The organism is Roseibium sp. LAB1, from assembly GCF_054658235.1.
Window position 1 is genome coordinate 450374 of record NZ_BAAGIB010000003.1, and the last position, 56639, is coordinate 507012.

Genomic DNA, 56639 nt, shown 5'->3' on the forward strand with positions numbered 1-56639 from the left:
ACACAGCCCAGGCCTTTTTGAAAGGCCATCGCGCCCATGGTTGCGGCAATTGCCATGTTGGCGCGGGCGTCCTTGTCATCCGGTGTTTCTGTCGCCTTGCGGATATTCGCCCAGGCGCGGCGCAGTCCTTCAAGTGCGATGCCGTCTGCCGGCGGATTGAAGGACGGGGCAAGATACGTCTCGATGCAGTGGGAGATAGCGTCCATTCCGGTGGCTGCAGTCAAAACGGGTGGCAGCGTCATGGTCAATTCGGGATCGACAATGGCGGCTTTCGGGACGAGGAAGGGAGACAGTAATCCGACTTTCCGGCCATCATCCAGTATGACGATCGCCCCGCGTCCAACCTCGCTACCGGTGCCCGATGTTGTTGGAATGGCGATGGTCGGCCAGGTCTTGGCCGTGATTTTTTGAAGGCCGCCCTCGATGACCGCATAGGTCTTCAGGGTGCCGCCATGTGCGGCGAGGATGGCAACTGCCTTTGCAAGGTCGATGGCTGATCCGCCGCCAATGGCGATAATCCCGTCGGCTTCGACCTCTTTGAACAGATCCGTCGCGACACGAACGGCCGCCTCGTTCGGGTTGCCGGGGGTCTCGTCGTAAACGCCTGCCGGCGCCTCGCCGAGGACGGCTTCAATCCTGTCGAGATACCCGAGATTACGAACACCCTTGTCTGTCACGACGAGCGGGCGCGAAATTCCGGCGAGCGCCAGCTCTTCTTTCAACGTGGCAAGTTCGCCAAAACCAAACTGGACACGGGTTACGTAATTGATCAGAGGCATGTCGCTCCCTTTATCGATATGTCCAAATGGAAACTGATCCGGGGTGAAGGCAGACCATTTGGGCGACTGTCTTTGGTTCGCCGCAAGATAAACTCTAAATGTGACCTGTAAATCCACTCTCTTTCAAATTGGGTATATTGAGCAGGAAATTGACGCTTGCCGCAAAGCCATCGCAAGGACAGGCAGGTTTTGCGTGCAAAAGCCGAAACAGATGCCAGGAGTTGGTCGTACAGCTGCGCTCACATATCAATCTGGATTGGCGTCCGGTCCGGTTGTCTTCAAGCGCTTGTCGTGATGATCGAACCAGGTGCCGGTCATCCTCTCCTGATCATCGATCAGGCGTGAGCTTCCCACCGACATTCGATCGGTGAAGGGCACAGGTAGGGGCTAAGACAAGGCTTAGCCCCCATTCAGTCCGTTGAAGCCAGTATCACGCAGGGACAGACGGGTATTTCATGCCGGCGACTTCTTGCATCAGCCGGATGACCTGGGTGCTATAACCCGCCTCGTTATCGTACCAGACGTAAAGAACGAGGCGGTCGCCGTCGACGATCGTAGCCTGGCTGTCCACCACACCGGCATGAGTGGAACCGACCAGATCGGATGAAACCAGCTCGGTCGAAGAGGTATAATCGATCTGGTCCTGCATCGGTGATTGTACGGAAACCCCCCGCAGGTAGTTGTTCATTTCCGCAGCCGTCGTCTCGCGCTTGAGGTTCAGGTTGAGGATGGCCATGGAGACATTGGGGATCGGCACCCGCACCGCGTTGCCGGTCAGCTTGCCCTTCATTTCCGGCAGGCACTTTGCGACGGCGCTGGCCGCGCCCGTGCTCGTCAGCACCATGTTCAGAGGAGCGGACCGGCCACGGCGATCCCCGCTGTGGTAGTTGTCGATCAGGTTCTGGTCGTTGGTGAAGGCGTGGATGGTTTCCACGTGGCCGTTTTCGATCCCGAACTCGTCGTTGATCACCTTCAGCACCGGCGTGATGGCGTTGGTGGTGCAGGAGGCCGCGCTCAGGATCCTGTCGTTCGCCGAGATGTCACCATGGTTCACGCCATAGACGATATTCTTGATGCTGCCCTTGCCCGGCGCGGTCAGGATCACCTTCGCTGCGCCCGGACATTTCAGGTGCTGGCCAAGACCATCCTCGTCGCGCCAGATGCCCGTGTTGTCGACCACCAGCGCATTGCGGATGCCGTATTTGGTGTAATCGACCTCGGCAGGAGAGTTGGCGTAGATCACCTGGATGTAGTTGCCGTTGGCGATGATCGCATTCTGCTCTTCGTCAACGGTGATGGATCCGCTGAAAGCGCCGTGGACGGAGTCCCGTCGCAGCAGGCTGGAACGTTTCTTCAGATCGCCGGCCTTGCCGCCGCGCACGACAATCGCGCGCAGGCGCATCTTGTTGCCGGCACCGACGCGTTCGATCAGCATGCGGGCAAGGAGACGTCCAATGCGCCCGAAGCCATAGAGAACGACGTCCTGCGGTTCCTGCAGGATGGAGGTCTTGCCGGTGTTGATGCTGGCAAGCTGTTTCTCGAGAAAGCTCTTAACGTCACCGCCTTCTTCCATGTAGCCGTGGCACAGCTTGCCGAGGTCGACGCGCGAGGCGGCCAGGTCCATCTCCAGCATTGCCTTGACGATTTCGAGGCTCTTGGTGACGTCCAGTTCCTGACCGGTGATCTGCAGGGCATAGCGGTGTGCCTTGAGGATCTCGATGGCGGAGTTGTTCAGAAGACGCCGGCCGAAAATCCGGATGTTGATGCCGTAGTCACGGTAGAGATGACCAACCAGCGGGATCATCTGCTCAGCGGCGGACTGTTGTTCCTTCCAGTTATCGAAGTGATTATCCATAGCCGCCATACCCAACAACTCCCTTATGGTCCATTCAGCGCACTCAGTGGCAAGTCTTCAGCCTGCGCTGGGTGTTTAGCTCTTGGGGAAACGCAATGTCCATAAGCAGTTTTAAGACTAATCGATTGAAATTTGAGAAAGTGCTTTGTGTCGCATCCTGGCTGCCGGGCGCGTTACATCGGGAACCTTTTGGATGACCGGAAGTCGACGCCGAGAGACTTGGCTTGATCGCAAAAATGCAGAGCATATCTTGGTAATTGGCGGCCGCCGCCGGGTGTTTTGTTGACGTAAGTCCTTGGCTTCAAGCAGACCTTCGGTCAACTCGAAACAAATGGCCGTTTCGCACACTCTTTTGATCCTGGATTAACTTGCAACTACGGCAGATTTCAAAACCAGCTCGAGAGCTGCAGAACGACTGACTTGGGGAGCGGGGCGGTTATTTGTGCAGACAGCATCGGAAGCCCGATTTGCGCTCACTTAGGCGAGCGCTCGTGAGATCTGCCGAGCCTGTTGGAAACAATACGCTCTAATTTGGGATGGAGCCCGCGATGAGCCTGGCGATCTCGTCCCGTTGTTCCGCCGTATAGATGGCTCCGGGCGTGATCGCGAAGCTGGGCGAAAGGTCCAGACGCGCGACGAACGCCTCGACGGCAACATCCGCCACCTCTCGGGCGGGTTCCAATCCGCTTGGCAGACCGTCTGCGACGGGGGTGTCGGAGGAAAGGGCTGTTGCAGCCAGGGTATGCAGGACCTCGGGCGCATCGATCAGGGGCAAGGCCTTGAGCATGAAGACGAGGCTGTCCGGCCCGGCCTGGGGGATTTCAGTCAGGAGATCGGTTCGCGCCTCATCGTTCCCCAAAGCCGAAAGCGCGAGCCGGGCTGCAACGGCCGCCGGGGCCGTGGGCTCCTGCGGTTGCGCCTTGACCAGGCGGGTGCCGGACAGGTGAGCGGTGAGTGCATCCTCTGATCCGGGCGCCAATGCCCCCAGCAGCAAGACGCCCCCTTCCGCATCTGGTGCCTCGAGAGCCGCCGTCACCGATGTTCGAAGCTGCTCGGCAATGGTGCCCGAAGGTGGGCCATTGGCCAACACGAATTTCAACGCCGCGGCGCTGGCGCGAGCGCGCAGATCAGGATCAGGATCGCCGATATAGGGTAATACGGGCGCCAGGGCCTCCGCACCACCGACGGCTGCCAACAGATCCACCAGGTCCGATTTCTCGTCGGCGGTCTCTGCCGCAGCCAAACGAGCGGCCAGGGGTGCCACGGCGGCCGGTCCTGCCTCCACCAGAGCGTCCGAGGGACCACCAGCCAACGCGGCTTCGATATCCGCCTCAAGGTTCATGTCGTCTGCCATAGTGCTTCCTGCAAGCCAGGTGAACAGAAACACCCCAGCGATGTATCTGGCCAAGTTATGGTGTCGAGCCATTATGTTCCCGACGGATTGATGATGTTGGCCTGAGCGCGCGAAATGAGCTGCCCCGTTCGCACCGCTCCGCTTGCGATCAGGTGCGTTGCAGTGCCGCTGTGCGGCCCGATCCCGCGCAGGTGAATGGTCTCGTGCGCCAGGGTTTCAGCATGGGTTGAGCCAGTGATGGTGTCTTGCATCAGGCAGTTCTTTTCGCCCGCCAAAGTTCCGGCACGGGTGTTGTTGATCGCAGGGGTCGCATCTTGCTCATACTCCCATACAAAGAACACGTTGAAGTCTGCGGCCGCGTCGGCGAAGGCCGTGACATCGTCCCATTCATGTTCAGCGGCTGCCACGCCCGCCAGGTGGCTGGAAAATCGCACTGTGGCTCCCAGGTTCTGTGGAACCGTTATAGTGCGTGCGCTCTTTCTGTACATCCGCACGTTGGCCTGGGTGTCCAGCAGACGATTGACGCCCCGTATCAGGGTGTTGAGGTCGCCAATGCTGCGGTTTGTTTTGTGGCCGGCGTTGTCTTTGACATAGTGGAACGCCGTATTGATCTTGACCTCGGTCTTGACCGAGATTTCGAGTATGTCGCTGTTCGGGACCGGGCCCGCAAATCCGGCGTTGGGTACAAAGCGAATGAACCCCTTGCCTGCCTTAAGTCCCCTGATCGTCAGATGATGATCGGCGCCGACACGGCGATAGGTGATCCTGGCAATGTCGTTGGGGGTCAGTTCGGGAATCAGGGCTCCTGCCCCCCGCACGACAAGTGTGCGTGGCCACCCCTTCGGGACCATTTGCCACTTGGGTGATACTGAGGCGTCGAAGCCGAACATGGGTATACGAGGTGCGAAGACAATTGGCATACGTCAAGTTCCAAATCGACTATGGTGCTATCAATGCTTGCAGCAGGCATATCTTTCTTGTGCTTTGCAGTTCACAAGAATTGGCGCATCACAGGGCTGTTTTTGAAAATAATTATTGTGAATAGTGGATCTAATTTCGCGATAATGCAAGAGGTGCCTCTAGGGCATTTGAAAAAAACATACGCAGCGCATCAAGTAAAATTCTGGCCTGCAGGTGGTCATCTCTTGAGTTTGTGAACGACTGCAAAGCCAGCCTTTCTGCGACTTGTCGTGATTGCGGCGAACATCAGCTTTCTAGGGGGCTGTCAGATAAGGCTGAATGACCGGCTTTCTGGCTCGAAGCAGTCGTGAAAGTGCTGGCGGGTCCTGCATTCCCGGCATTCCCCGTATTCCGTGCAGTTCCCTCATTTTCCGATTTGATTGCCGTATTTTTATGCGATGGGCATTTGCGAGTCGTTTATGCCTATTTTTTAGACTGCGGGGCGTGACCTGTTTAAAAAGTAGGCAGAAAAACTGCCTGAAAAGCCGTCATCGCAATTGTGCCACAAAGTCGGCTCCGACGAATTTTGCACTGCAAAACCGCAGGATTCCGCGAAAGATTATCCCCAAAAGCCAAGTTGGCACGGTCCTTGATTAGTAAGGGCCGACACCGACCCGGAGCCACAGCATGTGGTGACGCCGAAGACCTGAGAAGATCCTTCCAGAGGGGGACAGAACCAGGCGCAGTTTCCGGGGTGGTTGGCCGAGCTTCTTCGACGGGAAGGGGCGCTAAGAAGGGGAATGGAACGAGCAATGAAAATAGTGATGGCCATCATCAAGCCGTTCAAGCTCGACGAAGTGCGCGATGCCTTGACCAGCATCGGCATCCAGGGGCTGACGGTGACTGAAGTGAAAGGCTATGGCCGCCAGAAGGGGCACACCGAAATCTATCGCGGCACCGAATATGCCGTCAGCTTCCTGCCGAAGCTGAAGATTGAAGTCGCTGTGGATGCCGCCTCCGTCGACAAGGTCGTCGAAGTGATTTCCGGCGCCGCCAAGACCGGCCAGATCGGGGATGGGAAGATCTTCGTCCATTCGATCGATCAGGTCGTGCGCATCCGTACCGGCGAAACCGACGCCGAAGCTCTTTGATTTAGGTAAGGAAACGTATCATGAAAAAACTTGTCGCTAAGGGCGCGACGTCGCTGGCCCTGCTGAGCCTCACGGCTCTGCCGGTGCTCGCGCAGGACGCAACGGCTGCACCGGAAGTGCCGGCGGTCTCGCCGGAAGTCGCCTACATCTTCAACACGCTGCTTTTCCTCATCGGTGGGTTCCTCGTCATGTGGATGGCTGCCGGCTTTGCAATGCTGGAAGCCGGTCTCGTCCGCTCCAAGAACGTGTCGATGCAGTGCCTGAAGAACATCACGCTTTACGCCATTGCGGGTCTGATGTTCTGGATCACCGGTTACAACCTGATGTACACCGGCGTTGACGGCGGTTTCATGGGCTCCTTCGGCCCGTATGCGTTTGACGCCGTCGGCGGCGACGCACTCGACACCGGTTACTCCACCGCCTCCGACTGGTTCTTCCAGATGGTGTTCTGTGCGACCACCGCCTCGATCGTTTCCGGCACGCTTGCCGAGCGCATCAAGCTGTGGCCGTTCCTGGCTTTCACCGTTGTCCTGACGGGCATCATCTACCCGATCACCGGTTCCTGGGAATGGGGCGGCGGCTGGCTCAACGGCGAAGCCGTGAAGGCTATCGGCGGCGCTGAGTTCTCCGATTTCGCCGGTTCTACGCTCGTTCACTCCGTTGGTGGCTGGGCTGCTCTGGCCGGTGCTGTCATCCTGGGTGCCCGGAAGGGCAAATACGGTGCGGACGGCTCCGTTCATCCGTTCCCGGGTTCCTCCATGCCGCTGGCAACGCTCGGTACGTTCATCCTGTGGCTGGGCTGGTTCGGCTTCAACGGTGCTTCCCAGCTTGCCATGGGCACCATCGGTGACGTCTCCGACATCTCCCGCATCTTCGCCAACACCAACATGGCTGCTGCCGCCGGTGTCGTTGTCGCGGTCATCCTCACCCAGATCCTCTACAAGAAGGTCGACGTTACCATGGCTCTGAACGGCGCCCTGGCAGGTCTGGTTGCCATCACGGCAGAGCCGCTGGCGCCGAGCGTGTGGGTCTCCGTCTTCGTTGGCGGTGTCGGCGGTGTGATCGTGGTCTTCGCGGTTCCGATGCTCGACAAGCTGAAAATCGACGACGTCGTCGGCGCTATCCCGGTTCACCTGCTGGCAGGTATCTGGGGCACGCTGATCGTCCCGCTCTCCAACTCCGACGCTTCCTACGTCACCCAGCTGATCGGTATCATCTCCATCGGTGCCTTCACCCTGGTCGTGAGCTCCGTGATCTGGTTCGTCCTCAAGGCCACCATGGGTATCCGGGTGTCCGAGGAAGAAGAAGCTCTGGGTCTCGACAAGGTCGAAATCGGTGTCGAAGCCTATCCGGAATTCGGAACCGGCTCCGGACGCCTGTAAGGCTGGCGTTCGAAAAAATCTCCCAGGCGGTCTATTGGCTCAGACCGCAAACTTGGAAGCCCGGGGGAAACCCCGGGCTCTTTTTTTGATCAAATCCCATTCGCTTTCCATTTTGCCAAAAAAATAATCGAATGATTAGAAAATAATCCGACAATCAATCCCGATCCCATGGCGCCCTTTGCCTTACGATTAAAAATTCGGCTGATTTCCGCGTCTTTTTTGATCGCTTGCCCGTTTGGCATGCAGTTTGAATGCTCAGCGCTCCGAAACGCAAAAACAAACGGCAAATTGCCTATCTGGGGGTCAAAATGAATCAAACCGGGGTCGGGGCGGACGTCTTTTTCGTCCTTGTTGGAGCCATTCTCGTCTTCGCCATGCATGGCGGGTTCGCTTTTCTGGAAGTCGGCACCGTTCGGCAGAAGAACCAGGTCAACGCGCTGGTAAAAATCCTTGTCGATTTCGCGTTATCGACGGTGGCGTATTTCTTTGTCGGATATGCCGTTGCCTATGGCGCCACCTTTCTGGTGAATGCGGCGACCTTGTCCGGAGGCGGTGAAGGGTTTGAGCTTCAGGGCCTGACGCTGGTCAAGTTCTTCTTCCTGACCACATTTGCAGCGGCGATTCCGGCGATCATCTCCGGCGGTATCGCGGAGCGCATGAAGTTCTGGCCGCAATGCCTGGCCACTGTGGCGCTGGTCGGAATCGTCTATCCGCTGTTCGAAGGCCTGGTCTGGAACGGAAATTTCGGTTTCCAGGGCTGGCTGGAAGCGACGTTCGGTGCGCCGTTCCATGATTTTGCCGGTTCTGTCGTGGTCCACGCCGTGGGTGGCTGGATCGCGCTTGGCGCCGTTCTGCTGCTCGGCGCCCGTATGGGCCGCTACGACCGCAACGGCCGACCCATCGGCATTCCGCCGTCCTCTCTGCCGTGGCTTGCCATGGGCTCGTGGATGCTCTGCGTCGGATGGTTCGGCTTCAACGTGATGACGGCCGCGTCGCTGGAGAGCGTTTCCGGGCTGGTGGCGATCAATTCGTTGATGGCCATGGTCGGCGGTATTCTCGTGGCGCTGGTGGTTGGCCGGAACGATCCGGGGTTCGTCCACAACGGAGCGCTGGCCGGCCTCGTGGCCGTCTGTGCCGGGTCGGACGTCATGCATCCTGTCGGCAGCCTGATCGTTGGCGGTGTGGCCGGCGGTGTCTTCGTGACCGGTTTCGAGATTTGCCAGAACAAGCTGAAGATCGACGATGTGCTGGGTGTCTGGCCTCTGCATGGCATCTGTGGCGCCTGGGGCGGCATTGCGGCCGGTTTCTTCGGGCTGGAGGCGCTTGGCGGTCTCGGCGGTGTCTCTCCCGTCTCGCAGGTCATCGGCACGGTGCTGGGTGCTGCCTATGCCCTGGGTGCGGGTCTTGCCGTTTACGGAGCCCTGAAAGCAACCATGGGCCTCAGGCTGTCTCAGGAAGACGAGCACCGCGGCGCGGATCTTTCGATCCACAAGATCAGCGCCAATCCGGAGCACGATCTCGGACGGTAAGCTGACCGGCAGTGCGCCTGTCAAAGGCGCACTGGTCTTTCATGGCAATCCGAAGGAAACGGACTGCATGCGGTCTTGAACCTCCGGATTTGACCGGGTGTTGGCTGACGTCGGATCCAGCAGACGATCAGGCTCAGGCGGCAGTGCTTTCGCTGCGCAGCAGGACGGCAAGGTTGTCGTGGCTGTCGACCACGCGGTGGGCACCCGCGCCGAGCAATTGGTCTGCATGACCGTCATGGCAGTGGCCGCCACCGACGAAGCCCCACACGGTCATGCCAGCGGCAAGGCCCGCCTTCACGCCGTTGACACTGTCCTCCACCACGAGCGCTTGCTTGGGGTCAATGCCCAGTTTGTCTGCCGCGAACAGGAACAGGTCCGGCGCGGGTTTGCCGTTGGCAACCTGCTCGCCGGAATAGATATGGGGCTCGAAATAGGGGGAGAGCCCGGTGTGCTGCAATTTGTGGGTCAGCCGGTGCAGGCGTGAGGAGGACGCAACGGCGCGCGGGCCGTCATGGGCAGCCAGAAGCTGCTTGATGCCTTTGATTTCCGCCAGCTCCCGGTCGATCCGCTCCTGGGTGGCGGCATCCAGCTCCGGTCCGAAGGTTTCCGGCAACGGACCCTTGCCGAGCGTCCGGTAGTCCCGGTCGAGCGCAGCCCAGAAATCCGTGCTGCCGAGGCCCTGGAACCGGTCCATATACTCATGAAGCTCGTATTTGAGGCCGATTCGGGCCAGATGTTCGCGTTCGACATCGACATAGATGATCTCCGAATCCACCAGAACACCGTCACAGTCGAACAGGATCGCTTCAAATGTCATGGATGTCGGGCCTTTCGGGTCGTTCCGGAAACTTGGGGCGGGGATGCCGGTCTTCAAGACCTGCGGTCGTCAGTGTGAGCCGTCGAACAGGCCTTTAACGACTTGTCGTTGAAACAATATGACAAGCAGTGCCGGTGGCACTATGGCCAGTACCGCCAGCATCAGTCCGCGCGGGCTTGCGTTGCCGAAAAACTGCATGCCGCGCACCAGCGTGTAGGTACTTTCCTCCGAGGTGACAATGACCGGCCACAGATACTGGTTCCAGCCGTTGACGAACAGCACAAGGAACAGGGCGGCCGCGGTGGGCAGCGACAGCGGCACCAGAATGTCCTTGAAGAACTTCAGCGGTCCTGCCCCGTCGATCCTGGCGGATTCCAGCAGTGCGTCCGGCACCGTCATCAGGAACTGGCGGAAGAACAGCGTCCCAAGCCCGGAGGCCACCAGCGGCAGGATGAGGCCTGCACGCGTGTTGACGAGGCCGAGTTCGACAGTCACGGCGTAGGTCGGCAGAAACCGCGATTCCAGCGGCAGAAGCAGGGTCAGCAGAAGCACCGCGAAGATGGCGCTGGCGAACCGGACCCGGAAATAAATCAGCGCATAGGCCGTCATGAGGGACAGAACGACCTTCAGCGTTGCGAACCCTGCTCCCAGCAGAAATGAATTCCACAGCATGGACAACACCGTGACGTCGCCGGAAAAGCCGGCGCTGGACTGAAGGAAGGCGCTGTAGTTGTCCAGTGCGTGTCCGCCCAGATCGAGCCTCGGCCGCGGTCTTCCGCCCTCATGGGTGGTGGCGGCGAAGATCGAATAGACCGGCAGCGTCATCAAAAGGGCGCCGCCAATCAGGATCAGATGATCAAGAAGCTGGGCGTGCCAGCGCCGCCAGTTGGGCATATGCGATTGGTTCCTCGATTGGTTCTGGAGCAACGAGCCCTCAATCGGGTGTGATTGGGCGTCCAGACGGTGATCGACCTTAAGATGATGTGCTAGAGAACCACAATGCCGGAATGTTTGGCCTTGTGTTCCGGTTCGACGTGGATGGTAATTCGTGCTCCGGGGACATCGTCAACGATGGCAACCTCGATGCGGTCACAGATTTCATGCGCCTTGTCCACCGGCATTTCGCCCGGCACCACCAGGTGAAAATCGATAAAGGTGGATTTCCCGGCAATGCGCGTGCGCAGGTCGTGTGCTTCCAGCGCGCCTTCGCCATGTTCGGAAATCAGCAGGCGGATCTTGTCCAGGACGTCGTCGGAGGCGGCTTCGTCCATCAGGCCGCCGACGGATTCCTTGACCAGGCCCCAACCGGACCAGAGCACGGTCAGACCGACCAGAACCGCAAGCGCGGGGTCCATCACCTTCCATCCCGTGAGCATCACCAGAACGACACCGGCCAGAACGCCGACCGAGCTGACGACATCCGTCATCAGATGCTTGCCGTCGGCAACCAGGGCAGGCGAGCGCGCGTGTTTGCCGTATCTTATCAGGTAACGCGCCCAGGCACCGTTGATGACAGCAGCAAGCAGGTTCATGCCAATGCCGGCCGCCGAATATTCCGGGCTGTCGCCATTGACGAAGCCGAGCCAGGCCGCGCGGAAAATCGACAGGGCGGCCAGCACGATCATTACGCCGACGAGAACCGCAGCGAAGTACTCCACCTTGTCGTGGCCGTAGGGATGGTTGCTGTCGGCTGGTTTGGACGCGAACCACACCGCCGCAAGCGTCGCGATGGCAGAGGCAATGTTGACCGTGGTTTCAAGCGCGTCGGAATAAAGCGCGATCGAGCCCGTCAGCAGGTAGGCCCCGATCTTGAGACCGAGAACAGCCACGCCGAAAACGATGCTCAAAAAGGCTATCCGAAGCCTGCGCTTCAATTTCATGCGTTCCCCCAGGACCGATTCGCTCCGCCAGATGCAGACAAAGCAGAGAACGTGACCGGCCATTGCGTATCGCAAACCGTGCGCTTTGCGGAGGTTACGATCCCGAGGCTGGCCGAACCGGGCAAGGGGTAGCAGTTTTTGCGGGGGTTACAACCCGGCTTTGGAGCCAAATGCCCCGATTTTCAGAGGGAATTGATAATGGGCCACACCAAGGGCGGCGGATCAAAGACCGCCGCTCTTGTTCATCATCGCTGCGCCGATGATCCGGCCGGGGCCATCCCGGTCCTCAAGCTGCACCACGACCGCGCAACGGGCATCGCCCTTCAACATCAGCTTGGACTTCGGCATGCGGAAGGTTTCCTGTCCGCCGGACCACATGCCAATCGGCTGGAGGTTGCGCACCACATTGACGTAGCGCACCTTGCGGCCGGCATTTTCGCCGCGACCGATATCGACCAGGGCCTCATCCTGCATGCGCAGGAAATAGACGGTCGCCATGTTTACGCCCTTGGGCAGTGTGCCGTTCACCGTTGCCTGGACCACCATGTCGGTAATCTTCAGATCGACTGTGGCGGTAAAGGGATCGGTCCGTGCCAAGGCGGCCCGCACATCGCCCTCGCGGCTGCCGACGACGTGTTCTTCGCCGTTGATCACCATTTGCGGAGTATAGACCGACCGGTCGCCTCGCTGTGCAGCGTAAGCGCGCTGGCGCTGGGAGTTGACGGGACTTGCGAGCGTGTCCTTCCAGCCAAGATAATCCCAGTAATCGACCGGCATCACCATTGTCAGAACGTTGTTGTCCTCCTTCACCAGCTTCTCCGCCAGGCGATCGGCCGGTGGGCAGGAGGAACAGCCCTGGCTGGTAAACAGTTCGATGACCTTTTCAGGCTGCGCCACGGCTCCATCCATCGAGGTTGCCAGAGCGACTATTCCGCCTGTTACAAAGACCGCGGTTCGGAGGGCCTTGCCGGCCTTCCGTGAAAATGATCCCACCATTTGGCTCAGTTCCTTGTTCGATTGATCTTAAAATATGCAATGGAGCCCTCAACCGAAAGTCACGAGCGGGTGACTTTGGTCGTAGACGCCGCCCTTCGCGCATTTGTGACAAGGCCTCACCATCTGGAGTGGTGGCAGGTCGTCATAAAACCGGCAAAGGCAGGTGCCGTGATTTTGGTCGGCGTTACCGACTTTCCCGGCGGTAGTGGATTGTTTCCGGAGGAGAATCATGTGTTCTGGTGGCGCAAACCGGCCGCTGTCTCGTGTCTTGCCTGGTGCGGCGCCATGGTTCTGCAAGTTGAAACTGGAGACAAGTGACCCTGCCCGGCAAAAAAGACCAACGTCATGAGGTCTTCGACTTCACTGTTCTGACAAGTTCCGCGCTGCCATGGATGACCGGTCCATCCTTCATCTCGTTGTGGCACGCCTGCGGGCTGGCAACACTCGGCTATCGGGTCGTTTATGTTTTCCCCTGGCTTGATGCCGTCTCCCAGCAACGTTTGTGGGGTGAAGCGCGCTTTGCCGATTTCGACGAACAGGTCGCCTGGCTTCAGACGGAACTTGAAGCCTTCGGTGCCTATAAACTGCCGGAATGCAGGCCGTATCGTGCGCGTTACGTTGCAGGCATGGGGTCGATCGTCCCGCTGGAAGATGTCTACCGCGCCGCGCCGGCATCCCGGTGCCTGATCGCGAGCGAGCCGGAGCATCTGTGCTGGTATCCGGTCACGACCGGCCGCAAGGGGATACGGGCGGAGAAGACCATCGGCCTCAGCATGACCGATTATGAAACCTACATCCGCATGTCCGGATTGCCATTTCCAAACAGTCTCGCCCGGCTGGTGTCCTATCTTCATGGCCGTGCTTTGCGGCTTCGGATCGATCTGCCCCTCAGCCTGTCTCCAGCCCTGACCCTGCCGGGTGTCACCATGCCGGTGGAACGGGTCACCGGTGTCATGCCGGGCTATGCGCAGGTGCCCCTCGTCACGGAAGACACCGAAGGGGTCTATTTCCTCGGTGCCTTCCTCTGGGAGAAGGGCCTGGCTGACCTCGCCCGCATTGCCGCGCGCGCCAAAAGGCCTATCGACGTCATCGGCGGCGGCCGAGACGAAGATGAGTTTCGTGCCTTCGCCCGAAAGCAAGGCGCGGATTTGCGGTTCTTCGGTCCCAACCGGCGGTTCTGGTCCGATATCGGACGCTACCGGATCATGGTGAACCCGTCCCGAAGCGAAATCCTGTGCACGGCGACCGCCGACGCGCTTGTCGCCGGACGGCATGTCATCCTGCCCGACTGTCCAGGAAACCTGCCCTACAAGGCATACCCCAACGCCCATTTCTACACCGAGCTGGATGGTGCGCTCGAGGCGCTGGAGAATGCCCTGGTAACGGTGCCCGAGCCACCGGTTGCCGCGCGCGAGGATTTTGACTGGATGAGCGCCTGCCGTCGCCTTGCCGTCCTTGCCGGGCTGGAAAGCCGGGGCTGAGTTCCAGGAGCCGTTTCAGCCCATTGTCTTTGGCACGCAAAACCGGATTGGCTGGTCGCAGACCGAAATCTGCGCAGGAACATGCGCGACGATATCGCCATCGGCCTGTATGGGGTCACCCACCGGCCCCAGGATTTCGACCGTCCGGGCAGGTTTCTGATCGACGAGACCGAGCCTCAGGAGCAATCCTGCCGGTATCAGCAGAAATCGCCCGAAGACCGAAAGAGCTCCACTGGGCGGAAAAAGCGTTGCGCACAACCTTGGGCTGGCAAGATCGCAACCCGGTGCGAGAACAAATGTGCCGCCATATCGTTGCCCGCGGCTGACGATCATCGTGGCCGCTTTTACGGGCACGCCGTCGGTTCGGATGTCCAGCGGTGGGCAGTGCCAGCGCCGCAGGGTGCGAACGACCTCGATCAGGTAGGCGGCCTTGCCGTACCGGGTCTTGACCGCGCTGCGGAGATCCGAAACCACCTGGGCGTCGAGCCCGATACCGGCCATCATCATGAAGCGATGATCATTGACATGGCCCGGTTGGATCGGCAGGACGCGGCCCCCCGTGAGGCAGGCGGCAATCCGGCGGGGATCCGTGCCGATGCCCAGTTCATGGGCCAGCACATTTGCCGTTCCAAGCGGAATGATACCGAGCGGAGGCGTTTGCGGATCGGCCCCCTGGATCGCATCGTTGATCGTGCCGTCGCCACCCGCGATTGCCAGGATATCGAAGTCGCCGGAGGCCGTTTCCCGCACGAAACCTGCAGCATCACCGGCCTTTGTCGTGTTCAGGATTTCGCACGTGTGTCCATCGGCCTCAAGTCGGGCCAGGACCGCCCGGAAGCGCTTCTCGCGCTTGTGTCCGGTGCGGGGATTGTAGACGACCCGAATCTTGAGGCCGCGCTCTTGCGGGGAATAGTATCCCGTCGCGGGTCCCTGGTCGTCGGCAGGCATCGATCAGGCTCTGGATACTTGCCGGGTGCGCGGCATTTCGCCGGTCGGCCGCAGGGAGCCTGCTGCCGGGGCACGCGAGGTGCCGATGCGGTCCATGATCTCCAGAATGTCGGCGGGCGAGGTGTTGGCGGCAACCGGTTGCCGTGCCTGGCCGCTTTCGATGGCGGACATGGCGGCCTTGAAATGCTCGCGGAAGTCGGCGGTTGTCGAAAAGGCCTGGCCCGAACCGGACTTGGTCACGTGGCGCAGGACGGCAGCTTCCTGAGGCAATGCCAGACTTTTGTCGAGCAGCATGGACAGACCGAGCGCCATCGCTTCACTGGTGCTGCCCGGGCCGGGTTTGCCGATGAAAAGATCACTGACGGAAAGATACTGTGCAACCTTGTCCGTGAAACCGAGAATCCGGACCGGAAACGGCAGGTCCATGGCCCGCAGGTCGTTGGCAAGGACTTCGTTCCGGCCGCAAAGGAACACCACCTGGGCGTTGTGCGGAATGTCGCGCAGTGCACTTGCCAGTTCGATCATCCGCATGCTGCCCTGGGCGCCGTACAGCACTGTGACGACAGGTCTGGCAGGGTAGAGGTTCAGTGATTCCCGGCTGGCCCGTTGCGCGGGATCGGTGAATTCCGGGCGGATCAGCAGGCCGCCCATCGCATGGATCCTGCCGGCAAGCTTCGGCAGCTGTTCGGCATTGCGCAAGGCGTCCTGCGTGCCACAAATCGCATGGTAGTCGGCCCGGTTGGGAAACCATACACCCTTGGCCAGTTCGGCCCAGTCCGTGATCATGACAGCGCCTTCCGGCAGCAGGCCTTCGGTCACTGTCGCGCGGTAATGTTTCAGCGCTTCCAGCATCACGCGGTTGCCAAGCGGCATGACCGACAGCACAACGTCCGGGCGTATGTCCTCGAAGTGCCGGGCGAGTATTCTGATGGCCGGCAATTCGCAGAAGACGTAGTTCAGGCGCAGGGCGGCATAAAAGAGCCAGCAGGTGAGTCCGGTGCGCCCCTGGCGCAGGATGACCTCGTTGTAGATGTTCTCTCCCGTGCGCGATCCGAAGCGGCTGAACAGGTCGAGATGCGGGATCAGCGAGGTGTAGGGGTTTATCAGACTGACCCTGTATCTGCCGGAGCCTTCGAGACATGCTTTGAGAGCGAAGGCACTGGCCCTGTGGCCGCCGCCTGCGTCCGTATAGATCACTGCCACATGGACGGGATCCGTCATGCACCACCTTCCGGGGAAACGCCGGATTTCGGCAGGACCAGATGCTCCCTGGTCATCGGCACGTCGTTGTTCAGTCCCTTGGTCATCAGCAGATGATAAAGCCGGTTGTCGCCCCAGCTAAAGGAAGAACTGGCCACTTCCAGATACAGCCGGAAGCTTCTGACGAAGGTGTCGTCGTACATCTCGCGGATTCGGTCGATGTTTGCGTCAAAATTGGCGAGCCAGTATTTGACCGTCGGCGGATAATGCAGCCGGATGTTTTCAAGGTCGATCATGTAGAGATCATTCCTGCCGGCAGACTCGACCATCGTCGTCAGCGGAGAGGCCTGCGTTCCGGGGAAGATGTATTTGTCGATCCAGGGGTCGATAGGCCGCGGAATTTCGTTGCCGATCGTGTGCACGAAGGCAAGACCCTGCGGCTTGAGGATGTGGGCGATCCGTTCGAAGACCGGCGCGATCTGGGCATTGCCCATATGCTCGACCATGCCGATCGAGGCGACCTTGTCGTAAAGGCCGTCTGCTTCCCGGGCGTCTTTCAGGCGGATCTCGATCTTGTCGGACAGGCCGCGCTCGGCGATCTTCTGAACCGCATAGTCGCGCTGTTCCGCTGAAATGGTGAAGCCGACACCGGTGATGCCGTAGTTTTCGGCGGCATACATCAGGAAACCGCCCCAGCCGCAGCCGAGATCGGCAATGTGTTCACCAGGCTTCAGGCACAGCTTGCGGCAGACCAGTTCCAGCTTGTTGTTCTGCGCTTCATCGAGCGTGTTGTCCGGCGAGGTGAAATAGGCACAGGTGTAGATCATACCCTTCCCGAGCAGGATCTCGTAAAAATCGTTGCCGATGTCGTAGCTGAAGGAAATGTTCTCGCGCGAGCGGGCAATGGTGTTGCGTGCGCGCAGGAAATGAAAGGCCAGTTTGAGCCTACGCATCAGCGACATGGGCCGCTCTGCGAAGTCGATGGCAAAGCCCAGATAGAAGAGCTTCTTGATGTCGCCTTCCACATCGATGTCGCCCAGCATGTAGCTTTCACCAAAGCCCATGAAGGCATCCGAGAGAACCCTTGAGAGTGCCCGTTCCTTTTTGAAATGCAGGATGAATTCAGGCTCGGTTCCGATGGAAAAGCCGGTTCCATCCCAATAACGAACCTCGAACTGAGCGTCCGGAGAGGCCGCAGACATGGCTTCTGCGAGCTGGCGGATAACGTCTTTCATTGGTGGGCTTTCTAAATCAATGAAGAGAATTTGCAGGGCGGCGTTTGGGTCCGCTGATTGCAGTCCAAATCGAAATGATGCTGTCCCGGTACTCGGGAACGGTGCGCTTCAGCTCCTCGTGGAGCGCGGGCAGATTGTGATAGGGCACGCCGGGGTACATGTGATGCGCCGTATGAAAGCGGAAGCCCACCGGCTGCACGATCAGCGCCAGGGGTGACTCGATCGTGAAACTGTCGATCATCTGGTCTTCCCGTCCGGAGGTTTCCGCCAGGCGTTCCAGTTCATGTTCCAGCGGGATGCGCGCCGTCAGAAGCGCCCAGCCCAGAACCAGGACGGCATAATAGAAGGGCAGGGCCCAGGGGAAGAAGATCATGGCGGCAGCAAAGAGCGCGAGCGTGATCCGTGCGTGCCGGCTGACTTCCGTCTGCTGCTGCGGGGTCAGGGCGGAGCTGAGCGAAAAGCCGAGCTTCTCTGTTGCCCAGCGGTCGAGCGCCGCTTCAACCCGGAACGCGCCGAAAGCCGCGGTAACCGTCATCAGGAGATTGGTGAAAGGCACGATGAAGGGGATCACGAGCAGAACCATAGCCATGGCAAACGGATTGCCACGCACCAGCGGGTATTGCGGATCTTCGGGTGTGCCAAAAACGCCGAGCCGGTGATGTGCCAGATGCGGCAGTTGAAACCGCAGCGGCGGAACCATGACGATGATTGCCACGGTCCAGGTGTAGAGCGCCCGGAAACCGCGCAGCTTCTCATCCTTGATGTGAACGATTTCGTGGCAGAAGAGGCCCGCGCGGTGCAGGCCGAATGTCGCCAGCAGCCAGGGCAGGATAACCGCGGGCCAGGAGGCGTTCAGACCCCATGCAAACCCCACGACAAACAGCGCCAGGTAAAAGCAGAAATCGCGATAATAAACGGCTGGTCGCGGTATGAAATAGTCACGGGCAATCATGTCGTTCCAACCTGCTGCGATAGGGTCGAGCCAGCAGCACTATCTTAGGCTTGCGTCTCAGATCAAGCCTGTATTGAAGGCGGCGACCCCCATCATGTAGTGAATCAGGATCACGCCGGCGATGTTCTGATGCCTGATGTAGATCCAGCCGAAGATAAATCCGGTGCCGATTGTCATCAGCACGGCCGGAATGCCGAAATGCAGGTGAAACATTCCGAACAGGACCGAGGCGAGCAGGATCGATCGCCATTTTCCCTGATCTCCGAGAAAACGCTGGAAAGATGACTGCAGAAAGCCTCTGGCGATGATCTCCTGCAAGGCACTGTGAAGAAAGTAGCTCAGTGTTCCCAGCAGATTGAACGGCAGTGGTTTGCCCGGAAGCGCGTCGAAGGATTTGAGAACTGCCGCCAGACCCCATGCAAAGATGCAGAGCCCGACCGATATGATGGCACCCTCTAACAGGGATTTCTTCAGTCCGACGGTGGTCACCCCGAGCGAGGCGATCGAGATGCCCATGTGCCGAATGACGAACAGGCTGGGTACCAGCAGGATGGCCAGATACTGCCAGGCGAATACTTCGGTGTAGATGTCCACATTGACGATGGTCCGCGCCAGCACGTTGTTCACCAGCGTGCCGATGGACATCATGATCAGCGAGTAGACGAAAAACTTGCCGAATTGCTGCTGTTCGTTTCGAAGATCCAGTTCGCGCTGCAGGGCCGCGACGTGTTCCTGTGTGGACGCACGCATGCGCCGAGTGACGAAGGAGGCCAGGGCTCCCTTGAACTCAGCGAATCGAGCGTCACCGTCGGGGAGGCTGCGAATGTGATCGGGTTCGATCTCCAGCACGACACCTTCGGTTTCCGCGCGCACGGATGCCGACCGGGGTTCGCCGTCCAGCAGGGCCATCTCGCCGAAAGGCTGTCCGGGACCGATTTCCGCGACGCGGTGATCCGAGGCGGTGTCGCCCCCTTTGCGATAGATGCCGAAGGTGCCTTCCAGAACGATGTAGAGAGCGTCGCTTGTCTCTCCCTCGATGATGACGTCCTGATGAGGTGCGACCCGTACCTTGTGCGACGCGGCCCGGACCGCATCGACCACTCGTTGCGGCATGAACTCCGTCATTCTCTGGAAGATCGCCTGCAGATCTTCCGGGTCCGGGATCGTCTCTTCAGCCGGGATGGAGGCACTGCGCATGCTGTTCCCCTACCTCACGGTCCTGAACCAGCGGCCGCCGAGATACAGGAGCACGACGATCGGCATCAACAACACATGGTAGCTGCCATAGAGGCCGAGGCCCCAGAAACCCGCGCTCTGCATCGGGATCATCGCAGACACACCGAGGGTAAGCAGAATGCCGGCAATCATCGGCAGCGTTCCCTTGTTCTGGCGGAAGCGGATGATGCTCAACACCAGCAGGAATATCAGGCCGGCAGAGTAATACAGGATCACGGACAGAAAGTCGTCGGACGTCAGGATCATGAATACCGGCCAGAGTGCGCCCAGGGCACCCGCAGCCACGAAGCCCTGACGCAGAGGCGAGGACAGATATTGAAAGCTGGCCGCGACGATCATGCTGAGGCTTCCCAGGACGATGACGATGCGGGTTGCGATCACGAGAGGACGGTGTGCCTCGTGTCCGATGGGTTCGAAGAACCCGTGGTCAATGGCGCCAAGCATCGAGGCAAGCCCAATCAAAGCCAGTGTCAGGCTCCAGATCCAGGCTGGTGATAGCGGCTGAATGCCCGGACGCAGACTCAATCCGGCGAGGAAAAACAGCTCGCAGGCCAGGATCACGTCGGTGAGGGCGGAAAGGGCTAGTTCGGAAAGCAACAAGAATACTCATGGTTGGCGCCAATCGGACCGGTGGCGGCTGGCGGTGTCCGGTCTGAAATTTGCCGGATGGCCGCCATGATCCGCCGTCACCGTTGAGATTATGTTAAACGGGCCACCGCCGTCAGGTGAGGACTTTGCTGCGTCAGGACGTTGCCTTGCTCGGCACTGCAGCGGACCGTTTACCGGTGACGAGAGATTTCAACGCACGCTCCGCCGGCATTTCATAGATGCGATAGAGGAAGATCGAAAACGCGGCCGTGATGCAAAGCGAGACCGGGAAGAAAACGATATCCGCCGGGATGGCCGGCCGGAGGAAGATGTTCATCAGATGGAGCGACGGCTGGTGGACCAGGTAGAAGGCGAAAGACGCGTTGCCCAGCAGGACAAGGGGGCCGGTCGCGAATACCCGCGTTAGTGCCGCGCCTTCCGTCAGATGCGCATAGAAGAACAGTGTGATCACCGGCAGGTAGAACAGGGAATAGCGGAACGGGTCCGGGACGCCGGGCGCCAGCCACATGGCCAGGAACAGCAGGACATAGGTGAACGGCTGAACGGCACCGGGCAGACGGAACCCGCGGCGCCAGACTTCATGCAGCACCATGCCGACCAGAAACTCGAGAATGCGAAAGCCGGGGAAAACGTAGAACAGCCAATGCGAGAAAGGGTATTTTCCAAAGAAGATCACGTCGCCCAGGAAGACCTGCACCAGCAGGGCCGACGCGAAAACCACAAGACCGAGCCCCACTGTGAGCGCGAGGAGCTTTCGCGGTGAGAATGCGACCAGGCCGAAGAAACACAGATAGAAGAACATTTCGTCCGACAACGACCAGGACGGAGCGTTGAGGGAAAAATAGATCGACGAAACGGGGCTCCAGCTCTGCAGGTAGGTCAGGTTCAGGACCGTCTTGATGACGCTGAATTCCTCGGAGTAGATCGCTTCGACCTGCATGATCGAGAAGTAGAGAAACGGCAGGCCGGTGAGAAAGTGCAAGGGTGTCAGGCGGGCGATCCGGAGCAGAAAGTAATTGCGGAAGGAGATGGTCCCGGCAAGGATTCTCGTCTTGTAGGACTGTGTCAGCACGAAACCGGACAGGATGAAGAAGAACGAGACGCCGACATAACCCTGTTCGGCGATGGTCTTGACGAAGTCGCCGCTTGTGTCCCAGCGGAAATGCACCCCGAACACCAGCAAGGCTGCAAAAAAACGCAGTCCGGTCAGTTGTTCCAGTCGCACTTTTGCCGCGCTGTCGATTGCGTTCATGCCCAGGTAGCCCTTCCTTCAGCCACGGACTAAAAAGCCGTAGGTTTGCCGACGCACTATGCCGACGCGGTTTTTAAGATGAGTAAATGACGTGAACCGACCTGACCGGCGAAATCGTGCGCCGCGCTATCGCCGACCGGTAACGCGGGTAGAGCACGGGCGGGGTATCAGGGCGCTCTGTGCTGCCTCACCCAGTCCCAGGTTTCCCGGATGCCGCGTTGAAGTGGTACAGCGGGTAGCCAGCCGAATGTCGCGCGGGCCTTGGCAATATCAAGCACCACCCGTGGAACATCGAAATTGCGGCCCGGCTTGTAGACCGGTTCCAGAGCGCGGCCGGTGGTCTGGCCGATGATCTCGACAATTCTCGAAACGGAGGTGCCCTCGCCACTGCCGGCATTGAAGCTGCCGGTGGCTTTGGAGATCAGGGCGCGGTGACACAGGTCGGCGATGTCCTCGACATGAACGAAGTCGCGCACGACGCTGCCGTCTCCCCAGATTTCGATGGGGCCGTCTTCCGCCACCTTCCGCAGATAGGTTCCGATCACGCCCAGCAGGCCGACCTGCGCCTGGCGCGGTCCATAGATGTTCGCCGGCCGCAGGGCAACGAACTCCAGACCGTGCAGCTGTTGTTCCATGCGCAGGTACTGCTCGATCGCCAGTTTGACGATGCCATAGGAGGAAATCGGGTTCAGCGGATGGTCTTCAGGCACCGGATCCTTTTCAGGAATGCCGTAGACAGTCCCTCCGGAAGAAAAGAAGACCAGCTTCCTTGTGCCGCTTGTCCGCATGGCTTCCAGAAGGCGGACCGTGGGAACGAGGTTTCCGGAAATATCTGCAGCCGGATCAAGGTTCGATGTCGAGGGAACAGTCGTGCTGGCCAGATGCACCACCGCGTCCACGCCGGACAGGACGTTTGCAAGCCGGTGATGATCGGTGAAATCCTGAAACACGTAGTCGACGCCGGGAAGCGGCGGCCGGTAGAGTTCCGGCCGGGTGTCCATCACCCGCACAGACAAGCCTTCCTGCCGGCACTTGTCCACGACATGAGACCCGATGAACCCGCAGCCGCCGATCACAAGTACTTTCAAGACAGGCCTCTCCGGATTCGGCGTTCAAAGTTGATCCGGTCTTTAGAACGGCCCCGTGCCGATTTGTAAATGGGGCTCTTCCGGCCTGCTGAGGGCACCGACCGAAAAAACGGTGAGGCAAAAGCGAACCCGCGTCCGCCCTGGCTGATATGCGCCGGGAAAGCATGCGGGCGTCACAAGGTGAGCAGGGTCAGGAGTTGCTGCCGTCCATGATCTTCTGCAGTTCGGGCAGGAAGACGTCATAGTAGGTTTCGGGGCTCAGCGGGCCGATGAACTTGTACCGGATCATGCCATCCCTATCGATGACGAAGGTTTCCGGCACGCCGTAGACCCCCCATTCGATCGCGGTGCGGCCGCCGGTATCGGCTCCGACACGCTGATAGGGATTGCCGAGGCTGCCCAGGAACCGGCGCGCGTTTTCCGGCTTGTCCTTGTAGTTGATGCCCAGAAGCTGGATGCCTTCGACCTTGGCCAGTTCTTCCAGCAGCGGGTGTTCCTGGCGGCACGGCACGCACCAGGAGGCGAACACGTTGACGACGGAAATCTTGCCGCTGAGGTCCTGCCGGGAAAATCCGGCAACGGCGGTGTTGCCGTCGGTGAGGCCCGCTACAGGTGGCAAGTCGAAGTCCGGGGCGGGCTTGTTGATCAGCGCGGAGGGAATTTTCTGCGGGTCGCCACCAAGGGTCAGCTGAAACAGGAACAGGGCGGCAAGGCCGGCAAACACCACCAGCGGCAGCAGCACCAGAACCGGGAAGCCGCGTTTGGCGGTCTTCGGTTCGGGTTGTCCGGCACCGGTATCGTGGGACGTCATGAGCTTGTTTTTCCTTCGCCGGCCGGTCGTGTGCGGGAAATGCCCCGGGCAGCCAGGTCCTTGAGGGCTTTTTCCTGCTGGGCCTTGTCGATGCGGACCCAGGCAATCAGGCCGAAAACCGTGAGCAGGCACAGGCCGTAGGATGCCCAGATGAAACCAGCGTGTGGGCCTAGATCCATGAGAATTACTCCGCAGGCTGAGCCGTGGCCGCCGCCGTGCCCGGCTGGGCCGCGCTGGCGGCGCGCAGGCGCAGGGCACGCACGCGTCGGCGCAGGATCTCGTTTTGCATCGCCATCAGATGCAGTACGAAGAACAGCAGCGTGAAGGCGAGTGCCATGACCAGCAGCGGCCAGAGAATGTCCGGGTGAATGGTCGGGCCGTCCATGCGCATGACGCTGGCCGGCTGATGCAGCGTGTTCCACCAGTCGACCGAAAACTTGATGATCGGCAGGTTCAGCGCACCGACGAGCGTCAGCACGGCTGCCGCCTTGCCGGCCTTGATCGGGTCTTCCATGGTGCGCCAGAGCGTCATCAGACCGAGATACATGATCAGCAGGACCAGGACCGACGTCAGCCGTGCATCCCAGACCCAGTAGGTGCCCCACATGGGCTTGCCCCAGAGCGATCCGGTCACCAGCGCCATGAAGGTGAAGGCCGCGCCGATGGGGGCCGCACTCTTGGCAGAGACATCGGCCAGCGGGTGTTTCCAGACAAGGGTGCCGAGTGAGGACAGCGCCATAATGGAGTAGCACATCATGCTGAGCCAGGCAGCCGGCACATGAATATACATTATCCGCACGGTGTCGCCCTGCTGATAGTCCTCGGGCGCGACGAAGAAACTCATGTAGAGCCCGGCGGCGAACGCGATGATGCACAGACCAATGAGCCAGGGCAGAACCACCTGCACCAGCCTCAAAAATCGCGTCGGATTTGCATAATCCCAAATTGCCATGGAACCGTTCTAATCTAGAGCGTTGTCCGCTTCAATGGACGAGTATGCCGCAGGGTGCATTGCGCGGTGTCAAATTGCCGTCAATCTCCTGCAAACCTGAGCGCGGCGGCGGCGGCAAGCGGGCCGATCACCGCTGCGATCAAGGATAGCGAGCACAGTATCAGGAACGGTGTCAGAAACGGCACGGGGTCGTGAATGGCAGCGTCCGCGGCACTGACGCCAAAGATCAGCACGGGAATGGCCAGCGGGATCACCAGCACGGCCAGCAGCAGTCCACCCCGGCGCAGGGAAACGGTAAGCGCCGCTCCGATGGCGCCGATCAGCGTCAGGGCCGGCGTGCCGACGAGCAGCGTCAGCGTGACGGCTCCTGTGGCGACCGGATCGAGATTGAGAAAGATGCCGAGCAGGGGGGCTGCGATCACCAGCGGCAGGCCCGTTGCCACCCAATGAGCCAGGCATTTGATCAGCACCAGAAGTTCCAGCGATCGTCCTGCCATCAGCATCAGGTCCAGCGTGCCGTCCTCCCGGTCAGCCTGAAACAGCCGGTCCAGTCCGAGAAGGGTCGCCAGCAGCGCGCCGATCCACAGGATAGCGGGACCGATGCGGGAGAGAAGGTTCAGATCCGGTCCGACGCCGAAGGGTATGACGGTGACAACGGCCAGGAAAAACAGCACGCCCACCAGCGCGCTGCCGCCGACACGTACCGACAACCTCAGATCCCGTCGAAACAGCACAACTGCCCAGTTGCTCATGCTGGCAGATCCTCTTCAGGCAGGGAAACGGGATCGGCGGTGCGCAGATGCAGGATCCTGGTATTGGCAAGTGCCAGATCGGTGTGGGTAGCAGTGACGATGAGGCCGCCGGCAGCCAGATGTCCGTTCATCAGGTCCAGAAGCTGGCCTTCCGATGCCTTGTCGAGCGCCGAAGTCGGCTCGTCCATCAGCCAGATCGGGCGCGGGGTGACCAGAAGCCGGGCAAGCGCAAGGCGCCTTGTCTGCCCGGCCGACAGAAAGCCCGCAGGAAGGTCGACAGTGTGGCCAATGCCGAGAAGATCGAGTGCCGCCTCGGGTGACAGCGCAGCCGCACGATAGGCAGGTGTCGAGACCGGCGAGGTAAAGCCCTGCCAGAACGACAGGTTTTCCAGCACCGACAGCGCTGCCTTGACCGCGTTCTGATGGCCGAAATAGTGGGCGTGTTCTGCCGGGGTCCGGTCGCCTTCACCCTCTTCCAGCCGCAAGGTTCCGCCGGCAAGGGCAACAAGACCCGCCAACGTGCGTAAAAGCGAGGACTTGCCGATGCCGTTCGCCCCCGTCACGACCAGCGCCGTACCGGACGGAAGATCAAAGGACAGGTCCTGAAACACCCGGCGTCCGCCGCGGTCGATGGTCAGGTTTTCGGCAATCAGTCTCAGGGGAATGCTCCGGCGGCAGGTTGGGTTGAACCTTGTTAGTTGGCCGCACTGTTATGATGCAAGGAAAATTCCCCGCCTTGTCTTTGCTCAAAGACAAAACACCCGGGGTTGGCCCCGGGTGTTCTTGTGTCCGGACCCGCTTGCCGAACAGATTCGCAAACGCAAGGCAAGCATGCCCGCGTTGAGCACCTTTATCAGTCGAAGACGGATGCGATCTGGTCGACGCTGACGCCTTCCTTGATTTCACGCAGGCGCGCATAGATCAGCGCGACAAGAATACTCAGGAAGCCCGCGCCAACGGTGGAAATGGCGGCGAACAGGATGACGCCGATAACCATGCCGATGCTGCCGGCAGAGGCCACCAGGCCGACGACGAACAGTGCGACGATGTTGATGATGGTGGCGCAGATGATAGCCAGCACCAGCGCACCCAGGATCGGCCAGCGGTATTCCTTGGTGAGATACTTGCTGCGTCCGAGACCGCCGAAACCGGCGCGTTCGATCACGACTGCCGGTGCCATGACGGCGAAAACCGCATAGACCCACAGGCCCGGAACGACCAGCAGAACCAGGCCGATACCGACGAGGATCGAAACCACGATCGACAGGACCGCCAGCGGCACGACTGCACTCAGTGCGGGGCCGAAATAGCGGCCGAGCTGTACCGGACGCGACAGCTTGGCGTCATAGGCGAGCTGTACCAGAAGCGCGGTGGTGATGGAATAGACCACCATGCTGACCAGAATGGACAGGACGTTGGCAATCGCGCTGCCGGGACCGGAAAATTCCTGTGCCTGGATGCCGAGAGCAGCACCAAAGCCGACCAGCAAGCCGGAAATCAGGAAGCCGATCAGGTTCGGCACGAAGCCGACGATGACAACCTGAACGAAATGCTTGAGGAGGATCGAGAAACTCTCGCCGATGATGGAGCCCACTCCAAGAGAAGCTGCCGGTTGGCTTAGGGTCGTGTCGCTCATTCAATTGCTCCGTAAAATTCCAATAGTTTTTTCAAAAGTGGCTATCTAATTCCAGCCCGCCTAATTCCAGCCCGCATGCCAGCGGTTTCAGCTCGACAATCAGGCGGTGAAGATCATCCGCCAGAGGCCAGGGCTGTCCGAAAACCGGTATATGCTGATCGCGCGAGCATCTTATCTTCTTTCGGCCGAACGAAGGGTGCTCTTGCGATTTTTCACCATAAAACCTTCTGCGGCGGGCGACAAGCGGGGCCATGCGCGGAAGTGCAGTCCTCCTGACACTCAGTCGAAGACGGCAGCTATCTGATCGACACCGACACCTTCCTTGATTTCCCGCAGCCTCCCATAGACCAGCGAGGCGAGGGTTGCCATGAGGCTGCTGCTCAGGGCGTTGGTTGCGGCAAACAGGGGCAGGGCCCAGACGTAATTGCCCTCACTGGCGAGAATTTCCACGGGGAAGGCTCCGGCGATCAGGATCGCCAGCGAACAGAGCCAGACCGGCAGGCCTGCCCCGGCAATCTGCCAGCGGTAGGATTTCGTCAGGGCCCAGCTGCGCCGCAGGCCGCCAAAGCCGATCTGCTCAATCACGACGGCGGGTGACAGGACAGAAAAGACCGCACATCCCCAGAGTGCGGCCACGGGCAGTACCGCAAGCGCCAGAAAGGAAATCAGGGTCGTGTCCACATAGACCGCCAGGAAGACAGGCGGCAGGACAATGAACACGAAGATGATGGCGAGCAGGCCGTTTTGCAGGCAGATCGGTATGATTGCCCTGAGCGCCGGCAGCACATAGCGGGCAATCGAGATCGGACGTTTCAGTCTGGCGTCATAGGTCAGCTGGGCGAGAAAAGCCGCGATGACGGCAAAGACGAGAATATCGACAAAGGCCGTGACAAGGTCGCCGAGCCCGGAAAGTTCGTTGGCGCCTTCGCTCTCCAGATTGAGCGCCGCGTTGAAGCCGACAAGGGAACCCGCCAGCAAGGACCCCAGAAGGCTTGGCAGAAAGCCGATCAAGAGAACCGGCACAAGATGCCGGAAGAGAATGGAAAAACTGCTTGCTATCAGCGTGCCGACACCAAGCGGCTGCCGTGCATGGCCTGGCTGCGTTCCGTCGTTCTGGCTCACCCGGTCCAGGAAATAGGCTCTGAGGGAGTGATTGTCCTGTTTCTGCAAACTGGCTGGTCCACCTGGTGACTGGAAACGCGTAGAGCCCTGTGGAAGGCTAACGATCTTCGCCGGATTGGGCGTAATGCTTGTTTTCCCGTTTGTCGCCGAACAACTGGCGTTGCTCAAGATGTTCGCGCTGCGCGTTGTAGAACGCCTGAAGGAACGGCAGCCGGTCCACCGGGGGCACCGGTGCGGCATAGCCGATCTTCTTGCGGATCTTTTCCACGATGGCTTCAAGGGTGGCGTTGCGCTGGCGGGCAGCTTCCGCCCCGGCAGGTGTGTTCTGGGCACGCAGCAGTGTTTCCAGTGTCTGCAGTTCGAAAGCGCCGTAATGGTCGAGCTGGTGCGACAGGAAGACGAACTTCTTGCGTGTCGTCCCAACCGGGACCGTCTCGCTTGCCAGATCCTTCAAAAGCACCGGCACGGGCAGGTGGATCACATGGGTGCCGGCCATCATGTCGCCCAGCCGGCGCCGGTAGCGGTTGAACAACGGTATCATCAGCGCCATCGTGACCCAGGCAAAGGCGGCAAGCGAGGCCAGCGGTGTTGCCGAATCCAGCGTCAGAAGCAGCGTTCCGGGCAGAAAGATTTCCGCTTCCTTCATCAGGTTGCGCAGGACGAGTGCGCGGGCGGTCAGCGGTCCGCCGTCGTGGGAGACCACCTTGATCTTCATCAGGCGCTTGCCGACGGTCTGACCGTTCCACGCCAGCTCGGCAAGGACGTAGTAGGGAACGCGGATCAGGAAGAACAGCAGGACGCTGATGGCCGTCAGTGTCTGTGGTGTTGTCAGGTCGATGAGGGCAAGCAGGATCACCAGGCAGGCAGCGGCTATCACCGTCAGCACGATATCGGTGAGCTGGGCTGCAAAGCGCACGCCGATGCCCGCGATTGGCAGCGTAAGCGCCACGCCTTCCGGCGGCACCAATGTTGACGGTGACGGTCGGTCACTCTTGTTTCGTTTCCAGAAGCGCAGTCTCATCGCCGGCTCCGTCCGCCCAGGAGGAACCAGGACAGCCAGAGCGCACCGATGCCCCAGCCGATGATCAGCCGGGCTTCAAGGTCCTGCACCAGTTGCCGGCCGAAGCCTTCCAGAAGTGCGGCGGCCACCAGCATGATGGCCGCGACGATCGCCAGTTTCACCGCGTCGCGCCCGGCCTCCCGCAAGGCAACGCTGCGTGACCGGTCACCAGGAAAAAGCACTGCGGCACCCAGTTGCAACCCGCCGCCACAGGCAATGCAGATGGCCGAGATTTCGGTCACGCCATGGATAGACAGCCAGCCGACAAGGTCTAGGCCAAGGCCCCGGTCGACGTGGAGAGCCAGAAACGCCCCCAGGGACAAGCCGTTGTAGAACGTCAACAGAATGGCAGGTGCGCAGGCAAAGACGCCAAGTCCGAAAACGAAGATCGCGATGCGGGTGTTGTGGGAGAACAGGTAGGTGGCAAACGCACCGAGCCCGCTTGCCTGGTCGGCGCCGTAGATCACGGACCGCAGGGATTCGGTTGTCGCGTCGGGGCCTCTGTTGCCGGCAAGCTCGGACGGCATCATCACGTAGAACCAGTCGTTGTTCTCGAAATAGAGCAGATAGCCCGTCAAGGCGCCGAGGGCCATGCACAGGAAGCCGAGCAGGATAAAGAGCCAGGACTGGCGCATGGCCCTTGGCGCGCCTTCCTTGAAGAAGCGCTCCATCAACCCGCCAAGCCGTTCCTGCGGAGCGTAGACACACAGATACGCGCGCGCCGTGAGCGCTTCCAGATAGCCGAGCAGAGCCTTGTCGAGCGAGATTTCGCGCGCAATCGCCAGAGAGGTCGTTGCTTGCCGGTAAAGCGAGGCCAGATCCCGGGTCTCCGCGAACTCCATGTGCTGAAGGCCCCGGCCTTCCGCCTTGCGGACCAGGGTTTCCAGCCGTTGCCAGTCGGCTTCCCGCTCCTTGCGGAACCGGGCGGAGCGCATCAGATCCTGTGTGTCCATCAGATCAGCTCCCGGGCCTTGATTTCAAGATAGGCGGAAATCAGCCGCGCGGTGACGGCATTCGGTTTGGCGTCCACGATGGTAACGCCCATGCGGGACAGCTTTTCAAACACAAGGCGGCGTTCGTTGAGGGCCTGATTGGCTGCAACAAGCGTGGCCGCGCCATCTAGATCCCCCGGGGCCGTTTCCACCAGCTCTTCCAGGTCGGGGTCGCGGATGGCGACGAAGATCAGCAAGTGACGCTTGGCCAGGATGCCGATGTTCTCCACCAGCAGCTCGGCCGAGGTGGTGTCGACGAAATCGGTGAAGATGATCAGCAGGCTGCGCTTGGGCGTGCGTGCGTTCAACTCGGTCAGGGCAAGGGTGTGGTTGGTTTCTCGGCTGACATAGGACAGCTCTGCCGTCCAGCTGCGCAGCCGCGCGAATGCGGTTCGGCCCGGAGCGGGGGCTGAAAAGGTGCGTGGTTTCACGTCATAGGAATAATAGCCGACCAGATCGCCGCCGATGGCTGCTGCCCAGGCGGTTGCCAGTGCGGCGGTCACGGCGTGGTCGATCTTGGGCAGGCCGCCGATCTCCTCGCGCATCAGGTAGCCGTTGTCGAGTGCGACGATGACGTGGTGGTTGCGCTCGGCGCGCAATTCCTTGGCAACGAGCGCGCGCCGCCGGGCCGACCGCTTCCAGTCGATTGTCTTGATGTCCATACCCTGGACGAAATCCCGAAGCTGCTGGAATTCCGATCCCTCGCCGACGGCACGGTTTTCCTTCACACCGTACAGCGTCGACAAAACGGTGGTGGTGATCTGCCCGGATTGCACCATCCGGATGTTCGGCACGACCCGGATCTCCGCCCCGACAACCAGCTTCGGCACGAACTCCAGCAGCTTGAGTCGGGAATGCCAGAACAGCCAGAGATGATCCAGACGCCAGACACCGCGCCGGACCGCCCGGCACGCAATCTCGGCACGCGCGGCGCCGTCCGTTGCCGTGGAAAATGCGAATACGGCGTCACCGGCGAGGCCGTCCGGCCAGTCGAGTTTCCCCTGCAGGCCCTGAGGTGCCTGTTGCAGATCCAGTTCCAGCCTTGCCGTCTCGCCGACGAAGACCTCGGCCGGGGCCTCGAAGGTCAGGTTCTGCGGACGCCGGAGCGACAGGACCAGATCGATGACGACCAGGAGCACGAGCACGACCCAGGGAACCGCGCCGATTTCACGCGCGGCTCCCCCGGTTACAACCGTGATCACCGAGACGGCCAGGGCCACCGCGCCAAAGGCAAGCAGTCGTTTGGAGGGCCGGATCAGCGGGGGGCCTCGATCTGGTTGAGAATGTTTTCCAGGACCTGCGCCGGGCTGCGTCCTTCGATTTCCGCCGCCGGACCGAGGACGATCCTGTGGCGAAGGGCCGGAACGAACAGGCGCTTGACGTCGTCCGGAATGGCATAATCGCGTCCGTTGAGCGCCGCCGTTGCCCGCGCCGCACTTGCCAGGGCATCAGCCGCACGTGTCGAAGCGCCGAAGGCGATCTCGGAGCTTTGACGGGTCGCACGGATCAGACGCAGGATATAGGCCAGGATATCGTCCTTCAGGATGATGCTGTCGACCAGCGCCCGAGTTTCCTCAAGGGTGGCGGAATCGAGCACCTTGGCCAGCGTGGCGGTCTCCATGCCGGCTTCCAGCGGTTTGTCCGCGTGTTGCCGCAGGATCGCCATTTCGATGTCTTCGGGCGGGAAGTCGATCACCAGCTTGAACAGGAACCGGTCGAGTTGGGCTTCCGGCAGAGGATAGGTGCCCTGCTGCTCGATGGGGTTCTGCGTGGCGACGACGATGAATTCCCGCCCGAGGGAATGATCCGTGCCGTCGATGCTGACCATGCGTTCGCTCATGGCCTGCAGAAGAGCTGCCTGGGTCTTGGGCGGGGCGCGGTTGATTTCGTCGGCCAGCAGCACCTGCGAGAACACCGGTCCCTTGGTCAGTACGAAGGCGTTGGTGCGGAAGTCGAAGATCGAAGTGCCGAGCACGTCTCCGGGCATCAGGTCCGGTGTGAACTGAATGCGGCCGAAATCGAGTGCGAGAGCGGCCGAGAAACTGCGGGCGAGCAGCGTCTTGGCCGTTCCGGGAGGGCCTTCCAGCAGCACGTGGCCGCGGGCAAACAAGGCGATCAGCAACAGGTCGATGATGTCGTCCTGGCCGAGAACGGTCCGGCCGATCTCCGTCCGCAAGGCATCGGTCCGTTCGCGCAGCGCTTCAAGCGTCATGGGTTATTTGCTCCAATACCTGTTCCAATTGGTCAATGTGCTGGATGGCTTCCGTCGCTGGAAGCCGGGCAGGCAGTTTTCGAATGTCGGCCAGGATCGCGCGCAGGCGCGGCGCAAGGCCCGGGTGCCGCCGTTCGGTGTAGGTCAGAAAGGCGTCTTCGCTGGCATAGTGGCGGGCATGGGCCGGGCCGAACAGGGCAGATGCCGTTGCCGAAATGCGGGCGGTCGCATATTCGCGGACAAGGGCACCATCCTGGCCGGACAGCCGCATCAGCCGGGCGCGGGCCCGGACGGCCAGATCCTTGCCCGCACCGGGGCCGGTCTCTTCGTCGCGTATGGCGCCGTACCGGATGAAACCGCGCCACAAGGCCAGACCCAGCAAAAGCGCGGTGCCGAGCCACAGGGTCAGGAAGGGCGGGCCTAAGAAGCGCAGCAGGTCTTCCCAGGTGCGCTCGCGCTTGGGTTCGGTCACGGGATCGCGCAGCCAGGAGGACCGGCTGTAGTCGATCACGATGTTCCGGGTGCCTGCCTTTTCGGTGAGGACATCCAGGGCAATCCGGGCATTGTCGCCCAGCCGCAGGCCGTGGTTGTTGATCAGGTCCGGATCGGACAGCACCAGAATGCGCTCCTCATCGCCGTCTCCCGTTTGCGCGAGCGGGCAATCGGCCAGCAGCATCGCGCCGGTGTCGCCAACAATCGGGCGGCAGCTTTCGTTGGCGAAGGTCTGGGCGGCATAGATCTCCGCCTGCAGGGCATCGCCTTCCTGCGACCGGTACCTGAACTCCGTGAAGGGGCGATTTGCGGCGGCAATCTTCGTGCCGCGGGTGCCGGTGACCGTGTTCACGATCGCCTGCAGACGATCCGCCTCAATCTTCAGGAAAGGGTGGGCGAGGCCGGTCAGGCGCATGCCACTGCGCCATTTCGGCAGCACGAGCAAGGTTGGAACACGCTCGGCCTTTTCGGAAATGACGGCGGTTTCCAGATCATATTCGTCCTGCTGCAGCAGCAGTTCTTCCTTGGTGCGCGGCGTGCTGCGATCGCTGTCCGGCAGCGTGTCGTAAAGCGGCACCACCAGCAGGCCGACCGACGTCTGGTCCATCAGCCAGCCGCCGGCAAAATTCTGCGCGCTGGCGCCATTTGTCGCGAGCCAGACCTGCAGGCCGTCCAGCCCGGCGGGCGACCGGCGCAAAACCTGCTGGCGCTGGGACAGGATGTACCAGCCGGCAATCAGCACCGCGACGCAGATCAGCGCGATGACAGCGGTTTCAAGGCTGGGACCCTTCGGGCGTGTGTTTGCTGCGCTCTCGCTCATGCCGCCTCCGGACCCAGAAGGTAGCGGCAGTTCGCAACATGGTCGTTGAACTCGTCCTCGCTGACATCCCTGCCGCCGAACTGTACCCGTTCAGCCATCGTCACGAGTTTGCGCAGCAGCTCTCTGGCTTGGCTTTCCGGCAACTGGCGCAAGGCGTCGCGTGCCGTCCAGCTGCGCTGCATCAGGATGCCGTTGGCGGAAATGGCGGTGGCCAGTACCTTTTGTGTCAGCAGCACCAGGGCCCTGCGCCGGTCTTCCATGCGCAGGATCTCGTCAAGCGGGGCAAGCTTTTCCGCCCAGACGGGAGCTTGCCCCCGCATCCTGGTGCGGGTGCTGTCGGGATTGCTGGCCTCGCGGCCGAGCGACACCGTCAGCCGGCCGCCGAAGCGCAGGAAGAGATAGGCAACCGCGGCAAGGAAGCCGGCAGCGATCAGGCCGGGAATCCAGCGATCGTCACCATCGGCTTGAGGCTTGTCTGCTGCCGGTTTCGGCGGTTCCTGCTCCGTGTCCAGTTTGGGCGGTGGCGCGGACGGATCGAAATAGACCACATCCGTATCGATCCCGCGCAGGCGGATGGCACGCAGGTACTCCTTGCCCGAGTCGCCGATTTCAAGCGGTTCCTGAACGGCTTCCTGTGCATATGAAGGGAGCAAAGTCCCTGAAAGGATCAATAAAAAACAGACGATCGAAAATCGGCGCATATCGGGTTTATTAGCCGCTCGCCCTGACCTGCGCAACCGACAGCTGCTGCCAGGGTTCCGTTAGGATCACGCTCCCCGTTTTACCCAGGGCATTCACTGCCCAATCCGCTCCAGATGCTCGCCGAAATAGAGCATGTTCCCGTCCGGGTCCCTTGCGCCGAATTCGCGCATGTCCCAGGGCCGGTCGGTGATCGTCTCGGCGATATCGGCGCCCGCTTCTGTCACCGAGGTGTAATAGCCGTCGATCCCGGCCACGAAGCAATAGGCCGTCGCCGGATGCCGTCCGGCCCCGGCCGACAGATGCAATTCGACATGGTCCCGGCACAAAATGGCATAGCGGTTGGGCTCGGCCTCCGTATCCGCCCATTCAAACCGGCTCTTGAACAGGAGCCTGTTCCGGTAATAGGCGACGGCGGCCTTCAGGTCGGAAACCGGAAAGACCGGAGCGATATGGGAGAGATGCGGTGGTTTGGTATCTGGCATGAGGAAACCTCCGGAACTGCCTGAGGTTGAGCCTGACGGACTTTTCCACCAGTGGCAAATAACAAAAGCGCCCTGCAGGGTCCGCGGCTAGGCGACTAACTCTCGGCTGGTCATTCCAGGCGGTCTGCAGCGTAGCTGCATGACCCGATCTGGAATCCAGTGAATCAGCGTGAGCGAAAGTGAGCACAAACTCAAACAAGCATCTGACACTTAAAAAAGACGCGCCCGGGGCGCGAAGCATGCGCTGGGTTCCGGATCAGCGCGCAGCTTCGCTGCACTTGTCCGGAATGACTCACCGAGAGGTTTGTTATCTAACAAAACGGGCCCCTCAGGGCCCGCTTCGATCTCACCTGACTTGAAAAGCCGGCCCTCAGCCCGTCACCAGGTTCCGCAGCACGTAGTGCAGGATGCCGCCGGCCTTGATGTATTCCAGTTCGTCCAGCGTATCGACGCGGCACAGGCACTCGATGGTCTTGGTGGTGCCGTCCTCATAGGTGACCTCCACGTCCATCATCTGGCGCGGCTGGATGTCGGCGATACCCTTGATGGTCACGCGTTCCTTGCCGGTGATGTTGTGCGACTGCCAGCTCTCGCCTTCCTTGAAGGTGAGCGGGATAACGCCCATGCCGACCAGGTTGGAGCGGTGGATACGCTCGAAGGACTGGGCGATGACCGCACGTACGCCAAGAAGGTTGGTGCCCTTCGCGGCCCAGTCACGGGATGAACCCGTGCCGTATTCCTTGCCGGCGAAGACGACCAGCGGAACACCTGCTTCCTTGTATTCCATGCAGGCGTCGTAGATCCATTCCTTCTTGCCGTCCTTCATGGTGACGCCGCCCTCGACACCCGGAACCATCTGGTTCTTGATGCGGATGTTGGCGAAGGTGCCGCGCATCATGACTTCGTGGTTGCCGCGGCGCGAGCCGTAGGAGTTGAAGTCCTTCTGGGCGACCTGATGATCGGACAGGTACTTGCCTGCCGGGCTGTCCAGCTTGATCGAGCCGGCCGGAGAAATGTGGTCGGTGGTGATGCTGTCCAGGAACAGACCCATGACCGCCGCGTTCTCGATGTCCTGAAGCGGCTTCGGCTCCATGGTCATGCCTTCGAAGTAGGGCGGGTTCTGGACATAGGTCGAGGACACCGGCCAGGAGTAGGTCAGGCCGCCTTCCACCTTGATGCTCTGCCAGTGCTCGTCGCCCTTGAAGACGTCGGAATAGCGGGTGCGGAACATTTCCTCGTTGATGGAAGCGCGGATCAGGTCGGTGATCTCTTCCGTGGTCGGCCAGAGGTCCTTCAGGTAGACCGGATTGCCGTCCTGATCGTCGCCGAGCGAATCCTCGGTGATGTTGATGTTCAGGTTGCCGGCAAGGGCGTAGGCGACCACCAGCGGGGGGGAGGCCAGATAGTTGGCGCGCACATCCGGATTGACACGGCCCTCGAAGTTGCGGTTGCCGGACAGTACCGAGCAGGCAATCAGGTCGTTGTCGTTGATCGCCTTGGAAATCGACGGATCCAGCGGGCCGGAGTTGCCGATACAGGTGGTGCAGCCATAGCCGGCCAGGGTGAAACCGAGCGCGTCGAGATCATCCTGTACGCCTGCCTTTTCGAGGTAGTCCGTCACCACCTGGGACCCGGGTGCGAGAGATGTCTTCACCCAGGGCTTCACCTTCAGACCCCGCTTCAGCGCGTTGCGTGCCACAAGGCCCGCGCCGATCAGAACGGAGGGGTTGGAGGTGTTGGTGCAGGATGTGATGGCGGCGATCACCACATCGCCGTTGCCGATGTCGTAGTCCTTGCCCTCAACGGCAACGCGCTTGGACAGCTCGCCCGCCTTCTTGAATTCGTCGGTCATGGTCTTGACGAAACCGGCCGCGGCATCGGCAAGGTTGATGCGGTCCTGCGGGCGTTTCGGGCCGGAGATCGCCGGAACGACGGTGGAAATGTCCAGTTCCAGCGTGTCGGTGAAGACCGGCTCTTCGTCGCCCGAACGGAACATGCCCTGTGCCCTGGCGTATTCGGCAACCAGGGCAACGCGGTCCTTGTCACGGCCGGTGGCTTCCAGATACTTCAGGGTTTCCTTGTCGACCGGGAAGAAGCCGCAGGTCGCGCCGTATTCCGGGGCCATGTTGGCGATGGTGGCCGCGTCTTCCAGGGACAGGTTGTCGAGGCCGGGGCCATAGAACTCGACAAACTTGCCGACGACGCCTTTCTGGCGCAGCATTTCCACGACGCGCAGCACGAGGTCGGTCGCGGTGATGCCTTCGTTCAGCTTGCCGGTCAGCTTGAAGCCGACGACTTCCGGGATCAGCATGGAGATCGGCTGGCCGAGCATGGCGGCTTCCGCCTCGATGCCGCCAACGCCCCAGCCCAGAACCGCCAGGCCATTGACCATGGTGGTGTGGCTGTCGGTGCCGACCAGCGTGTCCGGATAGGCGATGGTTTCGCCGTCCTCGTCCCTGGTCCAGACGGTCTGGGCCAGGTATTCCAGGTTCACCTGGTGGCAGATGCCGGTTCCCGGGGGAACGGCACGGAAATTGTTGAAGGCGGACTGGCCCCAGCGCAGGAATTCGTAGCGCTCGCGGTTGCGCTCATATTCCAGTTCGACGTTTTGCCTGAAGGCGTCCTTGGTGCCGAAATAGTCGATCATCACCGAGTGGTCGATGACGAGGTCGACCGGAACCAGCGGGTTGACCTTTTCCGGGTCGCCGCCGAGCTTCACGGCGGCATCGCGCATGGCGGCAAGGTCGACCACGGCCGGAACACCGGTGAAGTCCTGCATCAGCACTCGGGCCGGGCGATAGGAGATCTCATGATCGGACTTGCGGGTCTTCAGCCATTCGGCGCAGGCAAGAATATCTGCCTTGGTCACCGTGCGGCCGTCTTCGAAGCGCAGCAGGTTCTCAAGCACGACCTTCAACGAGAACGGCAGTCTGGAAACGCCTTCGAGGCCGTTCTTTTCCGCTTCGGGAATGGAAAAATAGGTGTAGGTCTTGCCGCCGGCGGTCAGTGTTTTCTTACACTTGAAGCTGTCGAGGGACTGGGTCACGACGTGCGATCTCCTTCATTGTCCAAAAGGCCCGGGCCGTAAATGTGCCGGTGCCTGGCATACTCTCTCAAGGCTCCGGACGCGGAGCCAAGACGCTCTGCCATCCGGCACCCTTCCGCGCGGGTGCGATGAGAGCCTCTCCCTCAGTCGCCGCCGCAAATTGATGCGCCGCACCTATAGCAATCTTTAGCTTCATCCACCAGACATGACACCGAAGCGGTTGTCGATACTTCGGGTGAAGTTTCAGCCCCTTGAATGGCGCTGTCGGGATCTTGAAGCCTGGAAACACCTTCGCAAATTCGAAGGTGCGATCCTGGGTGCATGCAGATGCGCCAACCGGTATATAGACATCATTTAGTGGATGGGAAGATATTGCATACCATTGTATACTGAATTAAAACGCCGCTCAGCCAGCTTGTCCCGGCGCGCCAGATCCAAGGCAAACCGGAGAACAAGCCTGATCCAAACACCGAGGACGCCGGACCATCATGAGCTTGTATGAAGACTACCTGAAAGAGATCGAGACCCGCAAAGGCCAGGGCCTGCATCCCAAGCCAATCGAAGACGGCGCACTTGTTGAAGAGATCGTCGCGCAGATCAAGGATACCGGCCACAAGCACCGGCAAGAGTCGCTCAAGTTCTTCATCTACAACACGCTGCCGGGCACCACGAGTGCGGCCGGCGCGAAGGCGAAGTTCCTGAAGGAGATCATTCTCGGCACCTCCGTCGTTGAAGAGATCACGCCGGCATTTGCCTTTGAACTGCTGTCCCACATGAAAGGGGGCCCGTCTGTCGAGGTTCTGCTGGATCTGGCTCTTGGCGACGATCAGTCGATCGCGAAGAACGCGGCCGAAGTTCTGAAGACGCAGGTGTTCCTCTATGATGCCGACACCTCGCGGCTGAAGGCGGCCTATGAGGCGGGCAACGAAATTGCCAGGGACCTTCTGGAAAGCTATGCCCAGGCCGAGTTCTTCACCAAGCTCCCGGACATCGATGAAGAGATCAAGGTCGTCACCTATGTCGCCGCTGAAGGCGATATTTCCACCGACCTCCTGTCTCCCGGCAACCAGGCCCATTCGCGCTCCGACCGCGAGCTGCACGGCAAGTGCATGATCTCCGAAGCGGCCCAGAAGGAAATCGAGGCGCTGAAGCTGCAGCACCCGGGCAAGCGCGTCATGCTGATTGCCGAGAAAGGCACCATGGGCGTGGGCTCGTCCCGCATGTCCGGCGTCAACAACGTCGCCCTGTGGACCGGCAAGCAGGCAAGCCCCTATGTTCCCTTCGTGAACATCGCCCCGGTCGTCGCCGGGACGAACGGCATTTCCCCGATCTTCCTGACCACTGTTGGCGTGACGGGCGGCATCGGCATCGACCTGAAGAACTGGGTCAAGAAGCTGGACGAAAACGGCAAGCCGATCCTGAACAACGACGAAAGCCCGATCCTGGAACAGAAATACTCTGTCGAAACGGGCACGGTTCTGACGATCAACACCAAGTCCAAAAAGCTTTGCAATGACGCCGGCGATGAAGAGCTGGCCGACGTTTCCTCGGCCTTCACGCCGCAGAAGGTCGAATTCATGAAGGCTGGTGGCTCCTACGCCATCGTCTTCGGCAAGAAGCTGCAGAGCTTTGCCGCCGAAACGCTCGGCATCGACGTGCCGCCCGTTTTCGCGCCGAACAAGGAAGTGTCGCACGAGGGCCAGGGCCTGACCGCGGTTGAAAAGATCTTCAACAAGAACGCTGTCGGCGTGACCGAAGGCAAGGTCCTGCACGCGGGCTCCGACGTCCGCGTAAAGGTCAATATCGTCGGGTCACAGGACACGACCGGCCTGATGACCGCGCAGGAACTGGAAGCCATGGCGGCGACGGTGATTTCCCCGATCGTCGACGGCGCCTATCAGTCCGGCTGCCACACGGCATCCGTCTGGGATCTGAAGGCACAGGCCAACATCCCGAAGCTGATGAGCTTCATGAACAAGTTCGGCCTGATCACAGCCCGCGATCCGAAGAACGTCTATCATCCGATGACGGACGTGATCCACAAGGTGCTGAACGACATCACCATCGACGACTGGGCGATCATCATCGGCGGCGACAGCCACACCCGCATGTCCAAGGGCGTTGCGTTCGGAGCGGACTCGGGCACCGTCGCGCTGGCGCTTGCGACCGGTGAAGCGACCATGCCGATCCCGGAATCGGTGAAAGTGACCTTCAAGGGGACCATGAAGGACTACATGGACTTCCGCGATGTCGTCCATGCAACCCAGGCCCAGATGCTGAAGCAGTTCGGTGACAACGTCTTCCAGGGCCGGATCATCGAGGTTCACATCGGCACCCTGCTGGCCGACCAGGCCTTCACGTTCACGGACTGGACTGCAGAGATGAAGGCAAAGGCCTCCATCTGTATCTCGAACGACGACACGCTGATCGAATCGCTCGAGATCGCCAAGAGCCGTATCCAGATCATGATCGACAAGGGCATGGACAATGCCAACAAGGTTCTGCAGGGCCTGATCGACAAGGCCGACAAGCGCATCGCCGAAATCCGGTCCGGCGAGAAGCCGGCGCTGACCCCGGACGACAACGCGAAATACTTCGCCGAAGTCGTTGTCGATCTTGACCTGATCGACGAACCGATGATCGCTGATCCGGACGTGAACAACGAGGATGTTTCCAAGCGCTACACCCACGACACGATCCGCCCTGTCTCCCATTATCGGGGCGAGAAGAAAGTGGATCTCGGCTTTGTCGGGTCGTGCATGGTGCACAAGGGCGACATGAAGATCGTTGCGCAGATGCTCAAGAACCTTGAAAAGACGCACAACAAGGTCGAGTTCAAGGCCCCGCTGGTGGTTGCGGCCCCGACCTACAACATCATCGACGAGCTGAAGGAAGAAGGCGACTGGAGCATTCTGCAGAAATATTCCGGTTTCGAATTCGACGACAGCGCGCCGAAGAGCTCCGCCCGGACCGAATACGAGAACATTCTCTATCTGGAACGTCCGGGCTGTAACCTTTGCATGGGCAACCAGGAAAAGGCCGCCAAGGGCGACACGGTTCTGGCAACCTCCACCCGTCTCTTCAAGGGCCGCGTTGTGGAAGATTCGTCCGAGAAGAAGGGCGAATCCCTGCTGGCCTCGACGCCGGTCGTGGTTCTGTCGGCCATTCTTGGCCGCACCCCGAGCCTCGACGAGTACAAGGCTGCCGTGGAAGGGATCGATCTGACCAAGTTCGCTCCGCCGCGCCAGAAGCCGCTCGATGCAAGGTCGGTTCATTTCTAAGAGCCGGACTGCGTTCGCAAGAACACAGATGCATTCAGGGGCCGTCCGATTGATGCCGATCGGGCGGCCCTGCCGTATTTGCAGGTCAGTTTGCGGTGTCGAGACCAAGCGGGTGATTGTCCGGCAGCTGGAAAAGGTGTTCCATGGGGATGGCCGGAGAGTGCGGCCGATTGCTTAATTTCATTTCCACGGGGGCTTTCATGACTTGCCGCTTGCCCGCAGTTCTTTTACTTCTCGCCGGATCCATCCAGGGAGCTCTGGCAGATCCGTGCCAGGACCGGTTCACGGAACTCTATCTGCAGCTCGACCAGACGACGCCGACCAAGACGCAGGTGACCACCGCCTTCAAGGGCGCGCCGCAGACCACCAATGACTTTTTCTATCTGTCACAGGACCATTATCTGACCGTGCCGACCTCGCCGGAAGGCCCTTGGGTGCTCGGTTATGGCAACGTGCTTTATCAGTCCGCCGACCAGGGCTCGACCTGGGAAAAAATCCGCGAGATGGACACTGGCCAGAACGCGGATCAGGCGCGGGCCGACAAGGAGACCAACGCGGCGACCATCCGCAATGCAGCCTGCGGCGAAGAAGAGCTGGACGGCCAGGCCGTAGAGGTGGTGGCGGCGGATATTACCGTCAGCCAGGGCATGGTCACGGAAAACCGCTACACCTACTTTGTCCGCCGCAGCGACGATTTCATCGTCAAGGCCGTCTACGACACCAAGGCGCCGTCGTTCGAAATGGTGACCACCCAGATCATCGAAAAAGCCCCCGGCCTGAACTTGCCGGTGCCGCAGTAAGTAAAGCGCCCGCGCTGCCGCCCCCAGCTTGCGCTTGGGCAAATCCTCAGGGCTCTGGCAACGGGTTGGCCCCGGGTTTCGCGATGCGCGCCCGGGGTGACACTTCTGGGAGGGAGTGATGCCCAGCTTGCCTTAGCCGCGTCCGCGATAGGACGCGACGCCCTGGTCGGGGATCCAGACGCCTTCCGGCGCCGGTCCGGTCTGGTAGAAGACATCGATCGGAATGCCGCCGCGTGGATACCAGTAGCCGCCGATGCGAAGCCACTCCGGATCGAGCAGGTCAACCAGCCGTTTGCCGATGGAAACCGTGCAATCTTCATGGAAGGCACCGTGGTTGCGGAACGATCCGAGGAACAGCTTCAGCGACTTGCTCTCCACCAGAAAATCACGCGGCACGTAGTCGATCACCAGATGGGCGAAATCCGGCGCGCCGGTGATCGGGCAGAGCGAAGTGAACTCCGGTGCGACGAACCGAACCATATAGCCGGTACCCGCCTGCGGGTTCAGCACTTTTTCCAGCACCGCCTTGTCCGGATCATCCGGCAGTTCGGTGGAAGACCCGAGCTGGGTCAGGTTTTCATAGATGCTCTTGTCGGACATGACGTTTTCCTCATTTCCAGCCTCAGCCTTGGAAGCGCGTCAGCGCTGTATCGAAGAACGGGCTGTCTGATCCTCAGTGCTCTGGAGCTTGCCGCCTCAGGTGACGGCTTACCCCGGACCTCATCCTGAGGAGGACCGTCAGGTCCGTCTCGAAGGATGGGTCGCTTGTTCCGTGCTTGCCGCCCATCCATCGAGACGCCGCTGGCGCGGCTCCTCAGGATGAGGGGGAGGTTTTGAAAAGCTTCCTCTCCGTCGTCATCCCGGTCCCGGCTCGCGCTGCGCCTGGCCGGGATGACGCCGGAGAGGCCGGTTCCTAAACCCCGCGCAAATTACCCCAGATCATCGTGTGAAGCTGGGGCAGGACGGTGGCTGTGTACCATCTGTCGGAGCTAACTTTGTCCACCAGCCAGCGCATGCGCTCCATGATGCCGGCCATGTCGATGGCGGCGTCGGTGTCTGTGGCTGCCGGCGGGGTGTGGTTGCCCGGTTGCAGGAAGCAGCTCAGATGCGGGTAGCGGTCGGAAACGTCCCGCGCAAAGGCATAGTCCGTTTCATCGAAGACGACGACTTTCAGCACGGTCTGGGTTTCAGGGCCTGCTGCCTCGACGCATTCGGCCAGGCGCTGCCAGTCGGTTTTCATGCCCGAAGAAGGCGGTTTGGGGCTCAGCGTCAGGACGTCGAGATCGGCAAACCAGTCCTTTGCCAGGCTGCCCTGCGTTTCCAGTGCGAAACGGTAGCCTTCTTTCCGGCCAAGTGCGATCAGGCCGCCGAGCGGCTGGATCGCGGGGTTGCCACCGGAAAGCGAAACGGTCAGCGGATTGCCGCCGGACAGGATCTCCACCTGCATCAAAATGGCTTCCGGCGTCATCGGGCACCATTCGTCCCGATGTGCGCTATCGACCGCATGCAGCGTGTCGCACCAGGAGCAGCGGTAATCGCAGCCGCCGGTGCGCACGAACACTGTGGGTTGGCCGATCAGAGCACCTTCGCCCTGGATGGTGGGGCCAAATATTTCACTGACCCGGATCTGTTCGATGCTCATGCCGCGCGTGCCCCCGGATAGACGAGGGGGCGGAATTCGGCGCAGGTCTTCGGCGTTTCCTTCACGCGAACGGCCGAGGTTTCCGGCCAGCGCTGGCGGCACCAGTTGTAGAAATGGCGCGCCATGGTTTCAGCGGTCACGCAATCGTCGCCCAGCACGTCATTCAGGTGCCGATGATCAAGCGTGTCGTCGATGAAGCGCTTGAACTCGGACAGTTCGCGGTAGTCACGCACGAAGCCGATGCCGTTCAGTTCCTCCGACATCAGCTCCACCTCGACCACATAGTTGTGGCCATGCAGGCGGGCGCAGGGGTGATCTTCTCCCAGACCAAGGATCTGGTGGCTGGCGGAGAAGTGGAATTCCTTGGTGATCCTAAACATTGCACGCCTCCTTCCAGAACGCTTCGTCTGCGTAGACCGTCGGGTCGATGCCACCGGCCAGGTGGAAAGCTTCGCGCCGTTCCACGCAGGTGCCGCAGCGCCCGCAGTGAACCTCGCCGCCCTTGTAGCAGGACCAGGTCTTGCGATAGTCGACGCCGAGCCTCAGTCCCTCGGCGGCGATGTCCGCCTTGGAGGTGTGGACGTAAGGCGTAAAGAGGCTGATCTCGCCCATGCCTTCCAGCGCGTGGCGCTGCATGGTCTCGAAGCTTTCGGTGAAGGCCGGACGGCAGTCCGGATAGATGAAGTGGTCGCCGCCATGAACGGCGGTCGCGACCGCTTCGGCACCGCGCGCGCTGGCAATGCCGAAGGCAATGGAAAGCATGATCGCGTTGCGGTTCGGCACAACGGTGATCTTCATGGTTTCCTCGGCATAATGCCCGTCCGGTACGTCCAGATTGTCGGTCAGCGCCGAGCCGGTGAGCTGGCGGCCGATATTGGAAATGTCGATCAGGATATGCTCGGTTTTCAGCTCATCGGCACAGGCCTTCGCATAGTCCAGCTCCTTTTTGTGGCGCTGGCCATAGTCGAAAGAAATGAGGCCGATCAGCTCGTGTTCCCGCGCAACCTTGTGCGCAAGGGTGACGGAATCCATTCCGCCGGAACAGATGACAAGTGTTTTCAACGATGTGGTCCCTTGTTTTCGCTGTTGAACGCCCGTTGAGACGCTCGTCACCGGGTAGGCTGCGACCGGTGGTTCCCTTGTGGGAACGGCGCGCGTTTTAGCAGGTTTTCGCGAAAAGGGAAGGGTGGGGTGTGCCTTGAAGGAATTTCAAGAAAAGCCGACAAATGGCGGCTGTAGGCGTTTCAAGCCCAGATCGCCATCCGCAGCCCGCGTTCGTCGCGCCGGTAGTCATTCGGAAACGCGTCCGCGTCGCCTAGAAATATCCGTTCCGCAATCAGGCTGTTGGCGGCAGCATCCAGCAGGTCGTCGCGGCCGCAGCCGCGTGGCGGGGCCTGATCGAGGAAGTCCTTCGGCAGCCCCTTGGACACCAGCAAGTCACGGCGCTGGTCGAGACCAGCCGGGTTGGCGCGGCTCTTGACCTTTTTGGGCAGGCTCATTTCTGCCTCGCCGTTGAGGCGCCAGAAGGCAAGTTCCGGGTGAACTTCGTGGACTCGGGCCTCCAGCTCCGGTGTCATCAGGGCGTCGATCTCCCGGATTTTCGGGAACAGAAAGAAGCACTGTTTAGAGACTTTTTTCGGCGGTTCGGACGTCGCAAGCGCCGTGTCGCAGGCCTTTGCGTAGTCGTCTTCGTAAACGGCGGCGCGGGCGGGCACAGTAAAAACCGAGGACTGGCGCATGCCCAGGTGTTTGCGGGCGGCCTTCTCCGGTCCGCGGCCACCGGGGCCGATGCGGTCCGGCAGGCCAATGGGCATATCGACGGCGATGATGGCAAGATGCGGGGTGTGTCCGACAATATCCGCGAAGCTCGGGACGACGATCAGTTTCAGCTCGGCGGGATCATCGAGATTGCGGATGACCGCGACCCAGCCGGCCTTGCAGCCGTCGACGCCGGCAACCCTTGTGCCTGCCCTGTCAGGCACGGGCCTTTGCTTCCAGAACCCGGCGCGAGGTGACGAGGGCCATTGCCTTCACAACGGAGTTCTGCTCTTCGGCAAACAGCAATTCGTCGGCCCCCTTGCGCACGCTGCGGGCGACCAGTTCAAAAACGGACGCGGAGGCGCGTTTCAGGGCTTCCTCGTCGTTTTGCCCGGCGAGCAGGTTTGACAGGAACAGACCTGCGATCAGATCTCCGGTGCCGTGCGGCGGATTGGCGATGGCAGCATGCTCGGCGGCAACAGCGCCCCTTGGTCCTGCCAGAAGATTGGCAATGGCGTTGCGGCGCAGGGCTGGGGAAGACGTCACGAGCACACGCTCGTTGCCAAGGCTGCGGGCGGCGGCGAGTGCCTGCATTTCGCTGTCGATTTGGTGACCCGTCAGCCAGCCGAGTTCAAAGGCGTTAGGCGTGACGACATCGGCCAGCGGCACCAACTGGTCGCGGATTGCTTCGGCCGTTGCCGTGGGCACATAAAGATTGCCGCTGCCGTCGTGCTGGTCGCCCATGACCGGATCGCACAGGTAAGGCGCGTCCGGAGTGTGGGTCTTGACCGCCTTGATGAGCGAGGCGATGGGGCCTGCCTGGTCCGGATCGCCGAGATAACCGGAAATGACCGCACCCACTTCCGCCAGTTTGGGAGAAGACGCCAGATCTTCGACAATCGCGGCGAAGTCGGCGGCAGGGGCAACGATACGTTTGCCTTTGCCCTGTCCGGGATGCCACGGTAACAGGATGGTCGGCAGAAACCAGACATCATGGCCGATCCGCTCCAGCGCGAAGGTCAGTCCGCGGCCGCTGATGCCGCCGCGCACCACCTGTGACGTGATCACCAGAACCGGCTTTCTCTGTGGCTCGGGAGCGCCCGGCTGCATCATGGGGTCGTGTTCCTTCTGGGGTCAGGCAGCGTCGGAGGACGACTTGCTGCCGGTGCCGTAGCGCTTTTCGATATAGTCCAGAACCATCTGCTTGAACTCGTCGGCAATGCCGGGGCCGCGCAGGGTCATGACCTTTTCGCCGTCGATGAAAACGGGGGCGGAGGGAGTCTCTCCGGTGCCGGGGAGGGAAATGCCGATATCGGCATGTTTGGATTCGCCCGGGCCATTGACGATGCAGCCCATCACGGCGACGTTGAGGCTTTCAACGCCCGGATACTGCTCGCGCCACTGCGGCATGGAATCGCGGATATGGCCCTGGATGTCCTGGGCCAGTTCCTGGAAGACCGTGGACGTGGTGCGGCCACAGCCCGGGCAGGCGGCAACCACCGGGACGAAGGCGCGGAAGCCCATGACCTGCAAAAGCTCCTGTGCCACCTGCACCTCGCGGGTGCGGTCACCACCCGGTTCTGGTGTCAGCGACACGCGGATGGTGTCGCCGATGCCCTGCTGCAGCAGGATGCCCATGGACGCGGCGGAGGAAACGATACCCTTGGTGCCCATGCCGGCCTCGGTCAGCCCCAGATGCAGGGCGTAGTCGCAACGGCGGGCGAGATCGGCATAAACGGCGATCAGGTCCTGCACCTGGCTGACCTTGGCCGAGAGGATGATCTTGTCGCGGCCCATGCCGAGGCCTTCGGCGCGCTCGGCCGACAGGAGCCCGGACTGGATGATCGCTTCGCGCATGACGGCCGCAGCAGAAACGGGATTTGCACTTTCGGCATTCTCGTCCATCAGCTTCGTCAGAAGCTCCTGATCGAGTGAGCCCCAGTTGACGCCGATCCGGACCGCCTTGTCGTGCTTCTGTGCGATATCGATGATCTGCGAGAACTGCGTGTCGCGCTTGGCCTTGAAACCGACGTTGCCCGGGTTGATGCGGTACTTGTCGAGAGCTGCGGCGCAATCGGGATAGTCGGTCAGCAGCTTGTGGCCGATGTAGTGGAAGTCGCCGACCAGCGGCACCGTAATGCCGATCCGCTCCAGCCGTTCCTTGATCCGCGGCACCTGGGCGGCGGCTTCCGCGCGGTCCACGGTGATGCGGACGATTTCAGATCCGGCGCGGGCAAGGGCGGCCACCTGTGCGACGGTCGCATCGGCATCCGCCGTGTCGGTATTGGTCATGGATTGCACCACGATGGGCGCACCACCGCCAACCAGCACATTGCCGACCTTAACACCGACGGAGGAGCGGCGGGGCAGGGCTTTCGCGAAATCATCGATCATCACAGGAACCAACAGGTTTTGAGCGTTTGCCCCTCATATGAGGGAACTGGGGTCGACTTTCCAGCGCATGATTAGGGTGTGCGGCAAAAAAGGGCAATGGCAGTCCGAAGCGAAGACAGGTCGATCCTGCGTCATGCGGACATTGCCACATGGATTTCGGCCCGCTATGAGCTTCACAGCGGCGGTCCACTTCGCCGACCGGCTTTTTCGGAGGGTACTGCATGTTGAAACGGTTGCTGTCGGACTCGGTTTCCATTGTGTTTGGTAATCTGGAAACCGTGTTCAAGGTGTGTGGCGGCTGGTTTCTTCTGCAATTCGTGCTCTCTCTTCTCATTCTGGCGAATGGCGCGAACATCGACGCGGCGACTGCGCCGGAAGATATTTCCGGAACGACTGTCCTGCTGCTTCTGACCTCCATGCTGATTGCGCTGCTGTCGTCCGCTTCCATTTCGGTCGCCTGGCACCGGTTCGGTCTGTTGAACGAGCGACCCGGGGCACTGCACTTTCGCGTCGGAGCCGTCGAGTTCCGCTTCATCGGGCAAATGCTTCTGCTCTCGCTTGCCGCGGTCGTTGTCGTGCTGCCTGCCGGGCTGGTCATTGGCGTGCTGTCGAGCCTGTTCAAAAGCAACGTCCTGACGGTGATGCTGTGGATCGTCGCGATTTTCATTCTCGCCCCGTTCCTGTTCCGTCTGAACCTCAGCCTGCCGGCCGTTGCCGTTGAGCGACCGCTCGGCTTCAGTCAGATGCTTCAGTTCGGAAAAGGCCTCGGCATGCCGATGTTCCTCGCCGCGCTCATCCTGATCCTGCCTTTTGTCGCCGTTGGCGAGGGGCTGCAGTATCTTCTTGGTCTTCTGTCCGGCGGCCTGCCGGCGGCCCTCATCCAGATGAAGATCCTCGTGCTCAACGTGCTGGTGCAGATCATCGTTACCGTGCTGGGAATCTCGATCCTGACGGCAGGGTACCGGATCGCGATGGAGCGGCCGGCTGAGGCGGCTTGAATTGCCGACGGCCGCTTATGCTCCAGAACTTCGCAGAGTCAGGTCATTGATTAGGTTTATCCAATTCCGGGGCTCAAAATGATCAAAGATGTTTTTCAAGGCGCAGTTTTCTTAATTGCCAGGAATAAGCTCTTCTCTCTTGTTTTTGTTCTTTTGCTATCGCTATTTGGCTTTCAAAGAAATGAATACGAATATTTTTCCGTTGCAACGCAAAGCATTGATCCATTTATATTCTAAAACTATTTCGACGCTTCCTTTTTTGTTGGCTGCTGCATTGTTCTTGCAGCGCTTCAATACGCCTGGTTACGGAAAGTAGCGCCAAGGCATGTTTCAAACAGTGTTGCAGGTTTTTTGGCCTGCGGTGCGGTCTCAGTAATAGCAGTGGCCATCTTGCTTCTTTGTCGAAATTTTTCAGGCCTAACCATTCTGAATTTCGTGGAATGGGCGACTTTTTCTACCGGTCATCCGGACTACTTCAACTCAATTTTGCTTCCTTACTATGATTTGGGAAGCATCCAGTTCATGGGATTTGTTTTTCCTGTGATTTTTTTGGGTTTGGTCTTTTTTTTAGTATCGCCAATATTGCTGCGGCTTGCATTCGTCATGCCTGCGTTCGTTTGGAGCGCCGAGCAGCAATCGGGTTCATTTTGGCGTCAGGGGGCAGGATTTGGCTGGCCTATGACGCTCGCAATCTGCGTATTGGCAATACCTTACTGGTTCGTTTTTGGACTCTTTCCAGGATTATATTATGTGGAAGTGTTTCAATTCATTGATAAATCCGAGTATGGATTTCCAGTCTTGGTCGCTTTTCTGATTGCCAAGTCGTCGCTGTTGGCTGGTCTTGTGCTCTTTACGGTGGCTGTCGTATCCGCTGCCTATAAAATCTCAACGCTGAGAACGCCCGACGCCGCAGAAATGTCGCGCGTGTCTGGATGATGAGCTAACAGGGCTCGGAGCGGCGCCCATGGAGTGTTCGGCAGGGCTGGTGCGCCGGCCTGAATCGCGTATCCTGCGGCCGTTGCAAGCAACCGGAGCTGAACATGTTTTTCACCGTTCTGGAACGTTCGCTGTCGTTGGCGCAGCACAATTTCGGGACGCTACTGAAAACCGGCTGGGCCTATATCCTGCTTCTGGTCGCCCTGAATTTCGCCATTGGCGGATCGCTGATGCCGGAAAGCGGCTTCAAGACCGTTTCCTACATGACCGAGCCTGTCGCCGCGGCAGATGAGGGCGCGCTCAGGGCGCTGGCAGCCATTGCCAATCTGCTTGTCGGCTTTTCCATCGCCATTGCCTATGTCCGGCGCATTCTGATCGACGCGCGGGATTTTCCGGTCACCTTCGGGGCGCGCAACATCCGCGTCATTCTCAATCAGATTGTGCTGAGCCTGATCGGTGCCCTGTCGCTGATGCCGCTCGTGATCGTTTCCCTGCTGCTGGCCGCGGTCACGGCGGGTGTCGGGTTGCTGCTCCTGTTCCTGGCGCCGTTCATTGCGCTCATGGTCGTGCAGCGCTTTTCCGTGGTGCTGCCGGCAGCGGCCGTGGACGATCCGCTGACGCTGAAAGAAAGCTGGCGGGCAACATCCGGCCTCGGCTGGGCCATGGCCTTTGCTGCGCTGGTGATGAGCCTGCTTGCGGGTTTTCTGGTCGGCATCTGGGCGGTCGTGCTCGGGGTCAGCGACGGGTTGCTGCCAGCCAGCGTGCTGTGGCAGCAGGTCCGTTCGGCGGTCTTCCCGATGGGCACCATGCTGATCCTGGTCTGGGCATTTGCCAGCCTGCACGCGACATTCTACGGCCTCATCCGCGAACGCTTCGCCGCAAAGCTCGGGCTCCGACAGGAAGATCTTTCCAGGGCTGAAGCGCAAAAGGATGCGGCCCGGGAAAAGGCGAGAAAGGCACTGGCCGGTGCACAGCGCATGAACCGGCGCTGACGAAGTCAACATGGATCAAATTTCATCATTCCGATGTTGCAGTGCGGCGATAACTGTTCGAATGTGTGCCTGAAATTTCTTCCGTCCAGGAGCCTTCTTGCATTTCGCTGAATGCAGACCGAGGCCTGTACGCTTTTGAAAGATCCGTTTCCGGATGGCCGGACAAAACCGGCCGATGATCCGCTGATCAAGGGAGATCCCAAATGCTTGCCAACAAAACCGCCGTCGTCACCGGGTCCACTTCGGGCATCGGCCTGGGCTGTGCTCGCGCTTTTGCGGAAAAGGGCGCCAATGTCGTGATCAACGGGCTGGGCGATGCAGAAGAGATCGAGAAGACCCGGGCCGCCATCGAGGCAGATTTCGGGGTGCGCTGCACCTATTCGCCGGCCAACATGCTGAAGGGCGACGAGATCGCCGGCATGATCGCCGATGCGGAAAAGGAATTCGGCAGTGTCGATATTCTGGTCAACAATGCCGGTATCCAGTTCGTGTCACCAGTGGACGAATTCCCGATCGAAAAATGGGATGCGATCATTGCCATCAACCTGACGTCCGCCTTTCATGCCATCCGTGCGGCGCTGCCCGGCATGAAGTCCAGGGGCTGGGGCCGGATCATCAACACCGCATCGGCCCACGCGCTGGTCGCCTCGCCCTACAAGTCCGCTTATGTGGCGGCCAAGCACGGCATCGCCGGCCTCACCAAGACAGTGGCACTGGAAGTCGCGCAGCAGGGCATTACCGTCAACGCCATCTGCCCGGGCTATGTCTGGACACCGCTGGTGGAAGCGCAGATCCCCGACACAATGAAGGCGCGCAACATGACCGAAGAGCAGGTCAAGAACGACGTCATGCTGGCTGCCCAGCCGACCAAGCAGTTCGTGACCATCGAGCAGGTGGCGGGCTACGCGGTGTTCCTGTGCTCCGACACGGCGGCGTCGATCACCGGGTCCATCCTGCCCATCGATGGCGGCTGGACTGCGCACTGACCCGCGCTTTTCGTTGTGCGGACTGTTGTCCGCCCGCGATCACTGCTGAAGTACCGGAACAAGGGAGCCGTCATGGCCGCGCCTAAGAAGATCAATCTTGCCCTTCAAGGTGGCGGCGCGCACGGTGCCTTCACCTGGGGTGTTCTGGACTGGTTCCTGGAAGACAAGCGGCTGAAGATCGACGCCATCAGCGGCACGTCGGCCGGTGCCATGAATGCGGTAGTGCTTGCAAGCGGCATGCAGGACGGCGGCGAAGACGGTGCGAGAGAGCATCTTGAAGCTTTCTGGTACGAGGTCAGCCGGCAGGCCAAATACAGCCCGATCCAGCGCTCGCCGCTGGATGTGTTCCTGGGGGAGTGGAGCCTTGATCATTCCCCCAGCTATCTGTTCTTCGATGTGCTGACGCGGTTTGCCTCGCCATACGAATTCAATCCGCTCAACGCCAATCCGCTGCGCGATGTGGTGGAAAAGACCGTCGATTTTGACAGGGTCAACCAGTGCGAGCACATGAAGATCTTCGTCTCGGCGACCAATGTCTTCACCGGCAAGATCCGCGTGTTCAGCGAAAAGGAAGTCACGCTGGATGCGGTCATGGCGTCCGCATGCCTGCCGCAGGTGTTCCAGGCAGTGGAAATCGAGGGTGAACCCTACTGGGATGGCGGCTACATGGGCAATCCCCCACTCTATCCGCTGTTCTACGACACCGATACGCCGGACGTGATGCTTATCCAGATCAATCCGATCGAGCGGCGCAAGGTGCCCAAGACAGCGCGAGAGATCGTCAACCGGCTCAACGAGATCACCTTCAATTCCACGCTACTCCGCGAACTCAGGGCCATCGACTTCGTTACGCGGCTGATCGAGGAAGGCAAGCTGTCGAGCGAAGAGTACATGAAGGTGAACATGCACCGGATATCCGCTGGAGAGCTGAAGCCCCTGCAAGCCTCGTCGAAACTGAACGCCGAATGGGAGTTTCTGAGCGAGCTCAAGGAACTCGGGCGCAAGACCGCGCAGGACTGGCTCGAGCGGCACTATGACGATATCGGCAAACGCTCGACCATCGACGTCAAGGGCGAGATTTCCTGACCGTCGGTTTGATGACTTTCTTAACCTTTTGTTAGCCGTGTTCGCAGGTGGCCTTGCAAATTGCAATGCAGCAGGTGTGAAGAAAGCCTAAACAGATTCAGCATCTTGTGTCGGGTGGTCTGGTTAGAACAAGATCTGGTTTGATCGGCTTCGAAAACAAATTGGCAAGGCTTTTGCGTTTTGATCGGCACGCTGATTGTCAGGTAGTGCGTCGTCAGCGCTTAGATGGATGGAAGGAGCGGGCATCTGCGACCCCGCCTGCTTCTTCCCTCCCTCGCTTCCCGGCAGGCCGGACCCTGCCCTGCGGCAAAGGATCGCCGCGATGTGAAGCGGATCTGCCTCATTTTCTCACTTTTTCAATCTTCTGATCGGATACAGTCCTTCAACCGCCACAAGTGCGACCTATCTTTAAACGAGATTGGCAAAGGGATTCGCGATGAAAAACAGGGTGACCCGGGTTTTTGCAGGCTGCGTCGGAGCTATGGTCCTGCTGGCGGCAGCCGGTGGAGCACAGGCCGGCAGTGACGAAGCGCGCATGGCCGAGATCAAGGATAAGGGTGGTTGCCCCGGTTGTGATCTTCGGCTGGCGGAACTTCGCGGTCTGGTCCTTGAAAACGGAGATTTCTCCCGCGCAAATCTGCGAGAAGTCGATCTCAAGGAAGCCGTGCTGAAAGACGCCAATTTCAAGAATTCCGATTTCCGGCGGACGGAAGCAGAGCGGGCGGACTTCTCCGGCAGCGATTTTACCGGTTCGAACATGCGGTCCGTCGATCTGGAAAAAGCCAATCTGAACAAGTCGAATTTTCAGGACGCCGACCTTCGGGACGCGGACCTGAATACGGTTGAAGCGAATGGCGCCATTTTTGACGGCGCGGACATGCGCAATGTGCTGCTGACCCGGTCGATTGCGGACGAGGCTTCCTTCAAGGGAGCCAAGATGGATGATGCGAACCTGGAACGTGTGGAGATGAGCGGTGCCAATTTCCAGGATGCCCGCATGCGCCAGGCCAAGCTCGACAGGGTCAAGGCTCACAACGCGGATTTTTCAGGAGCGGATTTCACCGGAGTGCGGCTGGTCAGTTCGGACCTGTCAGGCGCAATTCTGAAGGGTGTTGATTTCGAAGGCGCTCTCCTGCGCCGCACCCGTCTTGCCGGTGCCGATCTGACCGGTGCCTATAATCTCGACCCCAAACGTATCCTCGGGGCCTGTGGTGACGAGAACACCAAGCTGCCACGCGGCATCGAACTCGTTCCCTGCAGCTACTAGGCGCAGCAGCGGCGAACAATCAGGCAAGAGGTTTTGACGGAAGGCGGGCCCGCCTTTGCACAAAGGCCCGGATGCGCTCTTGCGCAGCTGGGTCACGGAGAGGCAGGAAAGCGTCAAACCGTTTCGGTCTGCAATGCTGTGTGGTCCGCTCGGGCTCTGCCGTCCGTCCGGCAAACCTGCCGGTCAAAAGCAATGATGCTGCCGCACGTGGTGCAGCAGCATCGGAAAATCTGCAGAAGGCTGTTTTCTAGAACAGGTCGAAAGCGAATCGGTAGGTGACGCCCGCACCGATGCTGAACTGGTTTTCGCTGCCGTTCTTGGCAATCGGGCTGTCCGCCGCATCGCCGACAAGCCGGTCATAGCCGCCCTGCAGGTGCAGGCGGATGTCGTCGTTGAAGTCGTAGCTGGCACGGGCCGCCAGGCCAACGCTCTTGAAACCGGCGCTCGGATTTAATTTCGTCAGGCGCCCGCCGCTGTTGGCAGCCTCTGACGAGGATACGCCGAAATAGGTGTCCATGTATTCGTCAGAGGCAAAGGCCGCACGCGGACCGAAGCTGACTTCCCACTTTTCCGCCGGATAGACGATGCCGTCGAGCCCCAGCTGGCCAACCTGGCCGGTGTGCCCGTTGAAGCCCTGGCGCAATTCGGCGAAAGCGCGGAAATGTTCGGTGCGGAAACCACCACCGAGGCCGAGTTCAAGCGCCCAGTCGATGGTATTGGTGCCGGTCAGGTCGGTGCTGTCGCTGGCCTTGCGCTCGCCGATGAAGTTGAAGGACGGATAGAAGAACACACCGGACTTGCGGCGACCGTCGACCACCTGGCCAAGGCCCGGGAAGTAGAACCGGCCAACAGAAATGATCGGGAAGGGGTAGACCAGATAGGAGTCTGCCGCTTCATAACGCGGTTTGACAATGGCCCCGACACCCAGGTCGACCACGAACTGGCGGTTCGCATCCTGAGCAGACAGGTCTCCGCTCTGTGCCAGAGCGGCTCCAGACACAACGCTAAGACCAAGGGCCAGCGCGGCGCGCGTCATCAACTTGAACATTAATACCCATCCGACAAGGAATTCCGTTGGCAGGAAGATAGCACGAGTAGAGCTTACTCAAACCCTAAGGCTGAAGGGTTTTGCGGGACTGTTGCATTTCCGCACCGCCATATCGCGGGTGCGGAACTTAAGCACAATCAAATGTCGCTGATGCTGCCGTCTTGCAGCAGGGCTGTCAGGAAGCTACATGAGGGCAGACCAGATTTTGAACGGCAACGGACCGGACCATGACCGCACTCTTCAACGTGATACTGCTCGCCCTGGAACTTTACACCTATGTGATCATCGCCAGCGCGATCTTCTCCTGGCTCTATGCCTTCAACATCGTCAACTCCAGCAATCAGATCATCAATTCCATCGGCCGGGTTCTCTACAACCTGACAGAGCCGGCGCTCAGGCCGATCCGCCGGTTCCTGCCGGACCTCGGTGGTGTCGATATTTCTCCGGTGATCCTGCTGCTTCTGATCATCTTCGTACGCCAGCTGATCATCCTGAACATCCTGCCGATGTTCCGGGGCTACTGACGCGCCAGCCGCGCAGGGCCCGGGCAATCCGTCCGGGCGTCATGCCGCCGTTTCAGGTTTTTCCCCACGGCCGGGCCCGATGCACCTGCATCCGGATGGCGGAGAGGGGGCTGTGGTTCCATGAAGGCCCGGGTCAATCGCCCGGGCTTTTTCCTGGCCGGCCCGCTCAGCCGTCGAGCTTGCGTGCTTCGTCCGGCAGCATGATCGGGATGCCGTTGCGGATGGGGTAGGCGAGTTTGGCGGTGCGCGAAATCAGCTCCCTGGCTTCCGCGTCGTATTCAAGCGTGGTCTTGGTCACGGGGCAGACCAGCAGTTCCAGCAGCTTGCGGTCCACCGGGCGTTCGGTCGGTTCAGTCATTTCTGCATGTCTTTCAGGTTGGTGCGTCACGGTCCCGTCCTGGTGAGGGGTGCTCACTGCAAGGTGGTCCCGCCGTCATTCTGTGAGCGGGCGAGATCCATTTCGGTGATGGCAACAAGCGTTTCTGCCCGGGTCTTCAGGTCACGGGCTTCCAGAAGGGCCTGCTTTTCCTGCGGGCCGTAAGGGCACATCATGCACAGCGCGTTGACCAGCACTTCGGTTTCCGCTTCCGACACGCTTTGCCAGTCGGCTTCCAGATTGTTGGCGTCCAGATAGTCACGCAAGGTCCTGAGCAGGCTGTTCCGGTCGACATCTTCTTCGCCCTGACCGCATTTGAGATCGTGAGCAAAGGCCGAAAAATCGCATTCGATCTGCCGGAACTTGCTGTAGTCCTCTAGTTCCCGGCCAAGGGCGAACCGTGTGATGCCCTGCAGCGTGATCAGGTAGCGGCCGTCGCCCGTTTCCTGAAAACTGGTCAGCCGGCCGACGCAGCCGACGCTGGCGAGAGCCGGATTGTCCGGATCGTCCGAATGGCGGTCGGGAGACGGCTGGACCATTCCGATCAGGCGGTTACCGGCCAATGCGGCATCCACCATGTCGATGTAGCGCTGCTCGAAAATGTTCAAGGGCAACTGTGTGCGGGGCAGCAACAACGCACCGGAAAGCGGAAACACGGGCAGGATCGGAGGCAGATCCGCAATGGTTTCGTAAATGGCATTTCCCGCCTGCATTCCGATGCCTTCTTTGTTGTCTTTATCGCAGCATGACTGCCAGCTTCGTGCTGTTTCCTAAATGTGTGTCAGTTGCGGCGGTCGTCAAGAAAACAGAACGGAAGAAAGCTTGCGC

The 56639-nt window shown here is 60.3% G+C and carries 55 protein-coding genes (2 of these 55 running past the window's edge); 13 read left to right on the forward strand and 42 right to left on the reverse strand.

Features of this window, described 5'->3' with window-relative positions; all coding sequences use genetic code 11:
• The 4 genes from ACYQ54_RS20115 to ACYQ54_RS20130 form a co-directional block, all read right to left on the reverse strand.
• On the reverse strand, window positions 1–779 hold the 5' portion of the coding sequence (locus ACYQ54_RS20115) for an iron-containing alcohol dehydrogenase (protein WP_460085745.1). 358 nt of this gene lie to the left of the window's left edge; only the first 779 of its 1137 coding nucleotides appear in the window; it begins with the start codon at window positions 777–779; the stop codon falls past the left edge of the window.
• 430 nt (window positions 780–1209) lie between these two features.
• Entirely contained in the window at window positions 1210–2643 is a 1434-nt protein-coding gene (locus ACYQ54_RS20120) for a glyceraldehyde-3-phosphate dehydrogenase (protein ID WP_460085746.1), read from the reverse strand.
• A 517-nt stretch (window positions 2644–3160) separates the two neighbouring features.
• The gene (locus ACYQ54_RS20125) at window positions 3161–3988 is read right to left on the reverse strand and encodes a hypothetical protein (RefSeq protein WP_460085747.1); all 828 of its coding nucleotides are present in this window, start codon (window positions 3986–3988) and stop codon (window positions 3161–3163) included.
• A 71-nt stretch (window positions 3989–4059) separates the two neighbouring features.
• A complete protein-coding gene (locus ACYQ54_RS20130) occupies window positions 4060–4908 on the reverse strand; it encodes a hypothetical protein (protein ID WP_460085749.1) in 849 nt (282 codons plus the stop codon).
• A gap of 792 nt (window positions 4909–5700) precedes the next feature.
• On the opposite strand from ACYQ54_RS20130, the gene ACYQ54_RS20135 reads away from it, so the two are divergent.
• The 3 genes from ACYQ54_RS20135 (at window position 5701) to ACYQ54_RS20145 (ending at window position 8950) form a co-directional block, all read left to right on the forward strand.
• A complete protein-coding gene (locus tag ACYQ54_RS20135) occupies window positions 5701–6039 on the forward strand; it encodes a P-II family nitrogen regulator (protein ID WP_006938248.1) in 339 nt (112 codons plus the stop codon).
• Window positions 6040–6059: 20 nt separating this feature from the next.
• Window positions 6060–7421, forward strand: a complete 1362-nt coding sequence (locus ACYQ54_RS20140) for an ammonium transporter family protein (protein WP_460085750.1) — start codon at window positions 6060–6062, stop codon at window positions 7419–7421.
• Between the two features lie 308 nt (window positions 7422–7729).
• A complete protein-coding gene (locus ACYQ54_RS20145; RefSeq protein ID WP_460085752.1) occupies window positions 7730–8950 on the forward strand; it encodes an ammonium transporter in 1221 nt (406 codons plus the stop codon).
• Between the two features lie 133 nt (window positions 8951–9083).
• On the opposite strand, the gene ACYQ54_RS20150 is transcribed toward ACYQ54_RS20145, so the two are convergent.
• The 4 genes from ACYQ54_RS20150 to ACYQ54_RS20165 form a co-directional block, all read right to left on the reverse strand.
• Complete coding sequence (locus tag ACYQ54_RS20150) at window positions 9084–9767, reverse strand: HAD family hydrolase (RefSeq protein WP_460085754.1); 684 nt, start codon at window positions 9765–9767, stop codon at window positions 9084–9086.
• Window positions 9768–9836: 69 nt separating this feature from the next.
• The gene (locus tag ACYQ54_RS20155) at window positions 9837–10661 is read right to left on the reverse strand and encodes a carbohydrate ABC transporter permease (protein ID WP_460085755.1); all 825 of its coding nucleotides are present in this window, start codon (window positions 10659–10661) and stop codon (window positions 9837–9839) included.
• 92 nt (window positions 10662–10753) lie between these two features.
• Entirely contained in the window at window positions 10754–11641 is an 888-nt protein-coding gene (locus ACYQ54_RS20160) for a cation diffusion facilitator family transporter (protein WP_460086114.1), read from the reverse strand.
• Window positions 11642–11869: 228 nt separating this feature from the next.
• Complete coding sequence (locus tag ACYQ54_RS20165) at window positions 11870–12544, reverse strand: DUF1223 domain-containing protein (RefSeq protein ID WP_460085757.1); 675 nt, start codon at window positions 12542–12544, stop codon at window positions 11870–11872.
• Window positions 12545–12957: 413 nt separating this feature from the next.
• On the opposite strand from ACYQ54_RS20165, the gene ACYQ54_RS20170 reads away from it, so the two are divergent.
• Complete coding sequence (locus ACYQ54_RS20170; protein ID WP_460085759.1) at window positions 12958–14124, forward strand: hypothetical protein; 1167 nt, start codon at window positions 12958–12960, stop codon at window positions 14122–14124.
• Window positions 14125–14139: 15 nt separating this feature from the next.
• Here the strand turns inward: ACYQ54_RS20170 and ACYQ54_RS20175 are convergent, their stop codons facing one another.
• From ACYQ54_RS20175 to acnA, 23 genes are all read right to left on the reverse strand, one after another.
• Window positions 14140–15072: a diacylglycerol/lipid kinase family protein gene (locus ACYQ54_RS20175; RefSeq protein WP_460085761.1), complete on the reverse strand. Its 933-nt coding sequence runs from the start codon at window positions 15070–15072 to the stop codon at window positions 14140–14142.
• Window positions 15073–15075: 3 nt separating this feature from the next.
• Window positions 15076–16293, reverse strand: a complete 1218-nt coding sequence (locus ACYQ54_RS20180; RefSeq protein WP_460085762.1) for a glycosyltransferase — start codon at window positions 16291–16293, stop codon at window positions 15076–15078.
• Window positions 16290–17507: a class I SAM-dependent methyltransferase gene (locus ACYQ54_RS20185; protein WP_460085764.1), complete on the reverse strand. Its 1218-nt coding sequence runs from the start codon at window positions 17505–17507 to the stop codon at window positions 16290–16292. The genes ACYQ54_RS20180 and ACYQ54_RS20185 overlap by 4 nt, the downstream gene beginning before the upstream one ends.
• A gap of 16 nt (window positions 17508–17523) precedes the next feature.
• Complete coding sequence (locus ACYQ54_RS20190) at window positions 17524–18459, reverse strand: fatty acid desaturase family protein (RefSeq protein ID WP_460085765.1); 936 nt, start codon at window positions 18457–18459, stop codon at window positions 17524–17526.
• Window positions 18460–18516: 57 nt separating this feature from the next.
• Complete coding sequence (locus tag ACYQ54_RS20195) at window positions 18517–19656, reverse strand: cyclic nucleotide-binding domain-containing protein (RefSeq protein WP_460085767.1); 1140 nt, start codon at window positions 19654–19656, stop codon at window positions 18517–18519.
• A gap of 9 nt (window positions 19657–19665) precedes the next feature.
• Entirely contained in the window at window positions 19666–20295 is a 630-nt protein-coding gene (locus ACYQ54_RS20200) for a DUF6962 family protein (protein WP_460085768.1), read from the reverse strand.
• Between the two features lie 142 nt (window positions 20296–20437).
• Window positions 20438–21556 carry an acyltransferase family protein gene (locus ACYQ54_RS20205; RefSeq protein ID WP_460085770.1) on the reverse strand — a complete coding sequence of 373 codons (1119 nt, stop codon included), beginning with the start codon at window positions 21554–21556 and terminating at the stop codon, window positions 20438–20440.
• A 167-nt stretch (window positions 21557–21723) separates the two neighbouring features.
• Window positions 21724–22644, reverse strand: a complete 921-nt coding sequence (locus ACYQ54_RS20210; RefSeq protein WP_460085771.1) for an NAD-dependent epimerase/dehydratase family protein — start codon at window positions 22642–22644, stop codon at window positions 21724–21726.
• 190 nt (window positions 22645–22834) lie between these two features.
• Entirely contained in the window at window positions 22835–23455 is a 621-nt protein-coding gene (locus tag ACYQ54_RS20215) for a DsbE family thiol:disulfide interchange protein (protein ID WP_460085773.1), read from the reverse strand.
• The gene (ccmD, locus tag ACYQ54_RS20220; RefSeq protein ID WP_460085774.1) at window positions 23452–23634 is read right to left on the reverse strand and encodes a heme exporter protein CcmD; all 183 of its coding nucleotides are present in this window, start codon (window positions 23632–23634) and stop codon (window positions 23452–23454) included. The genes ACYQ54_RS20215 and ccmD overlap by 4 nt, the downstream gene beginning before the upstream one ends.
• Before the next feature lie 5 nt (window positions 23635–23639).
• Window positions 23640–24407 carry a heme ABC transporter permease gene (locus ACYQ54_RS20225; RefSeq protein WP_460085776.1) on the reverse strand — a complete coding sequence of 256 codons (768 nt, stop codon included), beginning with the start codon at window positions 24405–24407 and terminating at the stop codon, window positions 23640–23642.
• An 80-nt stretch (window positions 24408–24487) separates the two neighbouring features.
• Entirely contained in the window at window positions 24488–25159 is a 672-nt protein-coding gene (ccmB, locus tag ACYQ54_RS20230) for a heme exporter protein CcmB (protein ID WP_460085777.1), read from the reverse strand.
• Window positions 25156–25818 carry a heme ABC exporter ATP-binding protein CcmA gene (gene ccmA, locus ACYQ54_RS20235; RefSeq protein ID WP_460086116.1) on the reverse strand — a complete coding sequence of 221 codons (663 nt, stop codon included), beginning with the start codon at window positions 25816–25818 and terminating at the stop codon, window positions 25156–25158. The genes ccmB and ccmA overlap by 4 nt, the downstream gene beginning before the upstream one ends.
• A gap of 194 nt (window positions 25819–26012) precedes the next feature.
• The gene (locus ACYQ54_RS20240) at window positions 26013–26795 is read right to left on the reverse strand and encodes a hypothetical protein (protein ID WP_460085778.1); all 783 of its coding nucleotides are present in this window, start codon (window positions 26793–26795) and stop codon (window positions 26013–26015) included.
• Between the two features lie 279 nt (window positions 26796–27074).
• Window positions 27075–27965 (reverse strand): hypothetical protein, encoded by an 891-nt coding sequence (locus ACYQ54_RS20245; protein WP_460085780.1) that lies wholly within the window; start codon window positions 27963–27965, stop codon window positions 27075–27077.
• 49 nt (window positions 27966–28014) lie between these two features.
• Complete coding sequence (locus ACYQ54_RS20250) at window positions 28015–28938, reverse strand: RDD family protein (protein WP_460085781.1); 924 nt, start codon at window positions 28936–28938, stop codon at window positions 28015–28017.
• Complete coding sequence (locus ACYQ54_RS20255) at window positions 28935–29930, reverse strand: stage II sporulation protein M (RefSeq protein ID WP_460085782.1); 996 nt, start codon at window positions 29928–29930, stop codon at window positions 28935–28937. Before ACYQ54_RS20255 ends, ACYQ54_RS20250 begins: the two co-directional genes overlap by 4 nt.
• Window positions 29930–31171 (reverse strand): DUF58 domain-containing protein, encoded by a 1242-nt coding sequence (locus ACYQ54_RS20260; RefSeq protein WP_460085784.1) that lies wholly within the window; start codon window positions 31169–31171, stop codon window positions 29930–29932. The genes ACYQ54_RS20255 and ACYQ54_RS20260 overlap by 1 nt, the downstream gene beginning before the upstream one ends.
• A gap of 53 nt (window positions 31172–31224) precedes the next feature.
• Window positions 31225–32181, reverse strand: coding sequence for an AAA family ATPase (locus tag ACYQ54_RS20265; RefSeq protein ID WP_460085785.1), 957 nt, complete (start codon window positions 32179–32181; stop codon window positions 31225–31227).
• Complete coding sequence (locus ACYQ54_RS20270) at window positions 32171–33493, reverse strand: hypothetical protein (RefSeq protein ID WP_460085786.1); 1323 nt, start codon at window positions 33491–33493, stop codon at window positions 32171–32173. The genes ACYQ54_RS20265 and ACYQ54_RS20270 overlap by 11 nt, the downstream gene beginning before the upstream one ends.
• On the reverse strand, window positions 33490–34146 hold the full coding sequence (locus ACYQ54_RS20275; RefSeq protein ID WP_460085788.1) for a DUF4129 domain-containing protein: 657 nt from the start codon (window positions 34144–34146) through the stop codon (window positions 33490–33492). The genes ACYQ54_RS20270 and ACYQ54_RS20275 overlap by 4 nt, the downstream gene beginning before the upstream one ends.
• 141 nt (window positions 34147–34287) lie before the next feature.
• Window positions 34288–34677 (reverse strand): bleomycin resistance protein, encoded by a 390-nt coding sequence (locus tag ACYQ54_RS20280; RefSeq protein ID WP_460085789.1) that lies wholly within the window; start codon window positions 34675–34677, stop codon window positions 34288–34290.
• Between the two features lie 370 nt (window positions 34678–35047).
• The gene (acnA, locus tag ACYQ54_RS20285) at window positions 35048–37723 is read right to left on the reverse strand and encodes an aconitate hydratase AcnA (RefSeq protein WP_460085791.1); all 2676 of its coding nucleotides are present in this window, start codon (window positions 37721–37723) and stop codon (window positions 35048–35050) included.
• Window positions 37724–38211: 488 nt separating this feature from the next.
• On the opposite strand from acnA, the gene ACYQ54_RS20290 reads away from it, so the two are divergent.
• Together ACYQ54_RS20290 and ACYQ54_RS20295 are read left to right on the forward strand one after the other, a co-directional pair.
• Window positions 38212–41004, forward strand: coding sequence for a bifunctional aconitate hydratase 2/2-methylisocitrate dehydratase (locus ACYQ54_RS20290; protein WP_460085792.1), 2793 nt, complete (start codon window positions 38212–38214; stop codon window positions 41002–41004).
• Between the two features lie 200 nt (window positions 41005–41204).
• Window positions 41205–41804: a hypothetical protein gene (locus ACYQ54_RS20295; protein WP_460085793.1), complete on the forward strand. Its 600-nt coding sequence runs from the start codon at window positions 41205–41207 to the stop codon at window positions 41802–41804.
• Between the two features lie 132 nt (window positions 41805–41936).
• Here the strand turns inward: ACYQ54_RS20295 and queF are convergent, their stop codons facing one another.
• From queF to ispG, 7 genes are all read right to left on the reverse strand, one after another.
• Window positions 41937–42404, reverse strand: a complete 468-nt coding sequence (gene queF / locus ACYQ54_RS20300) for a preQ(1) synthase (RefSeq protein WP_460085795.1) — start codon at window positions 42402–42404, stop codon at window positions 41937–41939.
• A 313-nt stretch (window positions 42405–42717) separates the two neighbouring features.
• On the reverse strand, window positions 42718–43446 hold the full coding sequence (gene queE, locus ACYQ54_RS20305) for a 7-carboxy-7-deazaguanine synthase QueE (RefSeq protein ID WP_460085796.1): 729 nt from the start codon (window positions 43444–43446) through the stop codon (window positions 42718–42720).
• Window positions 43443–43826 carry a 6-carboxytetrahydropterin synthase QueD gene (gene queD / locus ACYQ54_RS20310; protein WP_460085798.1) on the reverse strand — a complete coding sequence of 128 codons (384 nt, stop codon included), beginning with the start codon at window positions 43824–43826 and terminating at the stop codon, window positions 43443–43445. The genes queE and queD overlap by 4 nt, the downstream gene beginning before the upstream one ends.
• Complete coding sequence (gene queC, locus ACYQ54_RS20315) at window positions 43819–44508, reverse strand: 7-cyano-7-deazaguanine synthase QueC (RefSeq protein WP_460085799.1); 690 nt, start codon at window positions 44506–44508, stop codon at window positions 43819–43821. The genes queD and queC overlap by 8 nt, the downstream gene beginning before the upstream one ends.
• A gap of 182 nt (window positions 44509–44690) precedes the next feature.
• Window positions 44691–45428: a DUF429 domain-containing protein gene (locus ACYQ54_RS20320; protein WP_460085800.1), complete on the reverse strand. Its 738-nt coding sequence runs from the start codon at window positions 45426–45428 to the stop codon at window positions 44691–44693.
• Entirely contained in the window at window positions 45421–46317 is an 897-nt protein-coding gene (pdxY, locus tag ACYQ54_RS20325; protein ID WP_460085802.1) for a pyridoxal kinase, read from the reverse strand. The genes ACYQ54_RS20320 and pdxY overlap by 8 nt, the downstream gene beginning before the upstream one ends.
• Before the next feature lie 21 nt (window positions 46318–46338).
• Window positions 46339–47598 carry a flavodoxin-dependent (E)-4-hydroxy-3-methylbut-2-enyl-diphosphate synthase gene (gene ispG / locus ACYQ54_RS20330; RefSeq protein ID WP_460085803.1) on the reverse strand — a complete coding sequence of 420 codons (1260 nt, stop codon included), beginning with the start codon at window positions 47596–47598 and terminating at the stop codon, window positions 46339–46341.
• A gap of 221 nt (window positions 47599–47819) precedes the next feature.
• Between ispG and ACYQ54_RS20335 the strand changes: the two genes are divergently transcribed.
• From ACYQ54_RS20335 to ACYQ54_RS20360, 6 genes are all read left to right on the forward strand, one after another.
• The gene (locus ACYQ54_RS20335) at window positions 47820–48596 is read left to right on the forward strand and encodes a hypothetical protein (RefSeq protein WP_460085804.1); all 777 of its coding nucleotides are present in this window, start codon (window positions 47820–47822) and stop codon (window positions 48594–48596) included.
• Window positions 48597–48977: 381 nt separating this feature from the next.
• Window positions 48978–49532 carry a hypothetical protein gene (locus ACYQ54_RS20340; RefSeq protein WP_460085805.1) on the forward strand — a complete coding sequence of 185 codons (555 nt, stop codon included), beginning with the start codon at window positions 48978–48980 and terminating at the stop codon, window positions 49530–49532.
• 104 nt (window positions 49533–49636) lie between these two features.
• Window positions 49637–50524 (forward strand): 4-hydroxy-3-methylbut-2-en-1-yl diphosphate synthase, encoded by an 888-nt coding sequence (locus tag ACYQ54_RS20345; protein WP_460085806.1) that lies wholly within the window; start codon window positions 49637–49639, stop codon window positions 50522–50524.
• 203 nt (window positions 50525–50727) lie between these two features.
• Window positions 50728–51510, forward strand: coding sequence for a 3-hydroxybutyrate dehydrogenase (locus tag ACYQ54_RS20350; RefSeq protein ID WP_460085808.1), 783 nt, complete (start codon window positions 50728–50730; stop codon window positions 51508–51510).
• Window positions 51511–51582: 72 nt separating this feature from the next.
• On the forward strand, window positions 51583–52596 hold the full coding sequence (locus tag ACYQ54_RS20355) for a patatin-like phospholipase family protein (protein WP_460085809.1): 1014 nt from the start codon (window positions 51583–51585) through the stop codon (window positions 52594–52596).
• Window positions 52597–53032: 436 nt separating this feature from the next.
• Window positions 53033–53863 (forward strand): pentapeptide repeat-containing protein, encoded by an 831-nt coding sequence (locus ACYQ54_RS20360; protein ID WP_460085811.1) that lies wholly within the window; start codon window positions 53033–53035, stop codon window positions 53861–53863.
• A 247-nt stretch (window positions 53864–54110) separates the two neighbouring features.
• Here ACYQ54_RS20360 and ACYQ54_RS20365 read toward each other — a convergent pair whose 3' ends face one another.
• Window positions 54111–54911, reverse strand: coding sequence for a MipA/OmpV family protein (locus tag ACYQ54_RS20365; RefSeq protein WP_460085812.1), 801 nt, complete (start codon window positions 54909–54911; stop codon window positions 54111–54113).
• Between the two features lie 227 nt (window positions 54912–55138).
• On the opposite strand from ACYQ54_RS20365, the gene ACYQ54_RS20370 reads away from it, so the two are divergent.
• Window positions 55139–55435 carry a YggT family protein gene (locus ACYQ54_RS20370; RefSeq protein ID WP_148583654.1) on the forward strand — a complete coding sequence of 99 codons (297 nt, stop codon included), beginning with the start codon at window positions 55139–55141 and terminating at the stop codon, window positions 55433–55435.
• A gap of 166 nt (window positions 55436–55601) precedes the next feature.
• Here the strand turns inward: ACYQ54_RS20370 and ACYQ54_RS20375 are convergent, their stop codons facing one another.
• The 3 genes from ACYQ54_RS20375 to trxA form a co-directional block, all read right to left on the reverse strand.
• Window positions 55602–55793, reverse strand: a complete 192-nt coding sequence (locus tag ACYQ54_RS20375; protein WP_460085814.1) for a Trm112 family protein — start codon at window positions 55791–55793, stop codon at window positions 55602–55604.
• 53 nt (window positions 55794–55846) lie between these two features.
• On the reverse strand, window positions 55847–56524 hold the full coding sequence (locus tag ACYQ54_RS20380) for an LON peptidase substrate-binding domain-containing protein (RefSeq protein WP_460085815.1): 678 nt from the start codon (window positions 56522–56524) through the stop codon (window positions 55847–55849).
• 84 nt (window positions 56525–56608) lie between these two features.
• Window positions 56609–56639, reverse strand: the end of a protein-coding gene (gene trxA / locus ACYQ54_RS20385; RefSeq protein WP_460085817.1) for a thioredoxin. The gene runs 968 nt beyond the window's last position; 31 of the gene's 999 nt are visible here — the last part of the coding sequence; the start codon falls outside the window, past its right edge; it ends in the stop codon at window positions 56609–56611.

What these genes read in the sequence shown, in the direction of transcription:
- ACYQ54_RS20120 (WP_460085746.1), bottom strand. Translation starts at nt 2,643, where the DNA reads ATGGCGGCTATGGATAATCACTTCGATAACTGGAAGGAACAACAGTCC.
- ACYQ54_RS20125 (WP_460085747.1), bottom strand. Translation starts at nt 3,988, where the DNA reads ATGGCAGACGACATGAACCTTGAGGCGGATATCGAAGCCGCGTTGGCT.
- ACYQ54_RS20130 (WP_460085749.1), bottom strand. Translation starts at nt 4,908, where the DNA reads ATGCCAATTGTCTTCGCACCTCGTATACCCATGTTCGGCTTCGACGCC.
- ACYQ54_RS20135 (WP_006938248.1), top strand. Translation starts at nt 5,701, where the DNA reads ATGAAAATAGTGATGGCCATCATCAAGCCGTTCAAGCTCGACGAAGTG.
- ACYQ54_RS20140 (WP_460085750.1), top strand. Translation starts at nt 6,060, where the DNA reads ATGAAAAAACTTGTCGCTAAGGGCGCGACGTCGCTGGCCCTGCTGAGC.
- ACYQ54_RS20145 (WP_460085752.1), top strand. Translation starts at nt 7,730, where the DNA reads ATGAATCAAACCGGGGTCGGGGCGGACGTCTTTTTCGTCCTTGTTGGA.
- ACYQ54_RS20150 (WP_460085754.1), bottom strand. Translation starts at nt 9,767, where the DNA reads ATGACATTTGAAGCGATCCTGTTCGACTGTGACGGTGTTCTGGTGGAT.
- ACYQ54_RS20155 (WP_460085755.1), bottom strand. Translation starts at nt 10,661, where the DNA reads ATGCCCAACTGGCGGCGCTGGCACGCCCAGCTTCTTGATCATCTGATC.
- ACYQ54_RS20175 (WP_460085761.1), bottom strand. Translation starts at nt 15,072, where the DNA reads ATGCCTGCCGACGACCAGGGACCCGCGACGGGATACTATTCCCCGCAA.
- ACYQ54_RS20180 (WP_460085762.1), bottom strand. Translation starts at nt 16,293, where the DNA reads ATGACGGATCCCGTCCATGTGGCAGTGATCTATACGGACGCAGGCGGC.
- ACYQ54_RS20185 (WP_460085764.1), bottom strand. Translation starts at nt 17,507, where the DNA reads ATGAAAGACGTTATCCGCCAGCTCGCAGAAGCCATGTCTGCGGCCTCT.
- ACYQ54_RS20190 (WP_460085765.1), bottom strand. Translation starts at nt 18,459, where the DNA reads ATGATTGCCCGTGACTATTTCATACCGCGACCAGCCGTTTATTATCGC.
- ACYQ54_RS20195 (WP_460085767.1), bottom strand. Translation starts at nt 19,656, where the DNA reads ATGCGCAGTGCCTCCATCCCGGCTGAAGAGACGATCCCGGACCCGGAA.
- ACYQ54_RS20205 (WP_460085770.1), bottom strand. Translation starts at nt 21,556, where the DNA reads ATGAACGCAATCGACAGCGCGGCAAAAGTGCGACTGGAACAACTGACC.
- ACYQ54_RS20215 (WP_460085773.1), bottom strand. Translation starts at nt 23,455, where the DNA reads ATGACGTCCCACGATACCGGTGCCGGACAACCCGAACCGAAGACCGCC.
- ccmD (WP_460085774.1), bottom strand. Translation starts at nt 23,634, where the DNA reads ATGGATCTAGGCCCACACGCTGGTTTCATCTGGGCATCCTACGGCCTG.
- ACYQ54_RS20225 (WP_460085776.1), bottom strand. Translation starts at nt 24,407, where the DNA reads ATGGCAATTTGGGATTATGCAAATCCGACGCGATTTTTGAGGCTGGTG.
- ccmB (WP_460085777.1), bottom strand. Translation starts at nt 25,159, where the DNA reads ATGAGCAACTGGGCAGTTGTGCTGTTTCGACGGGATCTGAGGTTGTCG.
- ACYQ54_RS20240 (WP_460085778.1), bottom strand. Translation starts at nt 26,795, where the DNA reads ATGAGCGACACGACCCTAAGCCAACCGGCAGCTTCTCTTGGAGTGGGC.
- ACYQ54_RS20250 (WP_460085781.1), bottom strand. Translation starts at nt 28,938, where the DNA reads ATGAGACTGCGCTTCTGGAAACGAAACAAGAGTGACCGACCGTCACCG.
- ACYQ54_RS20255 (WP_460085782.1), bottom strand. Translation starts at nt 29,930, where the DNA reads ATGGACACACAGGATCTGATGCGCTCCGCCCGGTTCCGCAAGGAGCGG.
- ACYQ54_RS20265 (WP_460085785.1), bottom strand. Translation starts at nt 32,181, where the DNA reads ATGACGCTTGAAGCGCTGCGCGAACGGACCGATGCCTTGCGGACGGAG.
- ACYQ54_RS20270 (WP_460085786.1), bottom strand. Translation starts at nt 33,493, where the DNA reads ATGAGCGAGAGCGCAGCAAACACACGCCCGAAGGGTCCCAGCCTTGAA.
- ACYQ54_RS20280 (WP_460085789.1), bottom strand. Translation starts at nt 34,677, where the DNA reads ATGCCAGATACCAAACCACCGCATCTCTCCCATATCGCTCCGGTCTTT.
- ACYQ54_RS20290 (WP_460085792.1), top strand. Translation starts at nt 38,212, where the DNA reads ATGAGCTTGTATGAAGACTACCTGAAAGAGATCGAGACCCGCAAAGGC.
- ACYQ54_RS20295 (WP_460085793.1), top strand. Translation starts at nt 41,205, where the DNA reads ATGACTTGCCGCTTGCCCGCAGTTCTTTTACTTCTCGCCGGATCCATC.
- queF (WP_460085795.1), bottom strand. Translation starts at nt 42,404, where the DNA reads ATGTCCGACAAGAGCATCTATGAAAACCTGACCCAGCTCGGGTCTTCC.
- queE (WP_460085796.1), bottom strand. Translation starts at nt 43,446, where the DNA reads ATGAGCATCGAACAGATCCGGGTCAGTGAAATATTTGGCCCCACCATC.
- queD (WP_460085798.1), bottom strand. Translation starts at nt 43,826, where the DNA reads ATGTTTAGGATCACCAAGGAATTCCACTTCTCCGCCAGCCACCAGATC.
- pdxY (WP_460085802.1), bottom strand. Translation starts at nt 46,317, where the DNA reads ATGATGCAGCCGGGCGCTCCCGAGCCACAGAGAAAGCCGGTTCTGGTG.
- ispG (WP_460085803.1), bottom strand. Translation starts at nt 47,598, where the DNA reads ATGATCGATGATTTCGCGAAAGCCCTGCCCCGCCGCTCCTCCGTCGGT.
- ACYQ54_RS20335 (WP_460085804.1), top strand. Translation starts at nt 47,820, where the DNA reads ATGTTGAAACGGTTGCTGTCGGACTCGGTTTCCATTGTGTTTGGTAAT.
- ACYQ54_RS20345 (WP_460085806.1), top strand. Translation starts at nt 49,637, where the DNA reads ATGTTTTTCACCGTTCTGGAACGTTCGCTGTCGTTGGCGCAGCACAAT.
- ACYQ54_RS20350 (WP_460085808.1), top strand. Translation starts at nt 50,728, where the DNA reads ATGCTTGCCAACAAAACCGCCGTCGTCACCGGGTCCACTTCGGGCATC.
- ACYQ54_RS20355 (WP_460085809.1), top strand. Translation starts at nt 51,583, where the DNA reads ATGGCCGCGCCTAAGAAGATCAATCTTGCCCTTCAAGGTGGCGGCGCG.
- ACYQ54_RS20360 (WP_460085811.1), top strand. Translation starts at nt 53,033, where the DNA reads ATGAAAAACAGGGTGACCCGGGTTTTTGCAGGCTGCGTCGGAGCTATG.
- ACYQ54_RS20365 (WP_460085812.1), bottom strand. Translation starts at nt 54,911, where the DNA reads ATGTTCAAGTTGATGACGCGCGCCGCGCTGGCCCTTGGTCTTAGCGTT.
- ACYQ54_RS20370 (WP_148583654.1), top strand. Translation starts at nt 55,139, where the DNA reads ATGACCGCACTCTTCAACGTGATACTGCTCGCCCTGGAACTTTACACC.
- ACYQ54_RS20375 (WP_460085814.1), bottom strand. Translation starts at nt 55,793, where the DNA reads ATGACTGAACCGACCGAACGCCCGGTGGACCGCAAGCTGCTGGAACTG.
- ACYQ54_RS20380 (WP_460085815.1), bottom strand. Translation starts at nt 56,524, where the DNA reads ATGCAGGCGGGAAATGCCATTTACGAAACCATTGCGGATCTGCCTCCG.